Annotated in this window: 50 protein-coding genes, 1 tRNA gene, 1 other RNA gene, 1 pseudogene and 1 riboswitch (2 of these 54 cut by a window edge); of the genes and pseudogenes, 12 read left to right on the plus strand and 41 right to left on the minus strand. The window is 42.9% G+C overall.

Going from position 1 to position 57,671, the window contains the following annotated elements; genetic code table 11:
- From AVL57_RS09260 to AVL57_RS09275, 4 genes are all read right to left on the minus strand, one after another.
- Positions 1-354 carry the 5' portion of a DUF2177 family protein gene (locus tag AVL57_RS09260; RefSeq protein ID WP_057796290.1) on the minus strand. 84 nt of this gene lie to the left of the window's left edge, so only the first 354 of its 438 coding nucleotides appear in the window; its start codon is at positions 352-354; the stop codon falls past the left edge of the window.
- 93 nt (positions 355-447) lie between these two features.
- Positions 448-1,074, minus strand: a complete 627-nt coding sequence (locus tag AVL57_RS09265) for a DUF6515 family protein (protein ID WP_057793160.1) — start codon at positions 1,072-1,074, stop codon at positions 448-450.
- Between the two features lie 127 nt (positions 1,075-1,201).
- A complete protein-coding gene (locus AVL57_RS09270; protein WP_171008965.1) occupies positions 1,202-1,822 on the minus strand; it encodes an HD domain-containing protein in 621 nt (206 codons plus the stop codon).
- Between the two features lie 3 nt (positions 1,823-1,825).
- Positions 1,826-3,034, minus strand: coding sequence for a TauD/TfdA family dioxygenase (locus AVL57_RS09275; protein ID WP_057793164.1), 1,209 nt, complete (start codon positions 3,032-3,034; stop codon positions 1,826-1,828).
- A 96-nt stretch (positions 3,035-3,130) separates the two neighbouring features.
- Between AVL57_RS09275 and AVL57_RS09280 the strand changes: the two genes are divergently transcribed.
- Positions 3,131-4,039, plus strand: a complete 909-nt coding sequence (locus AVL57_RS09280; RefSeq protein ID WP_057793165.1) for a LysR family transcriptional regulator — start codon at positions 3,131-3,133, stop codon at positions 4,037-4,039.
- Between the two features lie 69 nt (positions 4,040-4,108).
- On the opposite strand, the gene AVL57_RS09285 is transcribed toward AVL57_RS09280, so the two are convergent.
- Entirely contained in the window at positions 4,109-4,690 is a 582-nt protein-coding gene (locus AVL57_RS09285; RefSeq protein WP_057793167.1) for an NADPH-dependent FMN reductase, read from the minus strand.
- A 336-nt stretch (positions 4,691-5,026) separates the two neighbouring features.
- On the opposite strand from AVL57_RS09285, the gene AVL57_RS09290 reads away from it, so the two are divergent.
- The gene (locus AVL57_RS09290; RefSeq protein WP_057793169.1) at positions 5,027-8,215 is read left to right on the plus strand and encodes an EAL domain-containing protein; all 3,189 of its coding nucleotides are present in this window, start codon (positions 5,027-5,029) and stop codon (positions 8,213-8,215) included.
- A gap of 97 nt (positions 8,216-8,312) precedes the next feature.
- On the opposite strand, the gene argS is transcribed toward AVL57_RS09290, so the two are convergent.
- The 3 genes and pseudogenes from argS to AVL57_RS21345 form a co-directional block, all read right to left on the minus strand.
- Positions 8,313-10,043: an arginine--tRNA ligase gene (argS, locus tag AVL57_RS09295; protein WP_057793172.1), complete on the minus strand. Its 1,731-nt coding sequence runs from the start codon at positions 10,041-10,043 to the stop codon at positions 8,313-8,315.
- A gap of 14 nt (positions 10,044-10,057) precedes the next feature.
- Complete coding sequence (prfC, locus tag AVL57_RS09300) at positions 10,058-11,647, minus strand: peptide chain release factor 3 (RefSeq protein ID WP_057793174.1); 1,590 nt, start codon at positions 11,645-11,647, stop codon at positions 10,058-10,060.
- A gap of 494 nt (positions 11,648-12,141) precedes the next feature.
- A pseudogene (locus tag AVL57_RS21345) lies at positions 12,142-12,426 on the minus strand (MFS transporter); the annotation flags it as partial.
- 186 nt (positions 12,427-12,612) lie between these two features.
- Between AVL57_RS21345 and AVL57_RS09305 the strand changes: the two are divergent.
- Positions 12,613-13,500 carry a LysR substrate-binding domain-containing protein gene (locus AVL57_RS09305; protein ID WP_057793177.1) on the plus strand — a complete coding sequence of 296 codons (888 nt, stop codon included), beginning with the start codon at positions 12,613-12,615 and terminating at the stop codon, positions 13,498-13,500.
- Between the two features lie 28 nt (positions 13,501-13,528).
- Here AVL57_RS09305 and AVL57_RS09310 read toward each other — a convergent pair whose 3' ends face one another.
- The 10 genes from AVL57_RS09310 to AVL57_RS09355 all read right to left on the minus strand — a co-directional run bounded on the left by AVL57_RS09310 (position 13,529) and on the right by AVL57_RS09355 (position 21,136).
- On the minus strand, positions 13,529-14,461 hold the full coding sequence (locus tag AVL57_RS09310; RefSeq protein WP_057793179.1) for a DMT family transporter: 933 nt from the start codon (positions 14,459-14,461) through the stop codon (positions 13,529-13,531).
- A 172-nt stretch (positions 14,462-14,633) separates the two neighbouring features.
- Positions 14,634-14,933: a hypothetical protein gene (locus AVL57_RS09315; RefSeq protein WP_057793181.1), complete on the minus strand. Its 300-nt coding sequence runs from the start codon at positions 14,931-14,933 to the stop codon at positions 14,634-14,636.
- 193 nt (positions 14,934-15,126) lie between these two features.
- The gene (gene rimI, locus AVL57_RS09320) at positions 15,127-15,576 is read right to left on the minus strand and encodes a ribosomal protein S18-alanine N-acetyltransferase (protein WP_057793183.1); all 450 of its coding nucleotides are present in this window, start codon (positions 15,574-15,576) and stop codon (positions 15,127-15,129) included.
- Between the two features lie 40 nt (positions 15,577-15,616).
- Positions 15,617-16,297 carry a hypothetical protein gene (locus tag AVL57_RS09325; RefSeq protein ID WP_057793185.1) on the minus strand — a complete coding sequence of 227 codons (681 nt, stop codon included), beginning with the start codon at positions 16,295-16,297 and terminating at the stop codon, positions 15,617-15,619.
- A gap of 165 nt (positions 16,298-16,462) precedes the next feature.
- Positions 16,463-16,539: transfer RNA gene (locus AVL57_RS09330), tRNA-Trp, on the minus strand.
- Positions 16,540-16,654: 115 nt separating this feature from the next.
- Positions 16,655-17,446, minus strand: coding sequence for a phosphotransferase (locus AVL57_RS09335; protein ID WP_057793187.1), 792 nt, complete (start codon positions 17,444-17,446; stop codon positions 16,655-16,657).
- Positions 17,403-18,047 carry a nicotinamide riboside transporter PnuC gene (pnuC, locus tag AVL57_RS09340; protein WP_057793189.1) on the minus strand — a complete coding sequence of 215 codons (645 nt, stop codon included), beginning with the start codon at positions 18,045-18,047 and terminating at the stop codon, positions 17,403-17,405. The genes AVL57_RS09335 and pnuC overlap by 44 nt, the downstream gene beginning before the upstream one ends.
- Positions 18,048-18,049: 2 nt before the next feature.
- Positions 18,050-18,322 carry a YkoF family thiamine/hydroxymethylpyrimidine-binding protein gene (locus AVL57_RS09345; protein WP_057793191.1) on the minus strand — a complete coding sequence of 91 codons (273 nt, stop codon included), beginning with the start codon at positions 18,320-18,322 and terminating at the stop codon, positions 18,050-18,052.
- Between the two features lie 9 nt (positions 18,323-18,331).
- Entirely contained in the window at positions 18,332-20,431 is a 2,100-nt protein-coding gene (locus AVL57_RS09350; RefSeq protein WP_057793193.1) for a TonB-dependent receptor, read from the minus strand.
- A gap of 54 nt (positions 20,432-20,485) precedes the next feature.
- Positions 20,486-20,595: riboswitch (TPP riboswitch) on the minus strand.
- A 112-nt stretch (positions 20,596-20,707) separates the two neighbouring features.
- Entirely contained in the window at positions 20,708-21,136 is a 429-nt protein-coding gene (locus AVL57_RS09355) for an acyl-CoA thioesterase (protein ID WP_013785028.1), read from the minus strand.
- 68 nt (positions 21,137-21,204) lie between these two features.
- Here AVL57_RS09355 and AVL57_RS09360 point away from each other — a divergent pair, with 68 nt between their 5' ends.
- A complete protein-coding gene (locus AVL57_RS09360; RefSeq protein ID WP_057793196.1) occupies positions 21,205-23,562 on the plus strand; it encodes a GNAT family N-acetyltransferase in 2,358 nt (785 codons plus the stop codon).
- A 68-nt stretch (positions 23,563-23,630) separates the two neighbouring features.
- On the opposite strand, the gene AVL57_RS09365 is transcribed toward AVL57_RS09360, so the two are convergent.
- The 6 genes from AVL57_RS09365 to AVL57_RS09390 are packed head-to-tail and all read right to left on the minus strand — an operon-like array spanning position 23,631 to position 28,574.
- Positions 23,631-24,896, minus strand: a complete 1,266-nt coding sequence (locus tag AVL57_RS09365; protein ID WP_082604953.1) for a tetratricopeptide repeat protein — start codon at positions 24,894-24,896, stop codon at positions 23,631-23,633.
- Positions 24,897-24,898: 2 nt separating this feature from the next.
- The gene (locus AVL57_RS09370; RefSeq protein WP_013785031.1) at positions 24,899-25,510 is read right to left on the minus strand and encodes an energy transducer TonB; all 612 of its coding nucleotides are present in this window, start codon (positions 25,508-25,510) and stop codon (positions 24,899-24,901) included.
- Between the two features lies 1 nt (position 25,511).
- Positions 25,512-25,910: an ExbD/TolR family protein gene (locus tag AVL57_RS09375; RefSeq protein WP_013785032.1), complete on the minus strand. Its 399-nt coding sequence runs from the start codon at positions 25,908-25,910 to the stop codon at positions 25,512-25,514.
- A gap of 11 nt (positions 25,911-25,921) precedes the next feature.
- On the minus strand, positions 25,922-26,446 hold the full coding sequence (locus AVL57_RS09380; protein WP_057793197.1) for a MotA/TolQ/ExbB proton channel family protein: 525 nt from the start codon (positions 26,444-26,446) through the stop codon (positions 25,922-25,924).
- A gap of 1 nt (position 26,447) precedes the next feature.
- Positions 26,448-27,806: a MotA/TolQ/ExbB proton channel family protein gene (locus AVL57_RS09385; protein ID WP_057793199.1), complete on the minus strand. Its 1,359-nt coding sequence runs from the start codon at positions 27,804-27,806 to the stop codon at positions 26,448-26,450.
- 6 nt (positions 27,807-27,812) lie between these two features.
- Positions 27,813-28,574, minus strand: coding sequence for a DUF3450 domain-containing protein (locus AVL57_RS09390; protein ID WP_057793201.1), 762 nt, complete (start codon positions 28,572-28,574; stop codon positions 27,813-27,815).
- A 660-nt stretch (positions 28,575-29,234) separates the two neighbouring features.
- Between AVL57_RS09390 and AVL57_RS09395 the strand changes: the two genes are divergently transcribed.
- A complete protein-coding gene (locus tag AVL57_RS09395) occupies positions 29,235-29,795 on the plus strand; it encodes a 2OG-Fe(II) oxygenase (protein ID WP_057793203.1) in 561 nt (186 codons plus the stop codon).
- A gap of 101 nt (positions 29,796-29,896) precedes the next feature.
- Here the strand turns inward: AVL57_RS09395 and AVL57_RS09400 are convergent, their stop codons facing one another.
- The 8 genes from AVL57_RS09400 to AVL57_RS09435 all read right to left on the minus strand — a co-directional run bounded on the left by AVL57_RS09400 (position 29,897) and on the right by AVL57_RS09435 (position 43,309).
- Positions 29,897-31,699 carry a tetratricopeptide repeat protein gene (locus tag AVL57_RS09400; RefSeq protein WP_057793205.1) on the minus strand — a complete coding sequence of 601 codons (1,803 nt, stop codon included), beginning with the start codon at positions 31,697-31,699 and terminating at the stop codon, positions 29,897-29,899.
- Positions 31,700-31,701: 2 nt separating this feature from the next.
- Entirely contained in the window at positions 31,702-32,676 is a 975-nt protein-coding gene (locus tag AVL57_RS09405; protein ID WP_057793207.1) for an aspartyl/asparaginyl beta-hydroxylase domain-containing protein, read from the minus strand.
- 53 nt (positions 32,677-32,729) lie between these two features.
- Complete coding sequence (locus AVL57_RS09410) at positions 32,730-33,011, minus strand: hypothetical protein (RefSeq protein WP_057793209.1); 282 nt, start codon at positions 33,009-33,011, stop codon at positions 32,730-32,732.
- Positions 33,012-33,071: 60 nt separating this feature from the next.
- Positions 33,072-34,208: a 2OG-Fe(II) oxygenase gene (locus AVL57_RS09415; protein ID WP_057793211.1), complete on the minus strand. Its 1,137-nt coding sequence runs from the start codon at positions 34,206-34,208 to the stop codon at positions 33,072-33,074.
- A gap of 63 nt (positions 34,209-34,271) precedes the next feature.
- The gene (locus AVL57_RS09420) at positions 34,272-37,109 is read right to left on the minus strand and encodes a TonB-dependent receptor domain-containing protein (protein WP_057793213.1); all 2,838 of its coding nucleotides are present in this window, start codon (positions 37,107-37,109) and stop codon (positions 34,272-34,274) included.
- 300 nt (positions 37,110-37,409) lie between these two features.
- Positions 37,410-38,828: a tetratricopeptide repeat-containing sulfotransferase family protein gene (locus AVL57_RS09425; RefSeq protein ID WP_158443232.1), complete on the minus strand. Its 1,419-nt coding sequence runs from the start codon at positions 38,826-38,828 to the stop codon at positions 37,410-37,412.
- A gap of 92 nt (positions 38,829-38,920) precedes the next feature.
- The gene (locus tag AVL57_RS09430; protein WP_057793217.1) at positions 38,921-41,893 is read right to left on the minus strand and encodes a TonB-dependent receptor; all 2,973 of its coding nucleotides are present in this window, start codon (positions 41,891-41,893) and stop codon (positions 38,921-38,923) included.
- Positions 41,894-42,220: 327 nt separating this feature from the next.
- A complete protein-coding gene (locus AVL57_RS09435) occupies positions 42,221-43,309 on the minus strand; it encodes a tryptophan 2,3-dioxygenase family protein (protein WP_057793219.1) in 1,089 nt (362 codons plus the stop codon).
- Positions 43,310-43,467: 158 nt separating this feature from the next.
- On the opposite strand from AVL57_RS09435, the gene AVL57_RS09440 reads away from it, so the two are divergent.
- Positions 43,468-43,755: a late competence development ComFB family protein gene (locus tag AVL57_RS09440; RefSeq protein WP_057793221.1), complete on the plus strand. Its 288-nt coding sequence runs from the start codon at positions 43,468-43,470 to the stop codon at positions 43,753-43,755.
- A 71-nt stretch (positions 43,756-43,826) separates the two neighbouring features.
- On the opposite strand, the gene ffs is transcribed toward AVL57_RS09440, so the two are convergent.
- An RNA gene (gene ffs / locus AVL57_RS09445) (signal recognition particle sRNA small type) lies at positions 43,827-43,923 on the minus strand.
- An 85-nt stretch (positions 43,924-44,008) separates the two neighbouring features.
- Entirely contained in the window at positions 44,009-45,067 is a 1,059-nt protein-coding gene (locus AVL57_RS09450; protein WP_057796294.1) for a Glu/Leu/Phe/Val dehydrogenase dimerization domain-containing protein, read from the minus strand.
- 194 nt (positions 45,068-45,261) lie between these two features.
- On the opposite strand from AVL57_RS09450, the gene AVL57_RS09455 reads away from it, so the two are divergent.
- Positions 45,262-45,729 (plus strand): Lrp/AsnC family transcriptional regulator, encoded by a 468-nt coding sequence (locus AVL57_RS09455; protein WP_013785046.1) that lies wholly within the window; start codon positions 45,262-45,264, stop codon positions 45,727-45,729.
- A 55-nt stretch (positions 45,730-45,784) separates the two neighbouring features.
- Here the strand turns inward: AVL57_RS09455 and maiA are convergent, their stop codons facing one another.
- From maiA to pspA, 7 genes are all read right to left on the minus strand, one after another.
- On the minus strand, positions 45,785-46,441 hold the full coding sequence (gene maiA / locus AVL57_RS09460) for a maleylacetoacetate isomerase (RefSeq protein WP_057793223.1): 657 nt from the start codon (positions 46,439-46,441) through the stop codon (positions 45,785-45,787).
- A gap of 105 nt (positions 46,442-46,546) precedes the next feature.
- Complete coding sequence (locus AVL57_RS09465) at positions 46,547-47,557, minus strand: fumarylacetoacetate hydrolase family protein (RefSeq protein ID WP_057793225.1); 1,011 nt, start codon at positions 47,555-47,557, stop codon at positions 46,547-46,549.
- Positions 47,558-47,764: 207 nt separating this feature from the next.
- Positions 47,765-49,321 (minus strand): transcriptional regulator TyrR, encoded by a 1,557-nt coding sequence (tyrR, locus tag AVL57_RS09470; RefSeq protein WP_057793227.1) that lies wholly within the window; start codon positions 49,319-49,321, stop codon positions 47,765-47,767.
- 180 nt (positions 49,322-49,501) lie between these two features.
- Positions 49,502-50,305 carry a phenylalanine 4-monooxygenase gene (phhA, locus tag AVL57_RS09475; RefSeq protein WP_057796296.1) on the minus strand — a complete coding sequence of 268 codons (804 nt, stop codon included), beginning with the start codon at positions 50,303-50,305 and terminating at the stop codon, positions 49,502-49,504.
- 220 nt (positions 50,306-50,525) lie between these two features.
- Positions 50,526-50,978, minus strand: a complete 453-nt coding sequence (pspC, locus tag AVL57_RS09480; RefSeq protein ID WP_057793229.1) for an envelope stress response membrane protein PspC — start codon at positions 50,976-50,978, stop codon at positions 50,526-50,528.
- Positions 50,975-51,214, minus strand: coding sequence for an envelope stress response membrane protein PspB (gene pspB / locus AVL57_RS09485; RefSeq protein WP_013785052.1), 240 nt, complete (start codon positions 51,212-51,214; stop codon positions 50,975-50,977). The genes pspC and pspB overlap by 4 nt, the downstream gene beginning before the upstream one ends.
- A gap of 113 nt (positions 51,215-51,327) precedes the next feature.
- Positions 51,328-52,011: a phage shock protein PspA gene (gene pspA, locus AVL57_RS09490; RefSeq protein WP_057793231.1), complete on the minus strand. Its 684-nt coding sequence runs from the start codon at positions 52,009-52,011 to the stop codon at positions 51,328-51,330.
- 199 nt (positions 52,012-52,210) lie between these two features.
- Between pspA and pspF the strand changes: the two genes are divergently transcribed.
- The 5 genes in view from pspF to AVL57_RS09515 are tightly spaced (at most 4 nt apart) and all read left to right on the plus strand, a layout consistent with a single transcriptional unit that may run on beyond the window.
- Positions 52,211-53,380 carry a phage shock protein operon transcriptional activator gene (pspF, locus tag AVL57_RS09495; RefSeq protein ID WP_057793232.1) on the plus strand — a complete coding sequence of 390 codons (1,170 nt, stop codon included), beginning with the start codon at positions 52,211-52,213 and terminating at the stop codon, positions 53,378-53,380.
- A 4-nt stretch (positions 53,381-53,384) separates the two neighbouring features.
- Positions 53,385-55,007 carry an ABC transporter substrate-binding protein gene (locus AVL57_RS09500; protein ID WP_057793234.1) on the plus strand — a complete coding sequence of 541 codons (1,623 nt, stop codon included), beginning with the start codon at positions 53,385-53,387 and terminating at the stop codon, positions 55,005-55,007.
- The gene (locus tag AVL57_RS09505) at positions 55,004-56,035 is read left to right on the plus strand and encodes an ABC transporter permease (protein ID WP_057793236.1); all 1,032 of its coding nucleotides are present in this window, start codon (positions 55,004-55,006) and stop codon (positions 56,033-56,035) included. Before AVL57_RS09500 ends, AVL57_RS09505 begins: the two co-directional genes overlap by 4 nt.
- The gene (locus AVL57_RS09510) at positions 56,022-56,915 is read left to right on the plus strand and encodes an ABC transporter permease subunit (protein WP_013785057.1); all 894 of its coding nucleotides are present in this window, start codon (positions 56,022-56,024) and stop codon (positions 56,913-56,915) included. The genes AVL57_RS09505 and AVL57_RS09510 overlap by 14 nt, the downstream gene beginning before the upstream one ends.
- Before the next feature lies 1 nt (position 56,916).
- Positions 56,917-57,671, plus strand: partial view of a peptide ABC transporter ATP-binding protein gene (locus AVL57_RS09515; RefSeq protein WP_057793238.1) — the 5' portion only. Its footprint extends 241 nt past the window's final position; 755 of the gene's 996 nt are visible here — the first part of the coding sequence; it begins with the start codon at positions 56,917-56,919; its stop codon lies beyond the right edge, outside the window.

The raw sequence follows: 57,671 nt of genomic DNA on the forward strand, positions 1-57,671 counted from the left end.
CCAATCAATCGCCGTGATAAACAGTGTAAAACCTTCAACAATACTGTAGTTAGTTAGGTTGTATGCTCCGTAACTGGCGAGCCCAAGCAGTGCTCCATCAATACCTGCGTAGTAAAGTGGTTTATCTCTGTTTGCCACTACGGCTAATACGAAAACGACAAACCCATACATTAAATAGAACACAACCCAAGGCCAGGTAATATAGTTTTCTCGCAATAAGCTCGCCATTTCGGTGGTATACCAGTCACGGGCTATCCAGCCTAGCCATAGGGCATCTAATACACCAAAGCACACTAAAATGGCCAATATCGAAAGAGCAATACTGGAAGAAAACATAATGATTTTTTGGAGCATGAACTCGCGTTCCATTCATAAACATGTGTAGGTTTTCAGTTTGTCATGCCTATGAATAAAATAGCAATATGTAAAACTTGTATCCTGGCAACACTAGTTCAGTCTAACCGCTAAATAACTGACTTTTCCTTCAGTTGATTGAGGCAGAAAATATAAACCGCCGTACAAAAAGTACTGAGTACCATGTATTTTTAATGGCTGCGCACCTTCAGGAAGTGCATCATAATGCTTGCCTGCTTCATACTCACCACTGTCTGCTCGTGACCATTCAACAGGTGCTTTCACAACGATATACTCACCATCCATTCGTTTGTAATACACCCCTTCTACAACATAGTAGGTTTGCCCATCGACAAAAATGGTATCAGGATGATCAGGTAAGGTATGAATGATGATCCCTGCAGGTGGAAGCACTACAGTAAAATCGCCTCCTATTTTGCGATAATACACACCATTTCTATACCGATAGTCTATGCCATGGTGATGAATGAAGGCAGCGTCTTTAGGTAAGTGCTTTACTCTATGTCCTGGCTCATATCGCGGGGACGCTAGCACTGCAACAGCAACCCCAGCCGCAATGCCCGCACCTATACTTAACGCTGCATTCCCACTATGAAAGCCGCCACGTGCACCGCCACCATGTAGCGGCACTGCACATGCGCTTAGCAGGGTGATAGAGCAAACAATAGGTATTAAGCGTAAGTTCGTAAGTAAATTCATAAAGTATTACTCCCAACAAATTAAGAGTACGGCGACAATGCCGTGTACTTAGTTATATGGGGGTATAGACCCATACAAGAATAGGTCTTCTTAAGCCTTTACTTAACCTTTACGAGGCTTACGCCTTTTACTCGCTCGTTCCCGACATCGCGATATCAACTGCACTTTTACCCATAGTTTGCTCACCCACATATTTTGGGTCGAATGCCGTTCTAGAGAATATCTTTCTAACCAATGGCTCGAAGTGTGACAGCGGTTTTGTTGGGTAGTCAGGGTCGAATGACGATTGATCCCACTTTTCACAAAAATCAACACAGGCTTGATACCAAGGGTGATCTTTTAAATACTCGCGCTCATTCGGATCGCCCCCTAAAAAGTGAGCGTAATAGACGTTTTGAAATAACCCATGCTGGTTAATAATCCAAGTCACTTCAGGTCGCACATAGGGGCGTAAAATCGATGCCGCGTATTGCGAGTGATTGTGCGGCGCTAAGTCATCACCAAGATCGTGAATAAGTGCCGCAACTATCATTTCCTCATCGGCGCCATCGGCTTCAGCGCGGGTTGCTGATTGCAGTGAGTGTCCAAGTCGTGAAACCTGATAGCCTGATAAGGTATTCTCTAAATTTTTCAGCGCTTGTAATATTCTATCGGGCAAGCCTTTCGCGTATTCATCTTCGTGTTTGGTAAGAAACAAATACTCTTCTTTTGTTCCGTCTTTCATCTGGCGAAATTGAACAGTTTCCATCACTTAACCTCTCATTTCTTCTGTTTCTGCTGTGGCTTTGGTATTCGCTATTTTAAACTCACCGTTCGTACTTGCTGATTCAATCGCAGCGTTGGTATACATAGAGCCTTGCTTCCTTTTAAGCGCATTGTAACGGCCTTTCGGTGCATCAATATCTATGTAAGCGCCTTGTAGGTGACGACGCCCCTCGCTAGGGTCAAATCCTGTTCGCCCATGTAACACCCGGGTGTTGTGAAACATCTGCAATTGACCGGGCTCTAATCTAAAACGCCACTCATATTCAGGCGAACACAACAACTGCCCCAGACGTTTACGGGCACGATGAAATATAACCATTTCTTGATCTTGTAATAGCGGCAAGTAGTCGAGTCGTGGGCTATAAGCGATCCCCGTAATTCTGCCACTGGGATCAGATTCAATCATGGTACGCCTTTCTATCAAGTCAACATCGTTGTCATAATAGCGGTAACGAACAGGTACCTTGCAAAGCAATGCGAAACCATCGGGATCTTCCTTTTTCAACTGCTCTAGCACCGACAGACTATCTACCAGGGTCGACAAGCCTTCTGTCGTTTGGTTTTCTAAACAATGTAGAAGTTGAATACCCGGCATGGGGTTTCGGTAAGGGTTATCGGTATGTGGCCCTAACGGTACTGAACGATATGCGAGATCGTTCGAGTTTGGACGGGTGAAAACCTCGAAGTATTTACCAAAGTTCGTTTCTCTAACATGGCCAAATAGGTTTGCTACTTCTAATACCGCGTCTGATTCAGTAGGCACGTTATCAACAATTAGCACACCGTAGGTTAAGAATATTTCTATTCCTTTAATTAACCCCGCTTCCGATTTCAACGTGGCTAAATCGATATGAAATAATGACTTGTCCACATTGCTTTTCCACGGAATATCATTAGGCGCGCCATCCCAAACATCGAAGTCGGCAGCGAACTCGTTCAAATCGTACTCACCAGAATACCCGTCACTGAACGTAAGGTTAGCAAGCGTATTGTGCTTCTTTTCTACCTTAACCAGCGACACATTTTCATCTAACTGATGTGGGTCGAAAAAGCGCTGTTTAGTGGTTTTATCCAGGTTTTCTGAGTCTTGGCAACGCTCACGAAGCCACAATGCGGGTAAAGGATAGTGTTGCCCATTTACAGTCGCTGACACGGAAGCATTCGCTTCGTTGATAATATAGTCTATTTGCTGCACGAGAATCTCCCTTAAAAATTAATAGGAGAAGTATCAAGTAATCGCGGTTTATATTACAGTAGCAAAGCCTTATAGCTAACATGCAAATTAGTAATAATGAAAGAATCTGAGTTACCTACACTTAACGGCCTATTATGTTTTGAAGCAACGGTCAGGCATGGCTCTATGACATTAGCAGCTGAAGATCTTGGTATTACACAGCCATTGGTGTCTCAAAGAATTCGCGCACTGGAAGATGTGGTAGGTGGTATTTTAATTGATCGTAGTAAGAAACCCGTCACACCTACGATTGAAGGGCTCAAGTATTACAATGAGTTAAGAGGCTCTACATCATCTATTCTGCGTGCTACCAATAACGCACGAGAAGATTTTCGTGAAACAAAAACTAAAATTTCTATTAGCGCCTATTTTGGTTTTGCCTTTCATTGGATAATGCCTAGGCTGCAGCGATTACAACAAGCTTTTCCTGATTATCTTTTCGAAATCCAACCAACCAATAGCTTAAATGACCTAACCACTGCACATGCAGATATATTATTTCACTTCTCATCAAAAATTGGTAAATATCAGTTTGAAAAGATGTTAATTCCTGAGATGGTTTTTCCCGTTTGTTCACCTGAATTCGCAGCTAAATACGACTTAAAAAGTGGTCAACTACTCAGTGACTTGAGAAACCTTCCCCTATTACACAAGGATGTAGATGATTCCCGTTGGCTAAATTGGCAACGCTGGGCACAAGCATTAAGTGTTAAGCCCTCCGCAAGCCCTATTTCTTTTCGATATAACAATTACCCCCTTATTGTTGAAGCCGCTATTGGCGGACATGGGCTCTGCTTAGGATGGGAAGGCTTAATAAACCCTTTTATTGAAGATGGTAAACTTATTGAATTAGGGCCGCGATTAAAATCTGAAACACGGGGGTATCAGATTTGTTCAGATCAATACGCTAACTTTGCAATCGGTAATGTGATCAAGTGGTTCATTAAAGAAGTAGAACAAGACTAGGTTATAAGAGGTTAGATTGACGAAACAATAGAGGCGAGAATTACTCGCCCCTACCCACTCAAGCATTAACTATAGAACCTGCGCGTTCATTTTCATCGTTAGTTCGGCGGTTTGTTTACCCAAGTTTTTAAGTTGTTTGATGGTTTTCTCGTCGGTAATTACGCCGCTATCATCCATTAAGGTATTCACTTTGGCTACAGCAAGTTGTGCGGGTAACACCGTCACGCCTATGTTTGCCAGCAACATGCGTAAAACCACCAATACCCTCATTCCGCCCAAACCACCAGCCGATGCAGCCATAATCCCTGCGGTCTTGCCTTTAAAAGCCTGCATGGGTTTATCACCTTCTTCCATTCGACTAGCCCAATCAATAGCATTTTTGAGCAATGCGGGGTAACTCGAATTGTACTCTGGTGAGGCAATCAAGAAACCATCATGTTCAGTTAATAACCGCTTAAAGCCTCTCGCATTTTCTGGTACGCCTGACTTGCCCTCTTCATCTTCATTATAAATAGGCATCGGATAATCAGCTAGATTAACGACAGTAACTTTAGCGCCTGACTCCCTTGCGCCTTCAGCAGCAATCTCTAGTATTGCTTGATTAAATGAGCCGTTCCGCGTACTGCCAGAAAAAGCGAGTAGCCTTGTCATATTATAAATTCCTATATTAGGGCTATGCAAAATAAACATATTGTAGCAAGTCACACTACTACATTATTAATAAAAAATTGCGAGCGATAAGCCAATTATTTAATCGTTATTGTAAAGCAACTTCGGTATTCTATGAATAAACACTCCGCAACCAGAGCGGCAAAGTTAAATTAAATCAACATGTTAATAAGAATTACCGCTTTTATAGTATTGTTACTATACTTATGCAAATTGTCGGCGCATTTAAAGGCCACGCACTGTTCGATATGGTTATACACTACGATAAATCTTCACGTTTTCGTAGTAACCTTGGTTAAATGGATTTAGAAAAACTACATGGCGTACCTTTTTCAGTCACTTCAGTCGAGAATAATTCTTCTCATCGTTATGGTTGCATTACCAGGGTTGGTTGGCGTTTTTTACGACTCATACATTGAAAGAGAGCGAGCTGTAGAAGCAGCTATAAGCCAATCCGTAAATACCGCCAACGCCACCTCAAAATTTCAATCTACGTTGCTTGATAAAACACGTATTTTTCTGCAAAACCTCTCCAGTTTCGATGCGGTTAAAAATCCTGACTCACAAATATGCAGTGCATTTCTCTCCGACGTACTCAAAGTAAATAGTAATTATATTAATCTAGGTGCACCAAGAGCAGATGGCGAACTCCTGTGTAATGCCCGCGCCATCAAAACACCAATCAACGTCTACGATCGCCCTTATATTCAAGAGGCGCTAGCTACTCGAGATTTTTCTATAGGTGAGTTTCAAATTGACCGGGCAACTAACCTTACCAGCGTAAATTTCGCTTACCCGGTAATGAGTGCTACAAGCGATACTGTGGTGGCATTGGTGGTGGCAGTCATCTCACTAGAATGGTGGAGTGAAGTACTGTCAGAGTCTCATTTACCCAATAATACCGTTGCTTACATTACCGATAGAGAAAATCAAATTGTTGCTGCATATCCGACGAACAACAACCTGTTAGGAGCGTCATTAGAAACGGGCAGCGTGGCAATAGCTAACTCAAATATTGCATTTGTTGACAGCGCTTTTATTAGCAATGATCCTTATCAACGAGTATATGTAAAACGCCCGTTGTTTGAAGGTGGTCGGCAAATTAATATTACGGTAGGCATACCACTTAAACAAACCCTTGAGGTCATAAATGAGCGACTGATTAACACGGCTGGAATTTTGACCGCACTAGTAATGGTACTCGTGGGTGTCTCAGTATGGAGCGTGCGAAGAAACGTACTAAAACCCATTCGCACCTTGCTTCACTCTACTAAAGCCCTTGCTGAAGGCAAAGACATAAGTGACGCGCCTTTGCATGGTAGTGTTGAGCTAGTGAAATTACAGCAACGCTTCACCTCTATGGCAAAAACACGGCTAGAGGCAGAAAAACGACTTATCGATAGCCAAGCTTCCTTGCTGGAAAGCAAAAACATACTAGCGAGCCATATTGAAAATACCCCTCTAGGGTGCATTACTTGGAACACTCAGCTTATTTGTACCGATTGGAACAAATCGGCAGAATTTATCTTTGGCTATAAAAAAGAAGAAGCAATTGGAAAACATGCCTCAGACCTCATCATCCCCCTAGAACGTCGGGCTGAAATAGATGACGCATTTGCTCAACTTATTAAGAGAAAGGCACCAAAGCGAAAAATTAATAAAAACGTGACTAAGTTTCGCCACCCCATTATCTGTGAATGGTATAGCACGCCCATTCTTGATCTGACTGGTAACGTAATAAGCGTCACCTCTTTAGTTCAAGATATTACTAAGAACAAGCATTTAGAAGAAAAACTAAAACTATCAGCAAGTGTTTTTTCTCACGCACGAGAAGGCATATTCATCACCGATAGCTGCGCAAACATCATCGACGTGAACAAAACCTTTGTAGATATAACAGGCTATAAACGAAACGAAGTGTTAGGCAAAAAGCCCAGTATATTTAAGTCGGGAAAACAGTCTCCTGAGTTTTACCGTCATCTATGGTCATCGATTGTTAACAAAGGTTACTGGGCAGGAGAAATTTGGAACAAACGGAAAAATCATGAAGTTTACGCCCAACTATTAACCGTTAGCGCAGTTAATGACGATGAAGGCAATGTAAAAAACTACATCGCTATTTTTAGCGACATTTCTGAAGCCAAAGAGCAGCAACATAAATTAGAACATATGGCTCATTATGACGTATTGACTAATTTACCCAACCGATCGTTGCTTGCCGAGCGGTTAGACAAAGCATTGTCTCATTGCAAATCCGATAAAGGGTTTGTGGCCGTGGCACTCCTCGATTTAGATGGATTTAAGGAAATAAATGATAGTTTTGGACATAGCGTAGGCGACGAACTACTTGTCATTTTGGCTCATCGTTTGAAAGCAACATTGCGAGAGTGTGACACTATTTCACGCTTTGGTGGTGACGAATTTGTTGCGGTATTAGCAAATTTAAAACAGCCCCAAGATTTTGCTGCTATCGTAAAGAGTATGCTTAGAGTTGCATCAGAACCGGTAAAAATTGGTGAGCACCAGCTTAAAGTATCTGCCAGTATTGGCGTTACGCTTTACCCTGCAGATGACACCGATGCTGATCAGCTTATCCGCCACGCCGACCAAGCGATGTACGTGGCAAAACAGAAAGGCAAAAACTGCTATCACTTATTTGATATAGAGTCTGAGGGCGCGATAAAAGCACGTCATGAAATACTCCAGAGCATAACTACAGCCTTACACAACCGAGAGTTCGTGCTTTACTATCAGCCGAAAGTGAATATGCGCACTGGGGAAATGATTGGCGCAGAGGCCCTTATTCGTTGGAAACATCCCGTTGAAGGCATACTCTCCCCTGCAGCTTTTTTACCGTTTATTGAAAATCATCAGCTCAGTATAGATATTGGTGAGTGGGTGATAGAAGAGTCATTGCAGCAATTTAGTCGCTGGAAGGAATTAGGGGTTCACATTCCTATTAGTGTGAATATTTCTGCGTTGCAGATTCAGCAAAGAAATTTTCCTATTCGCTTAGCTCGTCTGTTGTCTAAAGTACCCAATGTTCCCCCTGAGGCGTTTCAGTTAGAAGTATTAGAAACCAGTAAGCTAGGTGATATTAAAAAAGTCGCGGAAATTATGGATGATTGCGTAAAGCTAGGGGTCACGTTCGCCATTGATGACTTTGGAACAGGTTATTCCTCTCTCACTTACTTAAGACGATTGCCGGCAAAAGTTATTAAGGTGGATCAAACCTTTGTGCGTGATATGTTAATCGACCCAGAAGATAGAACCATTGTTGTAGGGGTGATCGCACTTGCTAAATCGTTTAATCGAGATGTTATTGCTGAAGGAGTAGAAACTATTGCTCATGGCACATCTCTGTTAGCTTTGGGTTGCGAACTGGCGCAAGGATATGGGATTGCTCGACCTATGCCCGCCACGGATATGCCTGATTGGATAGCACATTGGTCCACTAAAACCGAATGGACATCCCCTTCACTACAGCTTCTCGATAACAAGTCATAAAAAAGGCCGACACGCGTGTCAGCCTTTTTTAAATACCATAGCACAATGACTATCTCTGTTCGAAAATCAAATGCCGATATCGTGTATGTTATCCGAGTTACATTCTTTCAAGAGTTTCAATACCCAACAAGTTCAAGCCTTGGCTTAACGTGCTAGCCACAAGTGCTGATAAGGCCAGACGGCTGTCTCGTACTTCCAGTTCAATGCCGTCTTTTAGCATTGGGCAGGCTTCGTAGAAGCTCATGAAGGCGCTGGCTAGTTCGTACAAGTATGTGCACAATACATGTGGCGTAGCATCACGTGATACCAAGCCTACCACTTCTTCAAACTGCAATAACAGTACCGACAACGCGTGTTCTTGTTTTTCAACAATATTGATATCTACTGGCATGGTTTCAATAGCAACACCTGCTTTTCTGAATAAGCTTTTAACCCGCGTGTAAGCGTATTGCAAATACGGAGCGGTATTTCCTTCAAAGCTCAACATGGTGTCCCAGTTAAACATATAGTCAGTGGTACGGTTTTTACTTAAATCGGCATATTTTACTGCGCCGATACCTACTTTACGGGCAACTTCCGCTAATTCGTCTTCTGATAAATCGTTGTCACGCTCGGCAATCAATTTACCAGCACGTTCTACTGCTTCATCTAATAATTCAACCAGTTTAACCGTACCGCCGGTACGTGTTTTAAATGGCTTACCATCACTGCCTAACATCATGCCAAATGGGCAGTGTTCGTAGGTTTGTGCCTCTTCCATGAATCCTGCTTTACGACCTACTATTTCGGTTTGCTTGAAATGTAGCGCTTGGCGAGCATCAGTAAGAATAAGCGTTCTGTCGGCGTTCAACGTACCACTACGATAGCGCATGGCGGCCAAATCTGTGGTGGCATATAAATATCCGCCACCAGATTTTTGTACAATATAAACCGCAGGATTGCCTTCTTTGTCGGCCAACTCAGGAATAAATACTACTTGAGCGCCTTGGTCCTCTACTGCAATACCTTTTTCTTTTAGCTCGCTGATTACATTAGCTAAATCGTGATTATAGGCAGACTCACCCATAATATCAGCACGGGTTAAGCTTACGTTTAATTTCTTATAAACGTCTTCAGAGTGTGCAATAGACACATCAATGAATTTTTCCCATAAGCTCAGGCATTTTTCATCACCGCCTTGAAGCTTAACCACGTATTCACGGGCACGATCGGCAAAGCCTTCTTCGTCATCAAAACGCACTTTTGCTTCACGGTAAAAGTCTTCTAAATCGGATAACGCCGTTTCAGCCACTTCTTGTTCTAACTTGTCTGACAAATGCGCCAGCAACATACCAAACTGCGTACCCCAGTCACCCATGTGATTTTGGCGAATGACTTTATGGCCTAAAAACTCTAATACCTTCACCACAGCATCACCAATAATGGTGGTACGTAGGTGCCCTACGTGCATTTCTTTAGCTAGGTTTGGAGAAGAGTAATCTACCACCACGGTATGCTCTGGCGATTTTGCTACGCCAATGCGTGGGTCGTGTAACGCTAGCTCACACTGATTTGCCAGCCACTCGTTGTTCAAATGAACATTGATAAAGCCTGGGCCAGCCACTTCTAGTTTACTGGCTACATCGTCAAGTTTTACAATCTCAACAATCTTTTCTGCAATATCGCGAGGCTTTTGTCTAAGTTGTTTCGCCAACGCCATTGCGCCATTGAATTGATATTCACCAAATTCAGGACGAGCACTGCGCGATACAGGAATAGGTGCGTTTTCAACACCCATTGTTTCTAAAGCTTCACTAAATCGATTAATTAATAATGCATGTATATTCATAGTTGTTCTTTATCTTAATTTTCGCGCGTGTTTTTAAATTCGATGTCTGGATAACGTTCTTGAGACAGCTGTAAGTTCACTCTAGTAGGCGCGATATACGTAAGATTATCGCCACCATCTAGTGCAAGGTTTTGCTCACCCTTGCGGCGGAATTCATCCAGCTTTTTCTCGTCTTTACAGTACACCCATCGGGCTGTGTTTACGTTTATGTGCTCGTACAACGCATCAACATTGTATTCTGCCTTCAAGCGGGCGACGACGACATCAAACTGAAGCACACCTACCGCACCTACAATTAGGTCATTATTGGCAAGCGGCCTAAATACCTGAACCGCACCTTCTTCAGAAAGCTGGATAAGACCTTTAAGCAATTGCTTCTGTTTTAGCGGATCGCGCAATCGAATGCGCTTAAATAGTTCTGGTGCGAAGTTAGGAATACCACTGAAGCGATAGTTATCGCCTGAGGTAAAGGTATCGCCAATTCGAATGGTACCGTGGTTATGCAGGCCAATAATATCTCCCGCATACGCCTCTTCAAGCAAGGCTCTATCGCCGGCTAAAAAGGTTAATGCATCAGAAATACGCACGTCTTTACCAAGTCGTGAATGGCGCATTTTCATGCCCTTCTCGTACTTGCCAGACACAATACGGCAAAACGCGATACGGTCACGATGCTTAGGATCCATGTTCGCCTGTATTTTGAATACAAAACCACTGAACTTGGTATCTGTCGATTCAACGGGGTTTTCGTCAGTCTCACGGCCTTGGGGCGCTGGTGCCCATTCAATCATGCCATCAAGCATATGATCGACACCAAAATTACCCAATGCGGTACCGAAAAATACTGGCGTAAGCTGGCCGTCTAAAAAGAGCTCTTTATCAAAGTCGTTTGATGCACCGCGCACAAGCTCTAGCTCGTCACGTAAAGTTTCAGCTAGGTCGCTGCCAATGGCATCTTCAAGTTCAGGGTTATCTAACCCTTTTAAGATACGAACTTCTTGAATGGTGTGCCCATGGCCACTTTGGTACAAAATAACTTCATCACGATAAAGGTGATAAACCCCTTTAAAGCTTTTACCGCAACCGATTGGCCAGGTAATAGGTGCGCAAAGAATATCGAGTTCGCTCTCAACTTCATCCATCACTTCTAATGGATCGCGTATATCGCGGTCGAGCTTGTTCATAAAGGTCAAGATAGGAGTGTCACGTAAACGCGTGACTTCCATCAATTTACGGGTTCTATCCTCTACCCCTTTCGCGGCATCGATAACCATTAAGCAAGAGTCAACAGCGGTAAGCGTACGGTAGGTATCTTCCGAGAAATCTTCGTGTCCAGGCGTATCCAGTAAATTAACCAGATGGTCGTTGTAAGGAAATTGCATTACAGAGGTAGTGACAGATATACCACGCTCTTTTTCCATCTCCATCCAATCTGATTTAGCATGTTGGCCAGACTTTTTACCTTTTACCGTACCTGCAGTTTGCAGTGCGTTTCCGAACAACAGTACTTTTTCAGTAATGGTGGTTTTACCCGCATCTGGATGCGAGATAATAGCGAATGTTCTTCGCTTATTGATTTCGTTAAGAAAATCGGCATTTGCCATGAAAAATCGATCCCGTTTTCGTACCCGTAATGGTACTTCAGTCTTGAGTATTTACTCGCTTTGCTTAGTGACGTTCTTACTGTCGTTACTTACTTATGCATACAAGATAACGAAGGGACGCCAAGCATTACGCCTTCCCCTTTGAAGCCTTCATTGGCACCCAAAAAGTGGAAAGCATTGAGGGAGTATAAAATGCCGCTTATTATACATTTGTGGCAGCTAAAAACACGCTCTGCTGACGTTTTTCTGATAACTCGTAAATAAATACTGATTGACGGGTAAATTCGTCATTTCAGTAGTGAAAATAGTGCAGGCAAAAGAGCTGATGAAAGAGATAATTAAAGACGTAGTAGCGGGATTAGTGACCGCGTAGAAAAGAGCGTTGTTAGAGCTGTAGTAAAGTTCCTTTTTAGACGGATATAACTACCGTGGTGAGAGCGCTAACGAAAAGTTTCATGATCTATTAATATCATGAGCTATTAATCTCAGAGTCTGGCGGTATCTCGTAACTCCATGCCCTCAACAACCGCACCACGTAATACTGAACCAAGTGCAATGCCAATATTAAACGCCGCAATATTTAATCCTAATGCCACATCTACCGCGTTTGGGGTATATCGCTTGGCCAATTTCACCACATATACTTGCAAGCCAGGTACATTACCAAAGGCAAATGCGCCTCACACCAATACGGTTAATACAGCATCTACCAGGATGTTCATAGTAAATGTTAGAGTAAATAGTATGAGCGCGAGGGCAGTAAAAATAATGGCAATAGCACTGGCTACCTTGTCTTTACTTACCAAACCTGTGGCAATGGTAGAACCGATAAAGAAGCACACGCCATGGGCATTTTCTTCCTCAAAAAGTAAGTTTCAGTGCGTGCACTGTGCAGATTGTTTTTGTTGCAAATAAAAGCAACAATGACAAAATATTTTTGTGATTATTGATAAAGTAAAAGCTGAATGAGCGTAAGTGCTAAAACCGAAGACATAGAAGCGTTTGTTGCCGTGGTAGATGCAGGCAGCTTTTCTCGCGCCGCTGAATTGCTGGGCCAGCAGGTGGCAAAAGTGTCTCGCGCTGTTGGCCGTTTAGAGGATGTCCTTAATGTTACCCTCCTTAACCGTACCACCCGCCGATTGGAGCTAACCGAAGAAGGTGTAGTCTACCTACAGTACGCCCGCGACAGTTTGAACTTACTAGAAAAAGGCGAAGAAGCGTTACGGCTGCTAAGCCAAAAGCCTTCTGGGCTATTAAGAGTAGATGCTGCAAGCCCTTTTGTGCTGCATCAGTTAACCCCACTAGTAGGTGAATTTCGTAAAGCGTACCCAGAGATAAAACTCGATATTACCAGTCACGACAACATAATTGATTTGCTTGAACATAAAACTGATATCGCCATTCGAATTGGTACCCTAAGCGATTCTAATTTGCACGCAAAGACCTTGGGACGAAGTGCACTTCATTTGGTGGCTAGCCCAGCCTATTTAGCAAATTCTAATATTGATGTGACAATAACGTCATTAGGCGAACATCAGCTCATTGGTTTTTCTAGTGGTGCTAGCTTGAACCGCTGGCCTTTATCAGAAGAGGTAAAACTTAATTTCGATTTAAAGGCATCTAGTGGAGAAACCATCAGGCAACTGTGTTTGGCAGGTCAAGGCATTGCCCTACTGTCGCACTTTATGGTGGCGGACGATTTAAAAAACGGAAAACTTGTCAGCGTATTAGGCGAGCACTTACTTACACCAAACAATCGAGAGCCCGTGCAAGCCGTTTACTACCGAAACAGTGCAGTGTCGTCTCGTATATCGGCTTTTTTAGATTTTATACAGCCACGCCTCAAGCTGTAGCGACTTATTTAATTGCCCAGTTTATTTATTAGGTTTGTCCAGGCACCTTGGAGATCAATTTCTTTAGTGCCGACTTTGGCAACGCGTTGAGGGTAAGTGCACAAAGCATTACAGTGGCGCCAACAATCACCATGGGCAACAAGGTCTCACCTAGTAACAGCACCGAGCTTACGTAACCAATGATTGGCGTTAGCGTGCTAATAAGTACTATTCGCTCAGGCGGAAGCTTAGGCCCTGCAGACACCATAAGACCAAAACCCAACCCAGTAGCGATTGGTCCAATGTAAGATAGTGACAACCAACCTCGCACCCCGTATTCAGCAAAATTGGGGACCCCCTCAATAGCACACGCAATCGCTAGCATTACTAATCCAGCCAACGCGAATTGCCAAAACACCGCATCAATAACACTCCCATGCCATTTGTGAAATGAAACACGCCTTATAGAGACTGCCCACAACCCCGAAGCTAATAGCATGCCAAACAAAGGTAACCAAGCACCAGGCTGGCCCGACGCGAACAATATTAAGCCAACGCCAACTGTAGAGATACTCGTCAATACAAAGCGTTTGGCTGCAGGGCGCTGTCGATACCACACGGTATCAATCACCAGCATCCACAGTGGCGTGGTGTAAATCAAAATACTCGCGGTACCGGCGGGAATGTACTGCAAGCAAACCGTGATTAACCCCATAGAGCCAATGAACTGCACCAAGGCTACCGTAAAGATAACCGCGCGGTCGGGGCGTGAAAACGTTGGTAATCGTTTTTTAGTGATAAACACAAATAAGGCGATAACAGGCAAGGCAAATAATAGCCTGAGCGCCACCATCCAATAAGCACTTACGGAATCTAAACCTAGCTTCATTGCTGGCCAACTTAAGCCTAAGCACAACACTGAAACAAACAGCATTTTAATGCCTTTTGCTTGAACTGACGGAGGAGGCAACGCAGAAGACATATTCAATACCTATAAAATGAAAAAGCATGCGCTATTTCACAAAAATGAGAGCGATAAGTGACGTTTCACCAAGCCGCGCAATATACGCGAATTACCCGGCACCGGATAGAGACCTTAACGACGTAATTAGGTGCCTTATCGCGCGTGAAGGCTTAGGTAACTAAAGGTTAGGCTAAGGTAATAATATTGCCACAGACAATAGTTTGCGATGGCCTTGTTGAATGGGCGTAACACTATGACTGTACAAATCAGGTCGAAAGAAATAAACACGGTTAAATAAGTTAAAAATAACCTTGTCGGCACAAAACACCCCACCCACTTTTGGCTGCTTTAATACCACATTAAACTTATAGTATTTTCCTTCGCTAACAGGGTCGTTATGTCTCATTACCCGATGCCCTTCAGGATAAGTCACGAAATTAATTGCAAACCGTTTAAATCGCACAATCTCCCGATTGATAACCTTTGGCATTTATCCTCTTTAGTTAGTTTTTAACAAATTATACGTTGAACGGTATTGTCTCAAAGAAAAGGAGTAGACCGATAGTGCGCGGGTAGATCGAGAAGGTATAACTTGTGCGATTGCGTGTTCAATATAGTGTGTTTAATTTAGCCTGATTAGTTTAGCTTCTTGGGTTTAGCTTCTTGGGTTTAGCTTCTCGGGTTTAAAGTGAGGCCTTCATTATTTGAGCGTCTTCTTTGCCATTAGCGGTTTGATAATAGCCTTTTCTTACTTCGATATGCTCAAAACCGGTATGTTCGTAAAGGTTGATAGCCCCAATATTACTGGCTCGAACCTCTAACCACATTGAGGTCATTTTGTTGTGCTGAGCGTGTTGTTTTACATACTCCACTAACGCCCGCCCTATCCCTTCTTGGCGACAACGTTTGTCTACCGCAATATCCATTAATGTAGCTTCATCAACCACTTCAAGTACCAATGCGTATCCCACTACTTGATCATCTTTTATGGCAAGGGCCCCGAAATAAGGAGCAGTAGTGCAATCAGCAAACGTTGCAAAAGACCAAGGTTTAAATTGGGACGCTTCGTGAATACCGTGGGCTTGCGCTAATGCGCGTTTACAACTTGTATCTGAAACTAATTGGATATGCAAAATAGGACAACCGAGTTAGGAAATTTAACGCGCTTCAGGCTTAACTTACATTGTTGGATAAAGCACAAAGCATTTTCCACAGCTGCCTTTGCATTGCCGCCGTCAGTAAGTGAGGCGCCGACGGTAAAACAATGCCACCGTTAGTTACTGCTACATCTTGCCCTATCTTCACCTGAGTGCTGGTGAAGGATAATTGAAGATACGCGAGCGCAACATCTAAATCTTGTAACCACTGCTTGCCCTGTAAACGCTGTGCTTGGGTTAATTCAACCAGAGCAGGTGTATTGTTTGAAGCAGGATTGGATAACACGTTTGACGAATGGCTGGATAATTGGCTTGAAGCATTAACAGACTCCACTTGTGATGCACTCTTGCTTGCAGTGCTATCAACATTGCTATCTTCAGCGCTATCTACCGAGCGCGGTGTCGCTGACGACGAATCACTAGCTTTCGGGCTGGTAGCTTTTGTTTGGCCAGAGGCTTTGGTCGAATCTGATGATACTTGAGCACGAAGTTGTGCCAACCGGCTTTGCTTTTCTTCATTAGAAGGCATGGCTGGTGAATAATTACTGGCCATTGCAAAAGAATCATTTGCAGAGCGCTTATTAGCAACATCAGTCGCAACTGAGTTCGTGTTTTCATCTTGCAGCGATGACTGGCTCACCCACACAGGTATTCCCATTTCTTGCAATACAGCACGCTGAAAAGTAGAAAGCGACATAAAAATCCAACTTCGATAAATTACTTAACATTGTATAGCAACGCGATTAAAAATGGCAACGCGAATAAAAATGGCAGATACAGAATGACTAACTTGCTGAGTTTAACTTAGCTTAAGAAAAGTAAATAATGATAAAAATTGAATTTAGAAAACAAGAAGGGAAAGTGGCAGGGGTGGAGGGACTCGAACCCCCAACCATCGGTTTTGGAGACCGCTGTTCTACCAATTCGAACTACACCCCTAGCGCGCTGTGCATTATACGGATGACATTTAAAAGGTAAAGCATTTTTCTACTACCTTATGCACTACCGCTTACTAAACAAACAAAGCGCTGTGAAAACAAACAAAAAGCGTACTTTATCCAGCGTTTTGCTTAGTAGCCTCAAGTGCAGCTAGCCATAAATCGTTAGTTACGTTAACGATTTCCATATGAAGTTGAACTTGCGATAAGACCTCATCTTCATCTTTACCTACTTCTTTGGCATAGGCGATGGCTAATGCCCGTGTTTGCGCTTCACTCATTGCGTTTATCTTTGCACACCCAGCCACATCGAAATAACGATTACCCATGGCCGAGTATTCCCAATCAACAATGAACGGCGTTGAGTCACGTACCACATGATGAGCAAGCAAGTCGTTGTGACACAGCACATAGTCTTCTGTGTTGCCTTCACTTTTAACTAAACTTGCTCGAAGTTGAATAGCGCGGTCGAAAAGCGCATCGCCTTCTTTCAATCCAGCGGAGTGCATATAATGCAACCAACGAGAAAATAAGTTGAGAGGTCTAGCTGTGATAGGCAGGGCGTGGACACGGGCAAGTACTGATGCTAACGCTTCGGGAGAACGAATACTGGGATGAGGATCGGTTTCCTCTTCCCATTGTTCTACCCAAATTAATTCATCATCGCTTAACCAAATAGGCTTTGGTGCAATGCCTCGCTCAGCAAGTTGCTGTTGCAATACAAATTGATGGAATCTGTCGATACCGCTAAATGTATCTTCCCCCACCCATTTGACAGCATACCCACGATTATCATCTTTGAGATAGTACACCTGATTCACTATGCCAGCGGGGTGACGTTCCACTGTGGCCGAATCAGATAAATTAAGTGCTTCTTTCAAAAGCGGAATGATAGTTTCCGGTTTCATCTTGCTTATTCCACTGCGCTAACCATTGTAGGTACCCAAAAATCGAGAATCCTACGTATCCAAGGAATAAGCATGCTGATAATGCCATCCCCACTTGAAAGTATAAAAAGGCGGAGGCCAAATTAATAAAGAACCAGTAAATCCAATTTTGTAAAACTTTATGCGCCACCATAAAAGTGGTAACTACACTCAGCAGATGGATACTCGCATCTAGCAGTAAATGATCACTATTAAATTGTGAAGTGACTAATTTAGATAATCCCCATGCACAGCATAAAAGCACAGGGACTATTGTAAGATGTATCCATAACGGCCATGAACGCACTGGCTTCTCCGTGCCTCCATCACCACCTTTTGACCACTGATAATAACCATAGCCTGCCATTATCATATAGAAAAAGTTCAGCATGGACTGAAACGGCAATGTCACCTGCCAAAACAGCCAGGTATAAATAGCCGTACTGGCGAAGGCACAAAGCCAACACCAGCTGTTCTGTTTAGCCGCAAGCAACACATAGGCAATGGCAAGCACTACCGCCAACCATTCCAGTTTTGATGTGGCCGCTATCTGCGACAAAAACTCAGTGAAAAATGTACTCATGCTTAAGTTTTTCTGGCTTGCTTGTTAGCCTGCATGGCATCGTAGTTTAGAAACTTCGCCACGAAAATAGCCTGTCCAACTTCTTCGTGAGTGCGCTGCATTTCCTTACCAAGAATAGACATCACATGTCCGTAATCACCGGATACTTGCGTGCTGGTAGAAGTAGTTAATACGCCAATATTACCGTAGCTATTCATGCGATCGATAAATTGCTGAATAGGCTCAATGTATTCACCCACGAGCGGGTATAGCGATAGCTCAACCATGACTTGCATAGTGTACTCCTAGAATTCGTATTTAACGGTAACGCCAAACTGTCGGCCATTACCTAGTTGATAGTAAGGTTCTGCAAACGCATACTCATCACGAGGGTCGTTACTGAAGCCACCAAAACCTCTGGTGTAATACTCATTATCGAAGGCATTTTTAACCCACACGCTGGTTTGCCAATTATCAGAAAACCACACGATTTCACTGTTAACCAACGTTGTCGAAGGTGCCTCTACATCATGGCCATCAGAAAAACGGTAGCTGTCTTTAAAGTCGATATCGATGCGCCAAAGCACATCATCAGTAATAGATAGCTCACTAAATAAGTTAGCCGTGTATTCAGGTGCTTGTGCTTGGCGCTGTTTTTCAATCACAGTGCCATCAGTCAGCGTATAATCTTCGAAGGTAGCATCTAGGTAGCCCAAACTCATGTTCATGGTCCAGTTTTCATCTACCAGCCAACTCAACTCTAGCTCAGCCCCCTTGTTAGTGCCTATATCAGCGTTGTCTATAATGTCGATAAAATCAGGTGTTCCATCTTCGCGAATTTGAACATCAAAATTACTTACTTGCGTATCGTCCCTGTCCATATAGAAGAGTGCTGCTCGCATGGTTAGTTCAGGCACTAATAAAGGCCCTTTTACACCAAGCTCGTAATTCCAGTTATATTCTTCATCAAAGAATCGCTGCTCATCTGATACGCGCTCGTCAGGGTTATACCCTGCCCCTTTATAGCCGCGAGAAATACTGGCGTAGTAAAAGTGTTTTTCACCCGTATATTGCAATGCCACTTTACCGCCAGTCATCGTAGTATCATGACTGCTTTCAAGGCCATTGTTATCAGAGTAGTCAAAGCCGTAGTTTTCTACACGTAACCCTGCAACTAGCGTTAGGCTAGTGGTGATTGTAGATTCAGTCTGTAAATATACCGCTTTGGTGGTGGGTTCATACACACTGGTAAAGTCACCTGATGCATAGGTGTATTCACGCAACAAATCTTCTTCACTGGTTTTATAAAAAGCGCCAAGCGTCCAAGCCGTCGCGCCATTAAATAACGCGGCACTGTCTGAAGATACAAAGCGTACTTCTGCTGTTTGTGTGTCTACATCACGGAAATAAGCGTCGAATGAAGTATACCCGAAAGGGTGAAATCCTTCGTAAGTCCAATCTTCGTCATATCCATAACCGATGTTATGGGAGGCGTGAGTGGCGACTAGAATAATATCACCGCCATTAGTCGAGGTAGTGGCTCTAGCACTCACAGCATGAGTTTGATGGGTGTCAAAACCTGGCTCATCAGATAAGGTCTGATTATTATTATCTAAAGAAAACGCATCATACCCATTGTCGATGTCATACCAACGATAAGTTAGTGCCAAAGTGCTTCTTTCGTCAATATTTCCCGCTACACTTATGCGCGCAGCAGTTTCATCAAGATTATTCGTATCATCACGTTTTTGCTCGGTGCCGTCACTGTTAACGACGGTATTTTCTACAAAACCATCACTACGGTTATGCATAAGTGCAACGCGATAACCCCAATCTTGATTGATATCGTTACCTGTAGCAGCTTCTACGCGATAACTATCTTTATTACCTGCTCTTACTTCAACATAGTCAGCACTCTCTGAGCCAACAGGGGTGCTAGAAAGCTTAACCGCTCCTGCTAAAGCGCCGGAACCAAATAAGGTGGCCTGAGGCCCTCGGTAAACTTCTAGTTGCTGCGTATCAAAAATAAGTCCTGCTGCTGCAAGACCAGAGAAATCAAATTCGTCAACGATGAAACTAACAGACGGATTAATAGGCTCTACAAACTGGCTACGTTCACCGATACCGCGAATTTGAACAAAGCGTCCGCGAGAAGCGCCTGCGGCGAAGTTCACGTTCGGCACACTATTTAGCACACTATCAATATGGGTAGGCTGGCGACTGCTTAAGCGCTTAGCACTCATAACGGTAGCACTTGCACTTAGCTGGTCTAACACGGTTTCGCGAAAGTCTCCGCTCACGACAACACGTTCTACGTCATCAAGTTGTGTTTCTTGCTGAGTAGTTTGTGCGCTAACTGAAAGCGATGCGGCAAGTAAAGAAAGACAAAATATAGGTTTTTGCATGGGATCTCTTATTCTTTTTTAAGAAAAAAGATCCGGGTGTACGGCAGGTGATACGACTATGTGGTCAACCATCCCTACGCCGGCATTATCCGGATCAGGTGTAAGGGTTCTCACAATGATAATGTGAATCTCAGTCCGCGGTACGGACACCCCTTGGTATATGCGTTCGTTATGAATAACGAATACAGCGGGAAGTCTACCAGTTACGCCAAAACCGTCAAGATATTAAACGGTTAACTTGGCGTAACAGTAGGCTCGCTATTCGTGTGATGTGGCTTATTTTTGCTCTTCTAATTCGAGATTGAGCTTTCGCACTTCTTCGTTAGTTTGAGATACTAACGCCTCAAGGGTTTTACCATGCGCTGCTGGTTGACGTGATTCTGGGTCTACTTTAACGAAGACGATATCATCGGCGAAACAAATAGTTTTTTTGGTGGCTTTATTGCGCACTAAACAACTGACCGTAATCGACGTTCTACCAACCGCTTTCGTCTCAAGACCAAACTCAACAATATCACCTTGCAGTGCAGGAGACTCAAAACTAATTTCCCCTATATGTTTGGTTACCAAACAATTGGTTTCTAATTGGCAAATTGCCCAAATAGCAGCCTCTTCATCAATCCATTCAAGCGCGCGGCCGCCAAATAAAGAGTTGGCATAATTTAAGTCGTTTGGCATCACTAGACGCCGAGAAAGAAAGCGCATTCGAATTCCTTTAGATAAGTAGTTACTATAAGCAGAGAAAGTCTTAATTATACCGAAAAAACACACCTATGGCGCCACCGGAATTGACTCAATGGTTATTTAGCCCTATTTATTCGCAAGCACGACATACTGAGCATCGCCGTCTACTCGTGCTTTCTGGTGAGTATGACTGGGTGAATAAGAGTTTAACGTCTATTTTGAGCGATATTTCCCCCTCACTTACCGTCAAAGAAATAGGCGCTGAGAACTCACTGCTCCGTAAACATTTGTTGGGTAAAGAATGCGATATCGGGGTGGTACATTCACATCAAGGGTTTAACCCTGGAAACCTCATGGCCATTGCAGGCACCATTCGATGGGGTGGCTGTCTCATTTTATGCTGCCCTACGCTCGACTCTTGGCATTTGCACACCCGCCCTAGTCACCTCTCACATGGTTTTACTGCATCACGAAGTCCGTATATAAAACGGCTTGTAGCAATACTAAAAAACGATGCAGATGTAGCCATTTGGAATTCCAACAACTGCCATATTCCTGATTCAGTAGCGAGTGATACCTTTGATTCGATAAACCGGCTAACCCCGATTACCTCTGAAAGCCCTATTAATCGGATAGTTTCAGAAAACGCACGCGCAACACAGCCAGTAGATGATGAACAAACCCGTCGGCCACAGTTCAAATCACTTGAACAGCAGGCGGCATTTGATTGCCTGACAAATAAGTGGTCGCAAGATAATCGAAAAGCTGTCATCACAGCGCCTAGAGGCAGAGGGAAGTCTGCGCTTGTAGGGCTGTTTGTTGCATCAAGGCTGAAAAAGGGCGAGAAAGTAGTGATCACAAGCGCCATTCGTGAAAACACGAGCACCCTTTTCAAGCACATTCGTATAGGCATAAATTCACCAAATTCAGAAGAAAATAAACTAGAAAGTAAGACTACTGATAATGAGTTAAGCACTGCTGGAACTGTCACTGAAGCGGCTTTTGCTGTTGAGGATTTTGTTAGTGAAGCAGTCTCTAATCAAGCTTCAGAGAGTGAGAAAAGTGGATCTGCACAGTGGCTTGCGCCAGATAACCCAACGCTTATCGATGGTGACTTTGACTTGCTTATTATTGATGAAGCAGCGTCCTTCGCGTTACCTGTGCTTAAGATGTTAATCAGCGCTCATGATAACTACGTGATTAGCACAACATTGCAGGGATACGAAGGAAGTGGGCAAGGTTTTATGCAGCGTATGCTACCGGCTTTTAACGCTGAAGGCGCTTTGCACCTTTCATTGAGCACACCGCTACGATGGACAAAGAACGATAAGTTAGAAAACCTCATACATAATATTTGCTTATTTGAAGGAACAGAGTCATTTAATACCTTCAATGAAGTTCCGCGAGAAGCACGCCGGGGAGTAAGGCAAGAAATACTGCGAGAATTACAACGAAAAGCACCGACAGATAAATCTAGCAATGACTACAGGATAGGTTTGGTGTCTGCATTGTCGGAACACGAATTACACTGTGTCATGCAACTGTTAGCCGCTGCACACTATCAAACCACCCCCGATGACTTCATGCGGCTTTATGACAGCCCAGACATCGTATTGTGTACCCAATGGGACGACCTTCGTTTAATCGCAGCTGCAATAATAAATTGTGAAGGTGGCGACCCTTTAGCAGATGTAAGTGAAGGAATTGCAGATGGTTCCCGGCGCCCTAAAGGACATTTAGGGGCACAGAGGCTTACGCTACTCACGGCGAACCCCGCTACTGCATCATATCGGTATTGGAGAATAAACCGTATAGCAGTTGCTCCTCATCTACAAGGCCAAGGGCTAGGTACGCGCCTTGTAAGCTATATTAACGGACAAGCCCTTGCACAACATATTGATGCACTGACTAGCTCTTATGGCGCTTCTGACAAGCTTAATCACTTTTGGCAGCAATGCGGTTTTACGCTTGTGGATATGGGTGAAAAACCTAATAAAGCGAGCGGTGAGACCAGCGCATTGGTTGTGAAATGTATCTCTGAACGCTTTGGGCCACAACAAGAAGTATTGTCATGCTTGTTTACCCATAGTCAAGCAACCGACATTGTCCCTATAAGTAAGCTTCCGACTATCACACGAAATATACTAATAAAAAAACTAAATCAGTTCGTTAATGCGACTAGACCATTAAACCAAGTTAGCTTAGCAATAAACGCGTTGGCCGCTGAGGTCTCTGTGTCCACACAGTGTGTTAAACATACTGAAAGACCTACTAAAGCGTGCACGAGTGGAACGGATGAAGTTACGTCTGAACTTCTTTTACTACTTAGTCGTTCCCCGCTACCCACGAATAAGCTTACAAAACTCTTGGACGTGAATGGTCGTAAAGCGTTGACTGAATCATTAAGAAAAAAGATAGGCTATATGTTGGCTTCAATAACTATATAAAACTTGGTTTATTTCTAACAAAAAAAAAGGCCTCCAAATGGAGGCCTTTTTATTTATCGATATAACTACTAAATGTTAATACCGCGGTTTTTAGCCTTCTCTTTAATGTAAGGCTCCCAAGCCGCTGCATTACGACGTAGTGAGCGATCTTTCTTCGCTTCTTGTACGTGCTTAAACGCTGCTCTGAAATCACCTGCGTAGAAGTTCGCTTCCATTAGCGTAAAGTGAACTTTTTCAGGGTTTTCAACACCGCGCTCTAAAGCGTTATTTAACGCTTTAATCGCACCTTTATAATCTTCAGCAACTAACAACAAGGTACCTTGCTTTCTGTAATGCTCAGGATCTGAACTCTTCGCGGCAGCTTTAGCGTAAAGCGTAGCTGCTTTGTCGTAGTTTTTAGCCTGGTGATATGCGTTAGCAATACTAGCTAGCATATCGGCATCATCTTCAAGCAAACCAGATTTAACGTGTTTTTCCAAAATTTGAGCAGCTTTAAAAGGCATGCCGTTTGTTTGGAATAACTGAGATAACGTTTTAATCTCGTTTACTTTCTTAAGGTAACCTTGGATGTAAGCCATCTCGAACGTAGACAAACCTTTCTCGAAGTCTTCTACTGAAAGGTAGAAGAAACCAAGCTGAGTCCACCAACGTGGCTCCTCTGGGAAGTTGCGAACAAGTTCTTCAGCAACTGCCACTGTTTGAGGAAACATTTTACGTTCGTAGTAAGATGTTAGCTTTAACACATAAGGGTTTTTGTTCGGCTCATCATACAGAGCTATTGCTCTGTCAGCTGGCTCAATCATCTTATCTAATTGGCCTGCTTCATAATAAGCTTGCGCTAAACGGGTATAAACGTCTGCATCTTCTTTACACGTAAAGTCCATCCACGCGTTATACCATTTAATCGCATCAGTATATTTGTTCTCTTGCATGTTCAAATCACCTAATAACTTAAGTGTTTGAGAATGCTCGAGATCATTCAATACTTTAGGTTCTACAGACTGGTTCAAATAACCAAGTGCTTTAGAGCCTTTACCTTCTTGTGCAGCTAATAAGTTACCAATAAAGCGATTTACATACGCTGCATCAAAATCTTCAGAAGGGTCAATTTCATATAGAATATTTAACGCTTCATCAACTTGATCTTCGTTGTAAAATTCAAATGCTTTTTGAACTTTTTTACCTGTACGCTCACCGACTAAGGTTGTTTTGGCTTTTTCATAACCAGGGCACATAACAGGTGAAGACTGTGCTAGTGCCGCTGGTGCAGAAAACACTGCACCGGCACCAAGCACTAAAGCAAATGCAGACATTTTGAATTTATTTTTCATCATGATCATTGCTCCAGTTTAAAGTCTAGCTGTACGAACATGCCAGTCTGCTTAACAGCTTTGCCGTCAACAATCTTAGGCTTGTATTTCCACTTACGTAATGCACGTCGTGCCTCACGGTCGAATACACGCTTAGGTTCAGCTTCAATTACTTCGATGTCGTCTACACCACCAATTTCATTGATAGTGAAAGACAATCTTACCCATCCTTCACGGCCATCACGGGCTGCATCAGGTGGATATTTCGGATCGATACGAACGATTGGAGTAGCGTCGCCATCGCGCTGCATAGCGCCAACACCACCAATGTTTACACCAACACCACCAGTGTCAATAGCTGGGATTGCTAGGCTAAAGCCATCTGCATCCGGTTCAGCTGCTTCTGGCTCAACAAGCTCCATTTTAGGAGGCTGCTGAGGCGGAGGTGGAGGTGGAGGCGGAACACGTTGACGCGTTTGCGTCTGATCGTCTGGTTCCTGCATCACAATATCGATTACCGGTGCTTCAGGTACTTCGTCCGCCGGTCTGGCTGAGTTTTCAATCAACTTAGCCATAAGTACGAACAGGGCAAATGCAACACCAGCACCTAAGAATATAGATACAATTATACGTAACATCTTAACCCCTTGCCGCTACCGAGACACGGTTAACGCCAGCGGCTTTAACCTGATCCATAATTTCCACTACCAAACCATGCTTAGCTTTAACATCAGCCTGAATGATTACATAGTCAGTTGGCTGCTCGGTAAGCAGTCGTTCAATATTCGCTCTAACGCTGTCCGGCGCTACTTCACGTTTATCTAACCAAACGCTTCCATCTTCTGTTACAGCTATGAAAATGTTTGCGTTCTTGTGAAGAACCGCCTGGCTCGCGTCGGGCTTATTAACTTCAATCCCTGCTTCTTTAACGAAAACAGTGGTAACGATAAAGAAGATCAGCATGATAAACACGATATCCAACATGGGTGTCATGTCAATCTGTGCGTCTTCTTCCTCGATTCTGACTTTTCGAGCCATAATATCTCTCTCTAATGATGTGGCAGGCTATCAACTAACCCTTCGCGTGCCAGCTTCACTTTCGCTTCAAGACGAGAACTGATGAACAGTCCAGAAAGCGCGGCTACCATTCCGGCCATAGTCGGAACTGTTGCCATGGAGATACCAGCAGCCATTAAACGTGCATTGCTGGTGCCTTGTGTCGCCATCGTCTCGAAAACACCGATCATACCGGTTACTGTTCCCAGTAGCCCGATTAACGGACACATTGCAATAATGGTGCGAATAATCAGCATTCTTGCGTTCAGGTCATCTGACGCTTGAGAAATCCACGCGTCACGGATTCTATGCGCATACCAAGATGTGGTATCTGCTCGGGCATCCCAATTTTTGATGATGTTTTTCTTCACCGTTGGAAAGACCGAGGTTAAATACCAATAACGCTCAATCATTAAAACCCACATGAGAAAGAGCGCGGCAGCAACGAAATAAAGTACGTCACCACCGGTAGCGATAAAATCCCTGACCGATTCTATTAATCCAATCAGGTAATTCATTCTACACTCTCTCCGACTCTGAATGAGCTGCTACGATACCTGCAGTTTGCTCATCAAGAATGTGGATGATTGATTTGCTACGTGAAGCTACGATGCTGTGAGTAAGAATCAGTGGCAATGCCGCGATAATACCTTGAGCCGTAGTTACAAGCGCCATAGAGATACTGCCAGCCATCATACGAGGGTCGCCTGTACCGAACAATGTGATTGTTTGGAACGTCGCGATCATACCTAGTACCGTACCTAGTAGACCTAGTAGAGGTGCGATTGCTGCGAAGATCTTGATTACGTTAATGCCGCTTTCGATACGTGGAAGTTCACGTAAAATAGCTTCATCAAGTTTAAGTTCTAAGTTTTCTGCATCAGCTGCTTTGTTCTCTTGGTAAACTTTCAAGATACGACCTAAAGGGTTGCCATCTGAAGGGTTACCTGGGTTTTTAAGCTGTGAACGCATTTTACCAGCAACTACTGTAAGCGTAATTAGCTTGTAAAGACCGATAAGTAGACCAATCGCTAGCATTACAGTGATTGTGTAACCTACTACACCACCTGCATGATAACGCTCAGACATAGTCGCTTTTTGCTTTAACAGACCAAGGATTGCACCTTGAGAAGGGTCAGCGTAGAAAGGAACCATACCTGAAGTTGCTGCGATTAAATCGTCAGCTGAACCTACAAAGCGGCTATCTGGTTGGCGACCTAGAGGCTGAACAATTTCGTTTTCAGCATCATAAGTTAGGTAACCGTCTTCACCTACAAGGTTGAAAGTACCGATACGAACAACTTCTTGCTGTGAAGAACCGCCGTCAAGGTTAACAACTTCTGTAGTGAAACGAACTGTTTCGCCACCTTCAGTCATTTCTTTCTGTAGAGCAAACCAAAGGTCTTCTAGTTCTTGAATGTTAGGAAGACCTTTAGAGTCTTCTGCCATTCCAGCTAGGAACTCACCACGGCCTGGGAATTGAGCACTAACGATTGATGTAGCAACACGGCCATAAGCTTCTGAAGACGCTTGACGAACCACACCGAACATCTCACCAAGTGTACCAGTTGCCTGGTCAAGCTCAGCGGCTTTTTCGTTAAGCGTTACTTCGTTGTCAGAGAATTGTTGTTGAAGACGGTCACCACGACCCTGTTCAGCTTTCAATTCAGATTCTGCTTTACGAAGAAGCGCTTGCTTGTCTGCACGAGCAGATTGAAACTCTGCTTCACGCTGCTTGTTGATACGTGTTTCAGAAACACGGTTATCCTGAACTTGGTCTAAAAGTTCCTTAAGGCTCTTTGCTTCCTGAGCCTGAGCTCCGGTTGCTACAACCGCAAGAGTGGCAGCGGTTAAAAGAGATTTGAATACTGGTTTCATTAACAATTACTCCGCTGCACTAATTGGTAGTTTGATCAGGTCCGCAGGAATGACGTTATTAGCCATTTTAACTGCGTCAACAACTGAAGACAGATATTCGTCGCCAAGTTGCTCCCATGCGCGGCTTTCATTGTTCCATGCCCAAGCGTGTTCTTGATCAAGAGACAATGCAACTAGTGCAGTACGACCTAGGTTAAAGAAGTCAACAGTCACTTCAGTGCCGTTGCTATCGATAGTACCTTGGTAAGAGTTGATCTTAGTGCCGTACTCAACTTCAACCAAGTATGCTTCGATTACTTGGCGGAACTGTTCTGAAACAGTTACGTTAGAGTTAGACATAACATCACGTAAACGCTGAACACGCTCTAGACGCTCGTCTAAGTGAATAGGACGGTCAAGTTTGATGAATTTCTCAAGACTATCGATCATGCGGAACATAAGAGGAACGATGCCCTGCTTAGTTTGCTCGATGCTGTCAATCTGACGTTGCAAAGAGTCAATTCCACGTTGTTGATCTGCTACAAGACTCGCAATGTAGTCATTGTATATTTTGAGGTTTTCTGTCTCATCTACTGTTTGACGATACTCAACCAGTAATTCTTGAGACTGTTCAAACAACGTGTTGATTTTTTCCTGAGATTTCGCTGCAGCCGCGTGGATTTTCGCTTCTTCTTTATGAAGGTCATCAAGCGTATCTGCAGAGACTGCACTACCTGTTAGTGCGAAAGCACCGATAACAGTAGAAGCAATAAGAGTTCTCTTGCTCATTTTGGACATAGTTCCCAACCAAATTTCTTATTTGAATCCTCGCCGATAAAGGAAAACAGTTCGGGCAAGGGGCGTATTAAACTTTCACAATTATGTTTTAGGAATGTAGTACGGACCTTAGCTTCCAGTACTACGAACGTATTATACTCACACGGATTACAGCACTGAGTCAAGTAACACCCTGTTTACACCAAGTAGATTTTTCATCATCTGTTTAATATACGTTCGAATTCTCCTGCAGAATTCATTCCAACGTACAAATAACTGGCAGATACGGGGTGTTTTTTTTGTCTATGAGCAAAAATAAACCCTTTTTTTACTTAGCGTTATATCAAAATTTTGAGGTGAAACGCCGCAATTTCATTCAAAGTCTGATACAAGGTTCAACTTCGTTACTTAAGATTCAAAGTAATCACTTTTTGTTAACTTCTCATGGCCATAATTTGCTGGGCAAACCATAAAACGAAAGCACATGCAGTATTCCTACAGATGAAAGGTTTCATTTTGGTGCAGCAATTCACTAAATGTTATCGCCATGCCACATTTAAGATGTAAGCGCTCTTTTTCTTAATTGGATTTTTGCCGTCTATAGGTGTTAGGTATAATTGCTAAACGCTATAGGATAAACTAAATAAAAAAATGAATTATCGGGATTAATTTATGACGTATGAAGCTACACATTCCGTATCAATAGACAATAAACCACTTTGGATTTTTGACGGCTTATGCTCTTCGCAAGAAGCACAGGGGATTTTTAATGGTTTGGAAGCTAGTGCTTTCAAACGCAATGAAATTGCACGTCCCGATACGAAAGAGTTTCGCCATTGGGCAGTTAATCTATCAGGCGCTCAAATACAAAGCCTACCCGTCTACAACCGCGCCATAAGTGCGGTGCAAGCCCTTACTGGCAAAACATATAAAGCGTATAGAGGCTACGTAAATCACGCTTCTTTCGGTGACATGCTTTTTACTCACACTGATTGCATGCCTGGCGCTGACGAATTAACTGTACTCGTTTATATTTCGCCTACGTGGGATATAGAATGGGGTGGAGAAACCATGTTTTTCAATGAACATGATGATTGCTTATTCGCGTGTACACCAAAACCCGGTCGAGTCAGTATCTTCCATGGTGCCATTAAACATGTAGGCAGACCGCCTAACCGTATCTGTTACACACCAAGGTATACATTGGCGTTTAAACTTGAATTGGCCAGCTAATCATTAGTGCTATTTATTCACTGTGAAGACAGGCACCTGAACGTTAAAGGCGTTTACCCAAAGTAGCATAGGCATCGCTCTGTTTAATCAAACATCCCAAGCTAATGACTTGGGATGATATCAAATGCAACCGTGAGTCTAGCGGTACTGCTCGTAAATGCATTGGTTCCATGCCACATGTATGAAGGAAACAAGACAAGATTACCCGACTTCGGCTTCACTGCAAAGTCTCCTTCAAAATTTTGATTTGCTATGTCAGCTCTACCGAAAGTTAGCCAACCTTCGCCATTGTTGTGAACCGCGTTAGGAACATCTACATAATACACGCCACTCAACCACCCCTCAGGATGATAATGGGAACGATGATATCCATCGGTACGTAACTTTACAGACCAAGAACCCTTAAATGTTAGATCCTTACTTAAACGAGATAAGAAAGGATGTTTTCTATCTTTGCTTTGCAACTCTATGAACTCTTGAGCTCTTTCTAAAATGAGACTCGACAGCGTGTTTATTACTTCGTTCTTTCCATCAAAGAGATTTTCATAGGTCTGAGTACCATTTCTTAATGATTGCCCGATTGGATGGCGTTCATTTTGGTGCAAAGCTTCTAGCACGTCACGTAATTCATCATTTAAGTTCTGTCTCTTCTCTTTGCTCGGAAGCACTGGCATTACGGCCAATAATTGCTGATAGTTACACAGCCAATGATATTTATTTTCTTCATTTAACAGGCAATAGCAGGTAGAAAGCATGGTCCACCACCCCTGATTACGCGGCTCTTGTTTCACTAATTTTGAAAATTTTGTGAGGGCTTCTTTTGCTCTACCTAAACTTAGTAAGGTATATCCCGCCTCACTCTCAAGTCCTATGGTATTGTTTATTTTTAGCTTTTCGCCTTTCTCAACATAGTCTAGCGATGCGTCATAGTCCCCTAACTCTCGATGTACGCGTGCTTTATATATATACAAATCGAGATTAGAACGTAATAGGTGTTCTTGACTATTAAGTACATCAAGCGCTTTTTGAAATTGGTCTGCCCGAACTAATAGCTTTATGTAGGCTAAGACAAATGCCGCATTAGCATCTTCATGATTGATATGAGGCTCGATATACTCAAAAGGAGATTCAACACCTTCTTCCCATAAAAAAGCAGCGAGCTCTTCTTGTGCTGTCCAATCTAAGGGGGTTAATGATACTGCGTCGATAAAACACTGTTTGGCTTCTTCGCGGCGATTTAGTAACACCAAAGTTGCAGCTAAATTTCGTCGTAAAGTACTGTTAGTCGGTTGTAGCTTTATTGCGGCTTCAAAACGCTCAGCTGACGCTTTAAAGTTATTATCCCGTCTTAGCACGTTACCTAAATTATTTAATGCAACAACGTTTGCTGGGTCTCGTTCTAATACAGACGTTAAACACTTTTGTGCTTTTTCTAAAGCGCCCAAGTTAGTGTGTATATCTGCAAGATGAATGCTTGCCTGGCTATACGTCGGCTTTTTACGAATCACATCGACAAAGATGCTTTCAGCTTCATTAAATAAGCCAACTTCTTTATACGCTCTGGCAAGATTATATTTAACTTCTATATCAAGAGGGTTTGCTGACAGAGCTTTTTTAAATGATTGCACCGCATTTTTTGCCTTCCCCAGTTCCAGCTGTGTGGTACCCAAGCTGTTGAGTAATTGAGGGCTTCCTTTGAATGTTTTTAGCCCTTTTATGACTACTGATTCTGCGCGCGTTCCATTTCCCACCTTCCGAAGGGCGCTTGAATATACCTGAATAGCAACAGGATCAAGCTTTAAGATGGTATTGTTGGCTTCTATAAATTGTATAACGTAGTTGAACTTTCCTTGTTGAAAAGCATTAACAACTTGCCGTAATAAAACCATTTTATCAACCGCCATAACTACCCTAAGCCACGATCTAAATTCATAAGCTTACCAGCCCCTTCGTTCCATTTAGATAATATGGACATAAACTGGGTTATTGCTTGCCTTTCATTGAGAGACAATGACGGATTCCAAACATCAAGTATTAATACTGCCCGCTCTTTGTCCGATAAATTAGACGCGGAATGTACGAAGCTATCGTCAAAAACCAAATGTTTATTAGACTCACACCAATGAAAAGTTTCCCCCCCGACCGTTAAGCTTGCTTTTTCACTAACCTGCAAGGGAATGTGGACAGTCAGCTTACAATTTGAAATCCCGTAATGCGGCGGTATGTAAGCACCAGCTTTAAGCACCGAAAGAAACATCTCTGGGGCATGCGGAGGACAAAAGGCTAAAGGTGCGTTATCAAGCACACTACTTAACGGCACAGATAAATCCTGCATTGCTTTGCAGCGTTTACCTTCCTTTAACAGATGAGTAGATAGCCATTCATCACGTAGTTTATTCCATGTCTCAGTGGCTGGTACATTATCAAACTCACCGACATATTTAACTTCTGCACGTTTCCCGATGTTGAGTAGTTCATCTTCATGACCTTGAAGTTTATCTATCCAATCGGTTAACCCATCAATTTCACTTGCATCGTAAAAGGGTTTACTCGGTAAATCAGGAATGTAAAAGAAACTCGGTTGCTGAAGTTTATTTTGAAAAGGGTGGAATTCGAGGCCAAAAAAGAGCGCGAGGGATTTTTTCAATCTCGGTGACACTGACTCCATGAATTGAAGCCGAGTATAGCCATCTCTTCGAGCTAAGTTAGCTGCATTTTTAATATGAGAAAAACGTGGCCGCGTCATTTCTCCTGATTTGGGGTCAAGATAATCTGAATTTTGACTATTTAACGTAACATATAAGGAAAGTGCTTGGTCAAAATGTCCTTTCGATAACATTTTCTCAATTTCATCGAGGGTCGATTTATATAAAGGTGTCATTGAAAACCTGAGGTAAAAGGAGCTGCGTAAAAACGTCAGCTCCGTTTATTATTCTAATTGTCTGAACCTGATGTTTCGGTACCACGTTGCATACGTATCCAACCTTCTCGAGACGCTTCTTCCATACGTTCTCTTTCTTCTACTGTATAACAAACACGACGCATCATGTTAGAACCAATTCGCTTTTCCATTTTACAAATTTGATCATCACGCTCTTGATTGCTAGCTATCTCTTCAGTTTTATTGGTAGCTACTGCTGCAGTTTTATTACTTGTAGAGCCGCAACCCACCAAAGTGGCAGAAATAGCAAGACTGACTAAAATCGTTTTAAACATTTATAAATCCTTATTCAAAGTTTATTGGGTTAAAGTTCCGTAGGTTAAAGTACCGTAGGTTTAATTTCCGTGGGTTAAAATACCATACTGTGTCTGGTGAATTCTTATCCATTTTGTAAGCGTCCATTTCTCACCGTTAGCCACTGGCGCGCCAAGGTGCAGACTCAATTTTAGTATCTCATTATTTTCATCAATATTTTTAAAAGAAACAATGGTTCCCTGTTCAGGCTTTATTTTAACGTCTATTTTCGGGAAATGTGTTTCGCCGTCACTACTCATAGAATTCAAATACGCAAGGACGGTGTGAGCCCGTTGCCCCCCTTCCTCAATTAGCTCAGTTTGTTGGCACTGTTTATGAGAAAAAGCATCATAATGCGCTTTGTATTCTTGGCCTTTTTGGTAGCGCAATAAATTCAAAGGCTCACCATGGGATGTTTTAGTTTTTGAGATATTTGCCATTCGTGTATCTATATCTCTCACAATCCAATCTGCCATTTCAGACAAAATAACGCCAACGTCACTTGTGCGGATAGAATCTACCAAAGGACTTCCATCTGCAGGGTTAGCTACCATGGAGCGGGTTAACAGTGGTATAAAACGTTGCTGTAAATAACGACACTCAAATGCTGACAATGCATTTTTAACACGAACTAATGATATATCTTCGTTAAGCATTTCATGTTCAAGTGAGCGTAATTTTGCTTCTCGAGCTCGAATAGCACGTTCAATACTACTTTCATCCAAAGGCTCAAGAGACGTACTTACCAACACTCTGTCATCGTTAACAAGTTGCCGGTAAATATTCGGAGACAACTTCGCCATAACACTGACAATTTGAAGATATACTTTTTCCTCTTCAGAGCACCAACAAGATAGCACTAGCAAAGATTCTGCATGTCCACTCTGCGCTAAAGCTACAAGTTCACTTATGACGCTGCGACTAAAGTTTTCTTCAACATAGAATCGAGTGATTAGCGCCGTGTGATATCGCACCGTGGGATGCTGAGCATTTGGGATAGACTGAAGATAAATAAGTGCAAATTTTGCGTCACTACGCACCTTATAATAGGCAAAATCTAAGGCAGCATAAATGTTGCCTAGTTTACCGGCTTCACCAAGCAATGCCATAGACTTATCAATGGCGCCTTGCTGTTGATGATACTGAGCCTGGTCAAGCAACTGCTGTACTGAATTCACAATTTACCCTCATAAAAAAGGCCTCATAAGAGGCCTTTGTAAAATGCAATTAAATGCCTGTGCTTAGAAGTCTACGTTAATACGACCGTAGAAGAAACGTCCAGGAATTTCATACATTGAAGGATCGAAGCTGTTTGCAAATGTAGTGTAAGAAATTTCAGGATCTGCATCCCACAAGTTGTTAACACCAAATGTCAAACGAAGGTTCTCTGTTACTGAGTAACCTACTGAAGCGTCATGGTAAGCCATCGCATCAAGTTCGTTGAAGCTGTCTTTAGACTCAAGACTTCCATCTTCAGCAAACACGCTTACGCCTGGATCACTACACAATGTATCTTCTAGGTAGTTACCTGCATCATCTGTATCGTCATCGAATGAACATGCTTCGGTAGTTCCGCCAATGAAGCGAACTAGGTAGTTAGCAGTCCAATCTTCGTATGCCCAAGTAACAGATAGGTTAGTACGGATACGAGGAATAACGTCACGGTCAAATGCTTTACCAGCATCGTTCTCTGAGATTGACTCACCTGTTACAGGGTCAACAAAGATACTAGTACGCTCGTCTACATAAGTACCGTCCCAGTTTACTCGGAAGTCACCGTATTCAGTGTCGAAGTTATACGCTACGTTATAATCGAAACCAGATGTCGTTTGACCACCAAGGTTAACAAGGCCGTTGAACAACTCAGTTACAACACCGCCGCTATTACGTTCGATTAGAGAACAGAAAGTAGTACCAGTAGTTGCACAAGCATCTAGGATACGTTGAGCACCAACGGTTGATACTGCGTTGTCCACTTCAATGTCGAATACGTCAAATGTGATTGACAGACCTTCAACTTGAGCTGGTGAGTATACGAAACCATATGTAAAGCTTTCTGCTTCTTCAGGTGCTAAATCTGCATTACCACCAACCGTAGTTCTGATCTGAGGGTTAGGTTGCTCGTAAGCAGCAGGAATACCAGCACAGCCAGGGCTGTTGGCATTTGCAGCTTCACCGCCATTACATGGATCGATTAGCGTTGCGAAACTGTCGCTGTTACCTAGGAACAATTCAGATAGCGAAGGTGCACGGAATGCTTCAGACCATGTACCACGAACTAATACGTCTTCATTGATGCGCCATTTCAAACCAACTTTTGAGTTTGTAGTGTCGCCGAAGTTGCTGTAGTCAGAGTAACGAGTAGCAAGTTCTAAATCTAATTGCTCAATAAACTCAACATCTGAGATAAGAGGGATAGCAACTTCTAAGTAAACTTCTTCAACACTGAATGAACCAGAAGTAGGTTGACGAGAGTTACCAGAAGTAATACCAGCTGCAATTAATGCATCAGGTTGGTCGTAACCTGACTGCCAGCGTTTTTCGTAACCAGCAGCAAATGCAAGATAACCAGCAGGTAGTTCAAAAACTTCACCTGAGATATTTGCTGAGTAACTTTCTAACGTAGAGTTAGCTGCATCTTGTGCAGTAAACTGAATGTAATCAAGCATTTCTTGCGTGATTGTACCTTCGCCGATAGCAGTCGCACCACCGAAGAAGTTTAATGGCACACAACCATCAGTAGCAGCACAGGTATCAACGTCACCCAAGGCTAGTGCTACGCGGTCCATGTTAAGAAGACCGTCAGTTAGCGTATTCTGAGTAATGTCTGCATACGTGTAAGTTGCATCCCAGTAGTACTCTTGGTCGCCCAGTTCAATAACACCGTCAAAGCCACCATTGAATTGGAACTGATCAACGTTTTGAGCAAATTCACGGTAACCCGCTTCCATCATACGACGGCCAGCGAAGAACAAGCTGTTCGCTTCACCGAAACCAGCAGTGTCGGTTAAATCAAGACCTGTTGGGTTATAAGGGTTATTTGCAGCAATTGTTACACCAGATGTACCTGCAGCGTTACCGATAAATAAAGGTGTTGGAGCAAGAAGCTGTGAAGAACGTCTGTTGCCGTAGAAACCAGTTACGTTAACAGAAACGTTATCTGTTAATTCGTAACGACCTTGTGAGTAAAGGTTAATACGCTCTTGAGGAGTAGAAAGGTAGTTAAGAGGTGCAAAGTTAAATGCACTGCTACCAGTCCAAGGAATCAATCCGCCTTGACCATCGTTTTGAACGTTGAATGAAGTAGCTTCATCATCGAAATACCAAAAACGACCATTAGGAGTACCTGATGAACCGCCGTAGCCAGTAGGAGCACCAAATACTGGTACTGCAGAAATCTCACGATCTCCTGCGAATGTTGGCTCTTCTTCTACGTAACTTACGTTGAAGTATACGTTACCTCTGTCATTAGCAACACCGAAACCGATATCCCACGATTCTTTGTTACCGTCGCCTTCATCGTATTGACCAAGGTAGCCAGAAGCGTGAACGCCTTCAAAATCTTGACGAGTGATAATGTTCACAACACCTGCAACAGCATCTGAACCATATACCGCTGATGCACCGTCTTTAAGTACTTCGATACGCTCGATGATAGAAGAAGGAATGTTGTTAAGGTCAACAGAACCGGTAAGGCCTGGAGCCCAACGTTTACCGTTTACAAGAACAAGAGTACGGTTAGAACCGATACCACGAATGTTAATAGTAGTTGTACCATTACCACCGTTGTTGTTATTGGTGTTGATTGCTGAACCAGCAGATGGGATAGCTTGAAGTACGTCACCGATTGAAGTGATACCGAATTTTTCGATATCTACACGAGTCATAACCGTTACTGGGTTAGCACCTTCGATGTCTGTACGACGGATACGAGAACCAGTTACTTCGATTTTTTCAACAGAATCGGCTGCTTCTTCGGCTTCTTGTGCAGCAACTGCACCAGAAAAACCTATCGTCGACACCGCGCCGAACGCGCAGGCCAACCTAACTGACTTAGCCAGCTTAGAATTTGTAAACATGTGTTGTCTCCCTGGACCACTAAAGCTTGTTTAGTGTGTATTTCTAAAATCGTTTATAACGAATTATTATTAGTAAGGTCAAAGCCTCACTAAGATAATAAACACAACAAGCGTAAACGGTCAACTGAGATCGGGAGTGGAATAATTAAAAGTTCAATTTTTTTCGTTTATTTTTCCTTTTTCTGTAAATGTTTACTTACAATTTACATAAGAACTACATTTCGCTGTGCATTTTTCAAGCAACACTGACGAAACGTCATATTTACACGATAAGATACACAAATTTGATTAAAAGACTTTTTACAGATTCCTATAAAGTTCTTGAAATGGTTCTGGAATAGTAAAGGTATGAGTATTTATCTTGTTAAGCGGCTGCCTAATTTGAGACATACTTGCAGTTTTTACAACTGTCGGCGTTTTATGGAAATATGTGTGATTGTTTTCGTAATTTAGACCAATTGAATTAAATACTCTGTGGAGCACTAATTCAGGTTCTGCCTTCAACGCTTCGAGTTCAACCAGCTCTATTTTGATAATCGTTTGTAGTTTCTCTATTGCTTTATTGTCCATTTGAATCGCTCGCTTAACTGAGGGAACGTCAAAAGACCAATGCAAATTGCTGCTAAAAAAGGTTTTGTAGATTGACCATGCATTCTCAAGCTCGTTTCGCCTAGTCGCGATAAATTTAGCGTTAGGAAAGACTCGCTGTATCATCAAAACAATATGACTGTTGTTTAAACTTTTATTGACGCATACGTTTTCTGTACACCCTAACTCTCTCGCAATCCGCTCGTACTCTTTTGCAATTGCTTTTAGTTCAACTTTTTGACAATTGAGTATGGTGTCTAAATCGTAAGCTGAATTTTTCTTTTTAAGTACTGTGTCACAGGCAATAGTAAATGCATCCGTTTCACCAACTGAGCTAACACCTTTATCTGAGCACAAAATATTGTTCAACAAGGTGGTACCAGAACGGGGTAGTCCCATTATAAATACTGGCGTGAAAGCATTCGATGTTAATGCATTCGATGTAAAGCTACTCTGCTCAGTATCGCTTTCAGTATCTTTTAATACCTTGGTAATTTTTGTGTAGTTCGCATCTATGTTGAAAGTCGTTGTGGGGGCATTTGAGTTTGTGATTTGCCTCATAGCATTTGCTGATTTCTCATAAAAAACGAACGCGCTTTTCTCATCACCATTTAACCAATTTACATTTCCCATAGCGTTTAGAAAGCAAGCTTTAGATACATTGTTAGGCAACTGATTAAATTTTACCGTTTGCGCACTAATAAAATTTTGAAAATCAGGTTGAGCGATCACATTTTGCAGAGTTGATAGCATGTGCCACGCTTCGCCCGCTAAAGGTGCCTTTTCAACCACCTTTTTAAGCAATGTTTCTGCTTCTTCAAGTTCGCCTTTTTGATAAGCAAATACACCTGTGATATGAAGTGCTGCAACTGATGTCGGAGCCTTGTTCGCCCACTGTTTTGCGCTCTGGTATGCATCATCATCTTTACCACAATCGGCTAGCATGCCAAGTTGCTTTGCTATTGTCGTATCTTCACACTTTGATTGATCTAGCATATGTAAACACTTAACAGCTAAATCATAGCATCCAACTGTCATCGCCAAACGCGCTACTCCTAACCAGTTTTCTTTGAGTTCTAACTCAGTATTCAAAAAACCGGTAATTAAAGAAACAACCAATGTTTGGTCCATTGCTCGCGTTGCGTGCACTAATTTCTGTAGTTCTAGTTTCATATGCCTAAATAAAAGCCCAGCATGAGCTGGGCTTTTTCATTACTCAATTATTAAAATGTAACTTCAACACTGAAACGCACGTAACGTGGCGTTTGGAAAGAAGTTGGTAGGCCATAACTAGGGTTAGATTCACCGCGAGCAATATAGCCAAATGGAGCAAATTGTTCTCCGTCCTCATATCCTGATAGTCGTTCATTAACTTCATTCAATTGTGTTGCTTCATCATTATTGAACACATTGAAGATATCAGCACGAAGAGCAATATCAGCTTCTTCAAGTTCTATCAAATATTTAGCGCTTAAATCAAGGTTCCAAACATTTGGTGTTCTACCTTGAGAGCCACGAGGAGCAATCTCACCTTCATAAACGAATGATTCTGCATCATATAGAGACGCAAATACATCAGTTGGGTGGTAACCAAATGAGCTTAGTGGGCGGCCCGATGTCCAACGGAAATTAGCGCCTAACGAGAAATTTTCTGTTAATTGATACGCACCATTTAATTTAAATGAGTGGCGACGATCATTAGGAAGATTACCAGAAGCTCCGTTCGTTAACCCTGGTTGGTCAAAGTTAGTCGTTAATCCAGAATCGTCCTGATCATTGTCTGAACGAACGAAACCTTCATTGTTGCCCCAACTATGGCTCCACGTATAGGTAAAGCTCATCATCCACACGTCATCCCATGCACGGTCGACAGTGAAATCAACAGAAGCATATTGGCGCTCCGCTTCAGGATAACCTAGCATATCTGCAGGAATAGTATATGTTCCAAAAGGAACTGGGCCGTCACCATCTGGATCAGTAGTGATTGTTACATCGTTGCCCGGGTTGGTTAGCACGTAGTAGTGGAAGCCAGAGTCACACATAGTACAAGAGGAACCAAACTCTTGCTCAATAAACTCGTTAAAGCCTGCATCAATTGCAATGTCTTCTAGTGAACTACCAAGGTCACGGTAAGTGGCTTTAACACCAAAGCTCCATGATTCATTAAGTACTTGCTCGTAACCAAGTATGAATTCATCTTGATACATTGGGTCTAAATCGGCATTAACCGTTTCTGTTGTGCTCTTGAGTGTGCCATCAGAGTATACCGTCATGCCACCAACCTCATCACCTAGTACTGGTGTGAAATCAGCGTTAATTGACTCTACTTCATAGTACTGTCGAGTATAAAGTTCATCACCCGCTAAACGGATGTTTGTATTTGTCGCAACTGGAAGGTAGTAACGACCATAGTTAGCAAAAATTTTGCTTTCGCCATCACCTTTAACGTCCCAACTAAGCCCTAGACGAGGAGCCCACTGGTCAGTAACGTCAACAAATTTATCACCTGCTTTGTTGTAGTTTTCAAAGCTCTCATTACGCAAGCCGATACGTGCTGTAATATTATCAGTTACGGTCCAAGTATCTTCGATATAGTACGCGAAGCTTTTCGTTTCAAAATCGCCTTGGTTTATGTAGTACTCTTGACGAACTAAGCAATCTTCGTTTCCTGCTTCATCAAGATTAGCACCACAGTTTTCATAGCGATAGGCTACACCACCGGCTCTTTGAGTATTTTCAGACGCTTCTAGATCTTCGTTATCCACACCAAATTTCAACACGTGGTCAGCATTGACATACCATTCAACATCAAAACGAATAGCTGTACGCTTATCTTCTTGAATAGAAGGTGTAGCTAAACCGTATGCGCCGTATTCGACATTTGTAAATCTGTCGAAAATAACAGGAGCATCACCAAGCGGATTACTTCCATCATTTAAATTACTGTAGCTTGTTTCGTTAATTGAGTATTGGGTGCTAATAGTAATATCATCGGTAATAATACCTGTGTACTGAATACCCCAAGTTTTACCACCTCGCTCTAAGGTATAATTACCTAAAGAGTTTCCTACTTCATCTGAATCAGGGCTGTATAAGAACTTTTCAGATTCAAGCTCTTCGGTATTGTCCCATGCTGTAATTTCTAGGATGTGCTCTGGCGTAATGTACCAGTCGAGCTTTGCACTTAGTAATGTATCGTTACCTTCGCGATCATAAATTACTGCAGTATCACCATAATCTCTTTGACGAAGTTTTTGGTTAATTAAACCGAAAAAGAAAAGCTTATCTTCAACAAGTGCGCCGCTAGCCCACAAGTTTACATTTGTTTCACTGCGCTCATCTTCTTTGAATACTTCATAATAAGCTGTTCCTGCTTCGTCAGCATCAGCCTGGGTTCTATAAAAGACGTCAGGGCTATGTGCTCTTAACGCAGCTGGCTCGTAGTAAGCGCTCGCGCCCCACTTAAATTCGTTGCTACCACTCTTCGTTCTTGCGTTAATAACACCGCCCGTAGAACGGCCATATTCAGCAGAGTAGCCACCTGTCTTCACTTCAAACGATTCATACATTTCAAATGGAAGTTCAGAACCACCAAGACCGTTTCTGAAGTTAGTTACGTTAATACCATTTACGTAATAAACGTTTTCACCTACAGATGAACCACCAAAGGAAGCATAGTTCCCGAAGTCGGAGTCACCAGATACCGTACCTGGCGCTAAAAGCGCGACAGAAGCGATATCACGTGGCACAGGAACTTTTGCAATGAAATCTTGGTCTACATAAAGCTGTGATTCGCTTGAAGTAACATCAATATTCGAAATTGACGTTCCGCTTACTGAAATTCGCTCAATATCCCCAGATTCTAATGCCACATCTAAGTTAGTTCTTCCTGATGGACGCACTGTAAATTGCTTTTCCTGAGCAACTGTAAACCCAGCTTTTTGAGCTGAAAGGCTGTATTGGCCTGGTGGTAACAATGGAAAAGTGAATCGTCCATCTGAATCTGTCACAACACTACGTGTTAGACCTGTTTCAAGGTTGATAATTGTGACTTCAACATCACCAAGTAATTGGTTAGTACTTGCAGAAACAGAGGTACCAACAATAGTACCTTTTGACTCTTGTGCGAATGAAGGTGCAGCAACACCTAAAGACGCTGCTACAGCTAATGCTGTGAGCGTTTTATTATTTATCATGTATTTCCCCGGCTTTATATTCGCCCTTCATCGGTAACCGTAAATTATTGATGAGAGCAGACTTTTAAATTTTATTAAACTAACCATTAAACTATTCTAAACGATTGTTTTTTATACGGATTTTAATAAATATCCGAAAGTATAATTGACATATTCAGAGGGGGTAAATCAAGTGTGAAGTGGATTTTTGTCGACGAGCGACAGTGCAGTGAAGTAGGGAAATTACACGTGAGCTATTGTGTTAATTGGCTTTGCAGGATATTTAAGAAGTTCCTCATTTGCGACGAATTACATTCGTCGCAAATGCAGAAATGTCGCATTTTTCGTCTATTGTAAATAAAACCCTAACCTGCGTTTTACCGATTCAGGCAATTCTGGAAGTGAACTTTTTGGTAAAAGGAACGTAGCCATGTTGAAAAAGTCTAAAAATATCCTGTTTGATTCAGTGGTTTTCTTCAAATAATGATGGCCAGATGACCCTCCAGTTCCTATTTTAGTACCCAGCATTCGTTGCACCATCATGGCATGGCGATAACGCCACAACGTTAATTGCTCATCTATTTCTGTTAGCGCAGTAATAAGTTGGAACGGCAGATTAAAAACAGGCTCTTCTGAATACTGCTTTATAAATAAAGCCGACAACAATGCTTCATGAGACAAGCGGAATTTCCCCTGATTAAGAAGATCTTCATACGTTTCATGGTTAAATAGCCCATCAAAGTTTTCTCTGGTCGATTGCCAGTCTTTAAGCTCCTGTCGACGCTCTACCTCAGACAGAAACGCATTTCTTTCTATGGTTTCTTTGTCATCGTTTAGCATTTCATCTGTTGCTTTTCGGTAGTAATCCCAAAAGTGGAAATCCTCGGTTTTAAGTAATGGCATACGTGCCAACCACTTATCCACTAACTCGAACAAGCTTGGCTTTTCTTCTAAGGCTTCCAGTAGACTGCGATCATCATCACTTAAACGGTTATAAAAGCTTTGTTTATCGAAATCGATACGATATTCCCTTTTAAGGCCCAACGAAATTTCAAGCTGCTTGAATTGAATACTTTGAAAGCCTGAAGCGGGAACCAAATAGTCTCTAAAGGAAAGAAACTGTTGAGGGGTCATGGTTTCCATGATGCCAATTTGGTCGTTCATCAGCTTTTGAATTTGAATAACGCGATGCAGCCTATGTACCACCGAAGTGAGTTGCTGATCTTTTACTGCAGCTTGGTTAAATGTATCGATAACCGCATTGAGTTCGTGCAAGAGTTGCTTAAACCATAGTTCATACACTTGGTGCACTACGATAAATAGCATTTCTTCATGGGCAGGTTCGCCGTACTTAGTACTTTGAAGCTTTTGTGCGCCAAGTATTTTATCTAATGCTAGGTAATCACCGTAATAGCAGGGTTCTATATTTTTTTTCATGCCGATTGTTCTTATCGTCGTTATGCACAGAAGGAAATTCTAACACCGCTAACTCGACATCGACAAAATACAGGCTATAAATTATCTAGGGGCGTTATTAAAAATATACACACCCATAAAAAATAACATCGCGTTAAAATTTAAATTAGGGCACAAATATGAAGCTTGATGATGACATTCATAATTATTACGAACATCTTGTACTGCAACGTGTAACAGAGCTTGGACTCGACAATACTAAGAGTCCTGATTATTTAGCTGACTTATGCTGCTTGGCACTTAACCAAGTCCCTCCACGCTACATTCGCTACGAAGTCGATATGGCTTTTTACCTTCCCCAAAGTGAACGAAACCAAATGGAAATGAATGTTACTTACGCTATCGATAATGCGATGAAGTATTTAAACGACACAGATAAAACATCGGTAAGCGAGAAAGCAGAGTAATGCCAAACACAGTTTTATAAGTTAAAAACACAGATGTGAAAGTAAAATATGGGGGAGTAAATTGGGTGGCGGGCTCCCAGCCACATCCCGGCACATGAGTCGTCTGCTGCGGCTGCTCCCTTCCAGGCCTGACCGAGTTCACAGAGTATCATTGCGGGAGGACCAAAAGCCCACCATAGAAAGCGAATAAAATACTAACAGGCGTCAGCAGTCTTAAGCGCGGGGCGCATTATGACTACTTGCCCGATAAGTTTCAACCCTTTAACGAAAATCTCTCTTCTGCAATGATGTTTGCCACACGATTTGTGGCTGATTTTTCAGCATCAGCACGGGTATAAATCTCTTTTAGCGTAGTGCCAATAGCTTCGATATGCTTGCGCATCGCCGCGTTAGAGCTTTGTTCCATACGCTGATGAAAGATATCGATAATACCGCCTGCGTTAATCACATAGTCAGGTGCATACAAAATGCCACGCTCAACTAACATATCGCCAATTTCTTCACGTGCGAGTTGATTGTTTGCCGCACCAGCAATGACCTTAGCTTTAATCATAGGTAATGTTTGGTCATTAATGGCCGCGCCTAACGCACAAGGTGCTAGCACATCAACGTCTAGACCTAGAATTTCTTCAGGCGCTACTGCTGTAGCACCAAGTTCCGCTACCGCCTTTTCTACACCTTCGGGGAAAATATCTGCCACATAAAGTTTTGCACCCGCTGCGTGAAGGTGTGACGCTAGTCGATAACCGACATGCCCCATACCTTGAATTGCTACGCTTACGCCCTCTAAGCTGCGATTCAACCCGTGCTCTACGCTGGCCTTTAAGCCAACAAACACACCATAAGCGGTAGATGGTGCTGGATTACCGTCTGGCTGCTCGTCAGCGTAGTGATATTGCGCATTTACCCCAGCAATGTAGTCAGACTGAGTCGCCATGGTTTGTAAATCGGTAACTGAAATGCCCGAGTCTTCTGCGGTAAAATATTTGCCGCCTAATGAATCGACAAATCTCCCCATAGCTTCCATCATTGCCGGCGTTTTTTGTTTGCGAGGATCGCCAATAATCACCGACTTACCACCACCTAATGCAATATTGGCCATGGCGGCTTTGTAAGTCATTCCCTTAGAAAGGCGGAGTACGTCGGTTAATGCTTCTGCACTACTTACATAGGGCCACATTCTACAACCACCCAATGCAGGGCCTAGGTTTGTATTGTGAATGGCAATAATGGCACTTAAGCCTGCTTCTTTATCGTGATAAAAAGCGACATGCTCGTGATTATCAAACTCTATGTGATCGAAAACCGACATACTTTCCCTATTAATAATGTGATGGATTTTGCCCAAGTTTAGCCCAACCATCAGAGGACACGCCTTGCTAAGTTATTGACCGACTCTCGTAAAGTGAAATACACAAAGTATGAATACTATTTTTCTAGGATATCTATCCTAGAATTTATTTTTCTATATAATAAACATCATAAAAACGACGGAAGCTGCGTTCAATGAAATTAGATAAATTCGATCGTGAGATTTTGCGAGTACTTCAACAAGATGCCACTGTCTCTATGGCTGAGTTAAGTCAGAAGGTGGGGCTTTCCCATACCCCATGTTGGAGACGGGTAAAACGGATGGAAGCCGATGGCATTATCATCGGTAAAGTTACCTTATTAAACAGTAAAAAGTTGAACCTTGGGGTGTCGGTTTTTATTTATGTCACCCTTAAAAATCATGATGGTGACTCCCTTACCGATTTTGAAAATGCAGTACAAAGCATTGATGAAATTGTAGAGTGCCACACCACCAGCGGTGAGAAAGACTATTTGCTTAAAGTGATTGTGGAAAGTATTGAAGAATATGAGTTTTTACTAAAAACGAAACTGACTCATCTTCCTTTGGTAGATCATGTCAGCTCCACCTTCGCGTTAAAACAAGTGAAGAACACCACAGAACTGCCAATCAAACGACAGTAGGTTTCATTGAAACCTACGCCCTGCTGATTATCAACTGCCCTTCTTTCTCGCTTTATTAAAGCACGCTATCAATTTGGTTCTCAGGCAGGGCTTTTTCAAAAGCCGGTAGTGCATTGCAGTTATCTGTTATTTTTTGAATAAGTGGATATCGTGTCATATCCACATCAAAGCGATGCGCGTTATACACTTGTGGAACCAAACACAAATCAGCCATGGTCACATCAAAGTCAAAGCAATACTTACCTGCTTGGGTTTGTAATCGCTTTTCAATAGCATCGAAACTCAGCGTTATCCAATGTGCTGCCCATCTATTCACACTATCTTGTTCGGCACTATATTCACTTTTAAGTTGATTGAGTACCCGTAAGTTACTTAAAGGTTGGGTGTCACAGGCAATATCTTGAGCCAGCGCCCTTACTCTTGCCCGCTCTGTCTTGTGTGATGGTATTAACTGATATGGAGAGGGAAAACGTTCATCTAAGTATTCGATAATGGCTAAAGATTGATTAAGAATAATATCTTCATCGTCGTCAACCAAAGTGGGCACTAGCTGAGCGGGGTTTAGCTGCTTATAGGGTGCACTGTGCTGCTGGCCACCTTCATTAACTAGGTGCACTGGCACATATTGGTACTCTACACCTTTTAAATTAAGTGCAATTCTTACTCTGTAAGACGCCGTTGAGCGCCAATAACCATATAAAGTTAAACTCATAACTAACCGCCGCCTAACGTGTGTGTTGTGATACTTATTATAATCATAGCGTAATTTGTAAAGGGCAAGTGCATGCCCCTACTCATTAGCTTAGCTTTCATGGGTTCAGCTTAAGGGCTTAACCTGCTGGTCAATGGCACCGAAAATACTTTGTCCGTTACTATCAAACATTTCTATTCTAATTCGATCGCCAAATTGCATAAAAGGTGTAGAAGGCTTACCGTCTCTGATGGTTTCAATCATGCGCACTTCAGCAATACACGAGTAGCCAAGACCACCTTCAGCGATGGCTGAGCCATGGTCGGTACCTTGTTTATTCGATACGGTACCGGAACCAATAATGGTGCCAGCGCCTAAATTACGGCTCTTAGCAGCATGTGACACCAGCTTTGCAAAGCTAAATGTCATGTCTTCGCCTGCTTGTGGTTTACCAAACAACTCACCGTTGTAGGTGGAACGAAGGGGTAAATGCACTTTTTCTTGGTCCCACGCATCACCGAGTTCATCAGGCGTTACCGCCACCGGCGAAAAGCTAGAGGCCGGTTTCGACTGGAAGAACCCAAACCCTTTCGCCAACTCGCCTGGAATTAATCCTCTTAGCGATACATCATTTACAAGCATCACTAATCTAATTCGCTCTGCCGCTTGTGCATCAGTACAAGCCATAGGAACATCGTCGGTGACAACCGCGACCTCACCTTCAAAATCAATACCCCACTCATCGCTAGGCAAAATAATGTCGTCTCGGGGGCCTATAAAGTCGTCAGATCCCCCTTGATACATGAGTGGGTCATTCCAGAAACTTTCAGGAATTTCAGCACCTCGCGCTTTTCTTACTAGCTCAACGTGGTTCACATACGCACTGCCATCAGCCCACTGGTAAGCTCGCGGCAAAGGCGATTCGCAGCGGGTTGCATCAAACTCGATACTCTCTACTACACCCTTGTTGAGCTGTTCGTAGCGCATCTGCAACTGCGGAGCAGTAACCTGCCAGCTATCCAGTGCTTGTTGCATAGTGTGAGCAATATCTTCTACTGAACAGGTACGCGTTAAATCTTTAGATACCAACATTAAACGGCCGTCTCGGCTATCGTTCTTATAAGTAGCTAGTTTCATAAATTGGATCCTTACTGTGATCAGCGCTTTTGCGTATGTAACATTTATTATTCTTTATGCATCACCCGCATCAAGATGAAAAGTCGGGAGCACACGACAATAATTTTCACTGTAAGCTTGGTTGTACAAAAAAAGGCGGCACTTCCTATTGAAGTACCGCCCTCATTGGTTAAGCAAGGCAACGTAAATTTAACGAAACAGTGAAACCTACATTTTTATTGATGCTTTATTTATACCGTACTCACGTAATTTATTCGCAATCGCGGTATGACTTAATCCCAGCTTTCTCGCTAATTGACGCGTACTGGGGTAGAAAGGATAAAGCCGCTTCAGTAAGTCTTTTTCAAATTTTTTCACTTCATCGTCTAACGTACCTTCGAAGTTTTCATCGATAAAGGTCACACTAGGGGCACAACTCGGAAGCTGAATATCTTCCTTGGTTATTTCCTTGCCATCTAGCAAAGACAAAGCTCTGAACAGTGCATTTTGAAGCTGACGGACATTGCCAGGCCATGGGTATTGCTGCAAGAAATCAACGCAGGACTTACTCAATTTAGCCGGTCTACGGCCAAGCTTTGTACTATGCTGGGCAATAAAGGATTCTGCTAGAGGAACAATATCGTGACGGCGTTCTTTTAACGATGGCATTACCAAGCTCAATACATTTAAGCGGTAGTATAATTCTTTACGAAAACGCCCTTCTTCTACTAGTTGCCCTAGGTCGCGACAAGTAGTGCAAATAAATCGAACATCTACCGTAACAGGTTCCGCATCGCCTACTCGTCTAAACTCACCATCTTCCAATACCCGTAGCAGTTTAGCTTGTAGCTGAGAACTCATGTCTGCAATTTCATCAAGTAGCAGCGTGCCGCCTCTCGCTTGTTCTAGCAGCCCTTCTTTAGCATTAGGTTGATTGAAAGCACCTTGTGCGTACCCAAATAATTCGGTTTCCGCCACGCTGTCAGGTAGTGATGCACAATTTAGCGCTAAAAAAGCCCCCTCACTGCGGCGACTAGATTGATGACAAGCGCGGGCAATCATTTCTTTACCCGTGCCTGTTTCACCGAAAATAAGAACCGGAGCATCAAGATCAGCAATACGTTTTGCTTCACTCACTACGCGTTTCATGGCCTGAGATTCCACTACGAATCTATCAAAACTGTCAGTGGGCGATTGATGAAACACACTAAACTGTTGGCCTAAGCGCATTTCAGATTTTAAAATGACCACCGCGCCGGCCATAATAATGTTGTTGTCACCGTCAGGTACTGTGATGGGTAACATGTCAGCTACATAATCTTGTTGGATAAACTTTACTTTAGAAGACTGAGCTCGAGGCAGCTTGCCATCCATCCAGCGAGTGAAGTTAAAGCCTTTAACTACTTCCCCTATTTCTACGCCTTCAACGTCGTGGGCACTTTGTTCTAACCCAGAGGTTACTGCTTCGTTGCACAATAAGATTTGTCCACGTGCATCAATGGAAAACACCGGATCAGGAAGCGTGCGCAGTATGGCAGAAAGCTGGGTTTTCTCTCTTTCACTTGGCATAAAATGCGTAGTTTTTACGTCAGAAATGCCGTCGATGCGACGAATTTTCGGCATTAAATGCTGGAAGTCTGCAAATTCAATATTGGGAAAATTAAGAAAAATCTTACCTGTCTCATCAATCTCAATACCTCTTAGATCGATTTCATGGGTAACGAGGATATCCAACACATCTTGAGTAATCCCCAATCTGTCCTGACAACTGATTTCTAATCGCATGGGTGTGACTTCACATCTCTTGTAAACTTATATGTACACAATATCACACTTTTACAAAAAGATAACAAGTTAATTTTGCCAAATTATCACCTTGAAAGACTGGTTTTTAAAGCGGTTCCACGCAGCGCAAGGTGTGAATACGTTTCCCCCGACCATGCAGCGCTGTAACAAAATGTTAACTTAAGCCTGCTTTTTGGCGTCGAATAAGGCCGGATATAGCCCGAGCCCTTTCGCTTTATTCACTAGGCTCATGATATCCATATCAGCCAACTCGAACAGATAATCGAAGTCTGGAAGTACATAATACAAGGGCTGCATGATATCAATTCTGTATGGAGTTCGTAGCGCATCTGTCGCTGTAAGCGGTTTTCTAATTGCCTCGTGGCTGTCTAATGCATAAAGCGTTTCACCCGGGGAAGACAATATACCACCGCCATAAATTTCCAGCTTTTCTGGATTCGCTTGACTTCGAACTAGCCCAAACTCAACCGTGAACCAATAAAGTCGTGCTAGATAGATTCGGTCTTCTTTGCTCGCCGCTAAACCGAGTTTTCCGTAGGTATGAGTGAAGTGCGCAAAGGCTGGGTTCGTAAGCAAAGGACAATGACCGAAAACCTCATGAAAAATATCCGGCTCTTGAAGATAATCAAATTCATCTTTCGAGCGAATGAAGGTTGCAACAGGGAATTGCTTGTTGGCTAGTAATCTAAAAAATTCACCAAAGTTGATGAGTGCGGGAACCTCGGCGGTTTTCCAGCCGGTTTGCGCTAACAATACTTTATCGATATCTGGTAGCTGAGGAATGCGATCATCAGGCAGTGCCAGTAACGACAACCCATCCATATATTGTGCGCAGGCCCGGGTTTTCAATAACGGAAGTTGCCTCGCGTATAACGCTGCCCAAATTTGATTTTCTTCTTCTGACCAGTTTATCACGCCTTTACTGTCCGAGGCTTTTGATTGGTAAACGCTAGATTTTGCCATAACTACTTTCGACATATTCAGTGACTGACTTCTGCCAAATAGTCTAATGAAAAGCGCGCTAACAGGAAGTGTTCACCCGTTCTTGCAGAATAGGCATGCCGTAACAAATAATTTACAAAAACACATAACACAATGCTTTACATACAAAAAACCGCTCTTAAAAAAGAGCGGCTTGCTTTTATCGGGGTGTCGCTAGCAAATGTGTTTTGACGATACTTACCTACAATCTACTGATTTCTCGGTTAAGTTCAAATTCCCTTGAGGTCACATACGTTTCCATCTTACGTAGTCGTATTTCCGATTTTTGAAAGCGATTACGAATATCGTGAAATGCCTGTTTAGGTGGCTCACCAGCCTGCCAAACTTTTGTTTTCACTTCCACTTTGTGACTCTCTTTATTGGCTGCCACGTTTGCATTTTTCCAACCCTTACCGCGGCTTTGATGCACAGTGGTTTGCTCTTCTGAAACATCACCTAAAGGCTTTTTATCTAAGATAAACCAGCCAGCGATGTAAGCAACAAACATGAATGGACCTGCAAGTAAGAAGAAGCCTGTCACCGCTAGAATTCGCACTAACCATGTCTCTAAACCAAAGTAGTGCGCTATTCCTGAACATACACCCGCTATTCTTGCGTTGTCTGTATCACGGTATAACTGCTTGCCGTTTCTCATGCGCGATTCCTCCACTCTGGGGCTTCGCTGTCTAAAATAGCCTCTAAGGTTTGAATTCTGTCACTCATTTTTTCAGCTTGTTCCGCTAGTGATTGTAGTGAAGCTTGTTCTTCAACACTCAAACCTTGATTAACTTGTTTTTTGCTTCGGTAATGTAAAATCAACCAAATCGGCGCCACAAAAATCATAAAGATGACTAAGGGCATTACCAACATTGCAATGATACCTTCATCCATTGTAAATACCTCCAATAAACCCCGATGAGCCTGCCTAGCCCCCTAACACTAAATACCTAGTGTAATACGCTCAGTGCTATGCGCTTAGAAGCAAGGCAGACTACCTATAATTATTATTCTGATGTTGAAGATGAACTAGTGTTACCTTTCACTCTCGCTTTAAGCGCAGCTAGCTCTTCGTCTATTTTATCGCCCGTTTCTAATTCTGCAAATTCATCATTTAAGGTTTTCTTACCTAGGTCGTAAGCATCTACCTGCGACTCTAAATCATCAATCTTACGCTCGTATTGTTCAAAGCGCCCCATGGCTGAATCTACTTTTGTACTATCTAACGTGCGTTTCACTTCTAAACGTGAACTCGCTGTTTTCTGACGCATAATAATCGTTTTCTGGCGACTCTTCGCATCAGCTAGCTTGTCTTGAAGCTGACCAATTTCATCTTGAAGCTTGCTAATTTGCTGTTCAACAACCGTTAGCTCGTTAGTCAATGTTTCAGCAGCTTCTGCTGATTTCTTTCTTTCTTGCAATGCTGCGCGGGCTAAATCATCGCGGTCTTTGCTTAACGCAAGTTCCGCTTTCGCCTGCCAATCGTTAGCGTCTGCTTCATATTTATTAATTTGGCTTACAATTTCCTTTTTGTTCGCCAACGTTTTAGCCGATGCCGAGCGCACCTCTACTAATGTGTCTTCCATTTCTTGAATAATCAACCGGACCATTTTCTCCGGATCTTCCGCTTTATCTAAAAGCGCATTAATATTCGAATTCACAATGTCAGTGAAACGCGAGAAGATACCCATAATAATTACCTCATAGTCGAAAACTGGTTGTACCAAGTTAAACTTGTAATAAGACTATTCAATATGCTTGCCAGTTTTTTAAAATACCCTAACTTGATAATTTTAAAAGATATTCGTTTAGTTTAAATAATGCTCGAACAACAAGTTTTTTTACTCTACACTATTAATTGGTCGAAATGACTAATATTTGAGGGATTTAATGAGTAGGTATCGTCAGCAGGATAATTTGCTAGGCCAAGCGAATAGTTTTTTAGAAGTGCTAGAACAAATTTCACAAATAGCACCACTGGATAAACCCGTATTGGTTATTGGTGAGCGCGGAACCGGTAAAGAGCTTATAGCAGCACGTTTACATTTTCTGTCTAAGCGCTGGGATCAAAATTACGTTAAGCTCAATTGTGCCGCACTAAACGAAAGCTTATTGGAAAGTGAGCTATTTGGCTACGAAGCTGGTGCATTTACAGGCGCAGCAAAACGCCGAGAAGGACGTTTTGAGATTGCCCACAATGGCACCTTGTTTCTTGATGAGCTGGCGAACACGTCTGGTTTAATCCAGGAAAAGTTATTACGGGTAGTGGAATACGGCGAATTTGAACGTGTGGGCGGTAACAAAACGGTTAAAACCGATGTACGCTTAGTAGCCGCTACAAATGAAGATTTACCTGCCCTGGCTGACGCGGGGGAGTTCCGTGCTGACTTACTCGACAGGCTCGCTTTCGATGTTATTACCATCCCTCCTTTAAGAGAGCGACGTGATGATATCATGATGCTTGCTGAGAACTTTGCCATTAGCATGGCAAGAGAAATGGAAATGGAGCTTTTTAGCGGTTTTACTGAAAAAGCAAAACGCACCTTGCTTGATTACGATTGGCCAGGGAATATTCGAGAGCTTAAAAACGTGGTTGAACGTGCGGTTTATAGAACGAACAATCCACATTTGCCGGTACACGACATTGTTCTCGACCCCTTTGAATCTTTATTCAGACCCACCTCTCGTATTAAAACAAACGACAGAACCTCAAGTACGTCTGAAGCAAAGTCGACTTTGCCATCTAATACACTGCCATCTAATACAGTAGGTGCCAATGTAGAGGGTATAGCTAAAATTAACGCCAACAATAATGAACCTGCTGCGAATTCATCCCCTGCGGTGTTACCCTCGTTAAAACCCGATACGGTAGAATACCCAATTGATTTAAAAGACCGCTCTCAGCAATACGAAATTGACATGATTAAGCAAGCGTTATCCGACAGCCAATTCAATCAGAAAAAGACTGCTGAGAAACTTAGTCTCACTTATCATCAACTTCGAGGTTATCTAAAAAAATACAACCTGTTAGACTCTTCACCTGAATCGATGGAGTGCTAACTGAATGCCTGTGAAACCGCTTTTTTATGCTGCCTTTACTGTTGTTATGGTAATACTGGTAGCGGCCTGTTCAAAACAAGATGAACATGCATTTTATAATAGCGGTTTAGTGTATTGCTCTGAAAGCAACCCAGTTACCTTTAATCCTCAATTAGATACATCTAGCACTACAACCGATGCGTCATCGCATCAATTGTATGACAGATTGTTAGATTTCGATCCTGATTCTGGCCGTATTATACCTAGCGTGGCCAGTAGCTGGTTAGTATCTGATGACGGCTTAACCTACACTTTTCAACTCAGAAAAGACGTAGAGTTTCATACCACCAGCTATTTCACGCCCAGCAGAAATTTTAATGCCGATGATGTCATTTTTAGTATTGATAGATGGCGACTTACCTCGCACCCTTACCATTACGTGTCTGGCGGGCGTTACCCGTATTTTGAAAGTTTGGGGCTGGCACAAAATATTGCTTCAGTTGAGCGATTAAACGGATACCGAGTAGAGATAAATTTAAAACGTCGAGACAGTTCTTTTTTAGCTAATTTAGCTACTGACTTTTCGGTGATGTTGTCGCAAGAGTACGGTGAAGCATTGTTAGAACAAGGCTTGCCCAATCGAATTGACCAATACCCTATTGGTACAGGCCCATTTAAATTCGAAAACTACCGTAAAGATCACTACATTCGTTACCAACGTCACCAAACGTATTGGGGTGAGCAAGATAATGCTGAACGCTTAATTTATGACATCACACCAAAGAGTTCATTGCGGCTGGCTAAGTTAATGACCGGTGAGTGTGACGCTACAGCTTTTCCTGCCCAAACAGAATTGGAAATTATCCGTTCCCGTGACGACTTATTACTGGCTGAAAAGCCAGGGTTGAATGTAGGTTTTTGGGCATTTAATACCCAGCGCCCTCCCTTTGACAATCCGGATGTTAGGCGCGCATTAGCCGCGGCTATCGATAAAAACACCTTGTTAGAAGCGGTATATTTCGACAGTGCTACCCGCGCTAAAACATTACTACCCGCCGCTAGTTGGGCCTTTCAAAACGATGCAGATGATACAGCTTACAATCCTGTGTTAGCGAGAAAGCTACTTGAAAATGCAGGCGTGGAGCCTGGGTTCACCATGACCATATGGGCTATGCCCATTGAACGCGCTTATAATCCTAATGCAGCTAAGATGGCAGAGCTTATTCAACGATATTTACGTGAGGTGGGTGTTACCGCCACTATTGTTAGTTACGACTGGGCAACGTTTAGACGTCACTTGCAAGAAGGCCTACACGACTCTGTATTAATAGGCTGGTCTGCCGATAATGGCGACCCTGATAACTTTTATCGACCATTACTTAGTTGTGGCGCCATTCCCTCTGGTACTAATCGCGCTATGTGGTGTGACAGCGATTATGACGAACTTTTAGATAAAGCCTTGCAGACAGAAGACCTTGAGGCCAGGCGCTTAATCTATCAGCAAGTCAATAGACTGCTTTACGAACGATTGCCGTTGGTGCCTATTGCCCACGCTTATCGTTATCAAGCCTATAGAAATGAGCTTGAGGGCATGACCATTAACCCCTTTGGCGGCGTTAGATTTGGCGGAGTAGGTAAATCACTGTGATTCAAATATTATCTCGATACGGTGTGTTATTTATTTTAACCCTTTTAGTATTGACCGCCATGTCATTCTCGCTGGTGTATCTGTTTCCCGGTGATGTATTAGAAAACCTTACCGGCATTGTGCCGCAGAATGAGATTCAGCGTGAGGCGCTTATGCGCCAATTTCGCCTAGACCAACCCTATATAGTACAGTTTTTTTACTATTTATCGTCGTTACTACAAGGAGATTGGGGTTACAGCCTAGCGTCAGGATTGCCCCTTCGAGAAGAAATTGGCATCGCTATGCCCGCTACTATCGAGCTAAGCACTTATGCAATGCTGATGGCGCTTTTCATAGGCATCCCGTTGGGATATTACGCTGGGCTGAAAAGTTACTCTACTACCGACCACACCATTAATGCTTTAAGCATAACCACCTACTCATTCCCTGTTTTTTGGTTAGCACTCATTTTAATCCTGTTTTTTAGCTTACACCTTGATATCGCGCCTTTGTCGGGTCGGATTAGTTTATTGTTCGATATTGAACCGGTTACCGGCTTTGTGCTTATTGATATTATGCTGGCAGAGGGTATTGACCATGGACTGGCCTACCGTGATGCCATTTCACATCTTGCATTGCCTACACTGGCAATTGGGGCAATTACAACCGCTTCAATGGTGCGTATTACCCGCCGTTCGGTTATTGATGTTATTCACCGCCCATATATTGTGGCCGCGCGCTCTAGAGGTGTGTCTGAATGGCAGATTTTCTTTAGGCATGTATTACGTAATGCGTTGCTGCCTATTTTGCCCTTAATGGCAATCCAAATTACCACGCTCATCACCAATGCCATGATAGTAGAAACCTTATTTTCATGGCCAGGGATTGGTAGCTGGTTAATTCAAGCAATTTATCAACGAGACTTCCCTGCGCTTCGAGTAGGAATGTTGGCGGTATCAACGCTCGTTATTACGTTAACTATTATGGTCGATTTGTTTAACCGCATTATCGATCCTAGCCGAGAAAAGTACGAACGTGCCACAGTTTAGTTTATACGAAGAGGAGTTTCATCCGTCTCCCTGGCAACGCACTTGGGCAGCTTTCCGTGGCAGTCACATTGCAATTGTTGGTCTTATTTTGCTTGGCTTCTTTATCATTTTTTCGCTGTTCGCACCGGTGGTGTCGCCCTACAACCCTGCAGAACAGAATATAGACGCGTTACTTATTCCCCCAAGTTGGGAAAGTAGTGGCTCAATAACCCATTTATTTGGCACCGACCCTCTCGGACGAGATGTTTTCTCTCGTATTATTTACGGCTGCCGCACTACATTAGGTTCGGGATTTCTTATGGTGGTGCTAGCCATGTTGATTGGCGTAAGCATTGGTACATTTGCAGGCATGTTGCGGGGCGTGCGTTCAAGTATAGTGAATCACTTGCTAGATGCCTTAATGGCTATTCCAACCCTGCTAATCGCTATTATTATCGTGGCTATTCTCGGAACTGGGTTGGTGAATAGCATGTGGGCGATTACTCTAGCGCTCATTCCACAATTTGTTCACCGTACACGCACCTTTGTGCGAGCTGAAATGAAAAAAGAATATATTATGGCGTCGAAATTAGATGGCGCAAATAGATGGCAACTGTTCGTGCATTCTATTCTTCCTAACATGACAGAAATGCTTGTGGTACAAGGCACTGTGGCACTGTCGATTGCGGTGATTGATGTGTCTGCATTAGGCTTTTTAAATTTAGGTGCACAATCACCACTCGCCGAGCTTGGGGCTATTTTGGGCGATGGTCTTGATGTGGCCTACCTTGCACCTTGGAATGTAGCATTGCCTGGCATTGCCATTTTCTTATTGGTGTTGTCGATAAATATTGTGGGGGACGGTCTACGTTCTGCACTCAGAAAAAGAGTGAGCCACTAATATGCCTATGCTAGATATTAAAAATTTGACCCTAGAAATGGTAGATGGCGACACCACTATTAAGGCGTTAGACAAGGTTAACTTAACCGTTAATACAGGTGAAATTCGAGCCCTTGTGGGTGAATCTGGCTCGGGAAAAAGTTTAATCGTGTCTGCCATTTGTGGTGCCCTGCCCTCGCAGTGGAGAATGACCGCAGATCGCATGAGCTGGAAAGGCGAAAACCTATTAGGTATGTCTAAATACCAGCGCAGAGAAGTGATGCGCCGAGATATTGCCGTGGTATTCCAAAACCCACAAACCAGCTTAGACCCCTCTGCCACATTAGGTGAACAGCTTGAAGAAAGTATTCCCGATGAATTTGTAGAAGGTTACTGGTTTTGGCAACGTGCACAGCACAGAAAACGCATAGCCATAAGCACAGTACACAAGGTAGGAATAAAGCAACACAGACATTATTTAAATGCCTACCCACACCAAATTCCCAGTGATATTGGGCAAAAGTTCATGATAGCCATGGCGTTGGTATCTCAGCCGAAACTATTAATAGCAGATGATCCCACCCGTGGAATGGAGCCAACCACTAAAACGCAAATTCTTAAGTTATTTACGCGTTTAAACCAAACCCGTTCGTTAAGCATATTGTTTGTGAGTCATGATTTGCTAGCAATCGCCAGTATGTCTCATTCCATGACGGTGCTTTACGCAGGGCAAACGGTAGAGTCGGGTAAAATGAAGCATATTAAGAAACGCCCGCT

Origin of the sequence: Alteromonas stellipolaris, from assembly GCF_001562115.1 — a bacterium.
Taxonomy (GTDB): domain Bacteria; phylum Pseudomonadota; class Gammaproteobacteria; order Enterobacterales; family Alteromonadaceae; genus Alteromonas; species Alteromonas stellipolaris.

Bases quoted from the DNA above. Each gene is read 5' to 3' on its own strand.
- AVL57_RS09265 (WP_057793160.1), bottom strand. From the start codon at position 1,074: ATGAATTTACTTACGAACTTACGCTTAATACCTATTGTTTGCTCTATC.
- AVL57_RS09270 (WP_171008965.1), bottom strand. From the start codon at position 1,822: ATGGAAACTGTTCAATTTCGCCAGATGAAAGACGGAACAAAAGAAGAG.
- AVL57_RS09280 (WP_057793165.1), top strand. From the start codon at position 3,131: ATGAAAGAATCTGAGTTACCTACACTTAACGGCCTATTATGTTTTGAA.
- AVL57_RS09285 (WP_057793167.1), bottom strand. From the start codon at position 4,690: ATGACAAGGCTACTCGCTTTTTCTGGCAGTACGCGGAACGGCTCATTT.
- AVL57_RS09290 (WP_057793169.1), top strand. From the start codon at position 5,027: ATGGCGTACCTTTTTCAGTCACTTCAGTCGAGAATAATTCTTCTCATC.
- argS (WP_057793172.1), bottom strand. From the start codon at position 10,043: ATGAATATACATGCATTATTAATTAATCGATTTAGTGAAGCTTTAGAA.
- prfC (WP_057793174.1), bottom strand. From the start codon at position 11,647: ATGGCAAATGCCGATTTTCTTAACGAAATCAATAAGCGAAGAACATTC.
- AVL57_RS09305 (WP_057793177.1), top strand. From the start codon at position 12,613: ATGAGCGTAAGTGCTAAAACCGAAGACATAGAAGCGTTTGTTGCCGTG.
- AVL57_RS09310 (WP_057793179.1), bottom strand. From the start codon at position 14,461: ATGTCTTCTGCGTTGCCTCCTCCGTCAGTTCAAGCAAAAGGCATTAAA.
- AVL57_RS09315 (WP_057793181.1), bottom strand. From the start codon at position 14,933: ATGCCAAAGGTTATCAATCGGGAGATTGTGCGATTTAAACGGTTTGCA.
- AVL57_RS09325 (WP_057793185.1), bottom strand. From the start codon at position 16,297: ATGTCGCTTTCTACTTTTCAGCGTGCTGTATTGCAAGAAATGGGAATA.
- AVL57_RS09335 (WP_057793187.1), bottom strand. From the start codon at position 17,446: ATGAAACCGGAAACTATCATTCCGCTTTTGAAAGAAGCACTTAATTTA.
- pnuC (WP_057793189.1), bottom strand. From the start codon at position 18,047: ATGAGTACATTTTTCACTGAGTTTTTGTCGCAGATAGCGGCCACATCA.
- AVL57_RS09345 (WP_057793191.1), bottom strand. From the start codon at position 18,322: ATGCAAGTCATGGTTGAGCTATCGCTATACCCGCTCGTGGGTGAATAC.
- AVL57_RS09350 (WP_057793193.1), bottom strand. From the start codon at position 20,431: ATGCAAAAACCTATATTTTGTCTTTCTTTACTTGCCGCATCGCTTTCA.
- AVL57_RS09355 (WP_013785028.1), bottom strand. From the start codon at position 21,136: ATGCGCTTTCTTTCTCGGCGTCTAGTGATGCCAAACGACTTAAATTAT.
- AVL57_RS09360 (WP_057793196.1), top strand. From the start codon at position 21,205: ATGGCGCCACCGGAATTGACTCAATGGTTATTTAGCCCTATTTATTCG.
- AVL57_RS09365 (WP_082604953.1), bottom strand. From the start codon at position 24,896: ATGATGAAAAATAAATTCAAAATGTCTGCATTTGCTTTAGTGCTTGGT.
- AVL57_RS09370 (WP_013785031.1), bottom strand. From the start codon at position 25,510: ATGTTACGTATAATTGTATCTATATTCTTAGGTGCTGGTGTTGCATTT.
- AVL57_RS09375 (WP_013785032.1), bottom strand. From the start codon at position 25,910: ATGGCTCGAAAAGTCAGAATCGAGGAAGAAGACGCACAGATTGACATG.
- AVL57_RS09380 (WP_057793197.1), bottom strand. From the start codon at position 26,446: ATGAATTACCTGATTGGATTAATAGAATCGGTCAGGGATTTTATCGCT.
- AVL57_RS09385 (WP_057793199.1), bottom strand. From the start codon at position 27,806: ATGAAACCAGTATTCAAATCTCTTTTAACCGCTGCCACTCTTGCGGTT.
- AVL57_RS09390 (WP_057793201.1), bottom strand. From the start codon at position 28,574: ATGAGCAAGAGAACTCTTATTGCTTCTACTGTTATCGGTGCTTTCGCA.
- AVL57_RS09395 (WP_057793203.1), top strand. From the start codon at position 29,235: ATGACGTATGAAGCTACACATTCCGTATCAATAGACAATAAACCACTT.
- AVL57_RS09400 (WP_057793205.1), bottom strand. From the start codon at position 31,699: ATGGCGGTTGATAAAATGGTTTTATTACGGCAAGTTGTTAATGCTTTT.
- AVL57_RS09405 (WP_057793207.1), bottom strand. From the start codon at position 32,676: ATGACACCTTTATATAAATCGACCCTCGATGAAATTGAGAAAATGTTA.
- AVL57_RS09410 (WP_057793209.1), bottom strand. From the start codon at position 33,011: ATGTTTAAAACGATTTTAGTCAGTCTTGCTATTTCTGCCACTTTGGTG.
- AVL57_RS09420 (WP_057793213.1), bottom strand. From the start codon at position 37,109: ATGTTTACAAATTCTAAGCTGGCTAAGTCAGTTAGGTTGGCCTGCGCG.
- AVL57_RS09425 (WP_158443232.1), bottom strand. From the start codon at position 38,828: ATGGACCAAACATTGGTTGTTTCTTTAATTACCGGTTTTTTGAATACT.
- AVL57_RS09430 (WP_057793217.1), bottom strand. From the start codon at position 41,893: ATGATAAATAATAAAACGCTCACAGCATTAGCTGTAGCAGCGTCTTTA.
- AVL57_RS09435 (WP_057793219.1), bottom strand. From the start codon at position 43,309: ATGAAAAAAAATATAGAACCCTGCTATTACGGTGATTACCTAGCATTA.
- AVL57_RS09440 (WP_057793221.1), top strand. From the start codon at position 43,468: ATGAAGCTTGATGATGACATTCATAATTATTACGAACATCTTGTACTG.
- AVL57_RS09450 (WP_057796294.1), bottom strand. From the start codon at position 45,067: ATGTCGGTTTTCGATCACATAGAGTTTGATAATCACGAGCATGTCGCT.
- AVL57_RS09455 (WP_013785046.1), top strand. From the start codon at position 45,262: ATGAAATTAGATAAATTCGATCGTGAGATTTTGCGAGTACTTCAACAA.
- maiA (WP_057793223.1), bottom strand. From the start codon at position 46,441: ATGAGTTTAACTTTATATGGTTATTGGCGCTCAACGGCGTCTTACAGA.
- AVL57_RS09465 (WP_057793225.1), bottom strand. From the start codon at position 47,557: ATGAAACTAGCTACTTATAAGAACGATAGCCGAGACGGCCGTTTAATG.
- tyrR (WP_057793227.1), bottom strand. From the start codon at position 49,321: ATGCGATTAGAAATCAGTTGTCAGGACAGATTGGGGATTACTCAAGAT.
- phhA (WP_057796296.1), bottom strand. From the start codon at position 50,305: ATGGCAAAATCTAGCGTTTACCAATCAAAAGCCTCGGACAGTAAAGGC.
- pspC (WP_057793229.1), bottom strand. From the start codon at position 50,978: ATGAGAAACGGCAAGCAGTTATACCGTGATACAGACAACGCAAGAATA.
- pspB (WP_013785052.1), bottom strand. From the start codon at position 51,214: ATGGATGAAGGTATCATTGCAATGTTGGTAATGCCCTTAGTCATCTTT.
- pspA (WP_057793231.1), bottom strand. From the start codon at position 52,011: ATGGGTATCTTCTCGCGTTTCACTGACATTGTGAATTCGAATATTAAT.
- pspF (WP_057793232.1), top strand. From the start codon at position 52,211: ATGAGTAGGTATCGTCAGCAGGATAATTTGCTAGGCCAAGCGAATAGT.
- AVL57_RS09500 (WP_057793234.1), top strand. From the start codon at position 53,385: ATGCCTGTGAAACCGCTTTTTTATGCTGCCTTTACTGTTGTTATGGTA.